59 protein-coding genes and 1 other RNA gene (2 of these 60 running past the window's edge) are annotated in these 57,149 nt (G+C 55.1%); 31 read left to right on the plus strand and 29 right to left on the minus strand.

The window, feature by feature from the left end; genetic code table 11:
• The 6 genes in view from K5L82_RS11885 to pqqA are tightly spaced (at most 55 nt apart) and all read right to left on the minus strand, a layout consistent with a single transcriptional unit that may run on beyond the window.
• On the minus strand, nt 1-795 hold the beginning of the coding sequence (locus tag K5L82_RS11885) for an alpha/beta hydrolase family protein (protein WP_316933391.1). 1,041 nt of this gene lie to the left of the window's left edge; only the first 795 of its 1,836 coding nucleotides appear in the window; its start codon is at nt 793-795; its stop codon lies beyond the left edge, outside the window.
• Entirely contained in the window at nt 776-1,909 is a 1,134-nt protein-coding gene (gene pqqE, locus K5L82_RS11890; protein WP_223134295.1) for a pyrroloquinoline quinone biosynthesis protein PqqE, read from the minus strand. The genes K5L82_RS11885 and pqqE overlap by 20 nt, the downstream gene beginning before the upstream one ends.
• Nucleotides 1,906-2,190, minus strand: coding sequence for a pyrroloquinoline quinone biosynthesis peptide chaperone PqqD (pqqD, locus tag K5L82_RS11895; protein WP_223134296.1), 285 nt, complete (start codon nt 2,188-2,190; stop codon nt 1,906-1,908). The genes pqqE and pqqD overlap by 4 nt, the downstream gene beginning before the upstream one ends.
• Entirely contained in the window at nt 2,180-2,935 is a 756-nt protein-coding gene (gene pqqC, locus K5L82_RS11900) for a pyrroloquinoline-quinone synthase PqqC (RefSeq protein ID WP_133007383.1), read from the minus strand. The genes pqqD and pqqC overlap by 11 nt, the downstream gene beginning before the upstream one ends.
• 8 nt (nt 2,936-2,943) lie before the next feature.
• Complete coding sequence (pqqB, locus tag K5L82_RS11905; protein WP_223134297.1) at nt 2,944-3,861, minus strand: pyrroloquinoline quinone biosynthesis protein PqqB; 918 nt, start codon at nt 3,859-3,861, stop codon at nt 2,944-2,946.
• A gap of 55 nt (nt 3,862-3,916) precedes the next feature.
• Nucleotides 3,917-3,988 carry a pyrroloquinoline quinone precursor peptide PqqA gene (gene pqqA, locus K5L82_RS11910; RefSeq protein ID WP_007153157.1) on the minus strand — a complete coding sequence of 24 codons (72 nt, stop codon included), beginning with the start codon at nt 3,986-3,988 and terminating at the stop codon, nt 3,917-3,919.
• Between the two features lie 232 nt (nt 3,989-4,220).
• Here pqqA and K5L82_RS11915 point away from each other — a divergent pair, with 232 nt between their 5' ends.
• Nucleotides 4,221-6,347, plus strand: coding sequence for a NosR/NirI family protein (locus K5L82_RS11915; protein ID WP_223134298.1), 2,127 nt, complete (start codon nt 4,221-4,223; stop codon nt 6,345-6,347).
• Between the two features lie 16 nt (nt 6,348-6,363).
• On the opposite strand, the gene K5L82_RS11920 is transcribed toward K5L82_RS11915, so the two are convergent.
• From K5L82_RS11920 to pedF, 6 genes are all read right to left on the minus strand, one after another.
• A complete protein-coding gene (locus K5L82_RS11920; protein WP_133007380.1) occupies nt 6,364-7,347 on the minus strand; it encodes an MDR family oxidoreductase in 984 nt (327 codons plus the stop codon).
• Nucleotides 7,348-7,393: 46 nt separating this feature from the next.
• Nucleotides 7,394-8,032, minus strand: coding sequence for a TetR/AcrR family transcriptional regulator (locus tag K5L82_RS11925; RefSeq protein WP_223134299.1), 639 nt, complete (start codon nt 8,030-8,032; stop codon nt 7,394-7,396).
• Between the two features lie 232 nt (nt 8,033-8,264).
• Nucleotides 8,265-9,785 (minus strand): aldehyde dehydrogenase family protein, encoded by a 1,521-nt coding sequence (locus K5L82_RS11930; RefSeq protein ID WP_223134300.1) that lies wholly within the window; start codon nt 9,783-9,785, stop codon nt 8,265-8,267.
• A 206-nt stretch (nt 9,786-9,991) separates the two neighbouring features.
• Complete coding sequence (locus K5L82_RS11935) at nt 9,992-11,767, minus strand: PQQ-dependent methanol/ethanol family dehydrogenase (RefSeq protein ID WP_133007377.1); 1,776 nt, start codon at nt 11,765-11,767, stop codon at nt 9,992-9,994.
• A 145-nt stretch (nt 11,768-11,912) separates the two neighbouring features.
• On the minus strand, nt 11,913-12,869 hold the full coding sequence (locus tag K5L82_RS11940; protein ID WP_133007376.1) for a substrate-binding periplasmic protein: 957 nt from the start codon (nt 12,867-12,869) through the stop codon (nt 11,913-11,915).
• Between the two features lie 71 nt (nt 12,870-12,940).
• The gene (pedF, locus tag K5L82_RS11945; RefSeq protein WP_133007375.1) at nt 12,941-13,369 is read right to left on the minus strand and encodes a cytochrome c-550 PedF; all 429 of its coding nucleotides are present in this window, start codon (nt 13,367-13,369) and stop codon (nt 12,941-12,943) included.
• A gap of 361 nt (nt 13,370-13,730) precedes the next feature.
• Here pedF and K5L82_RS11950 point away from each other — a divergent pair, with 361 nt between their 5' ends.
• A complete protein-coding gene (locus K5L82_RS11950) occupies nt 13,731-15,578 on the plus strand; it encodes a methanol/ethanol family PQQ-dependent dehydrogenase (RefSeq protein WP_133007374.1) in 1,848 nt (615 codons plus the stop codon).
• Nucleotides 15,579-15,652: 74 nt separating this feature from the next.
• Complete coding sequence (locus K5L82_RS11955) at nt 15,653-16,315, plus strand: pentapeptide repeat-containing protein (protein ID WP_223134301.1); 663 nt, start codon at nt 15,653-15,655, stop codon at nt 16,313-16,315.
• Between the two features lie 25 nt (nt 16,316-16,340).
• On the opposite strand, the gene K5L82_RS11960 is transcribed toward K5L82_RS11955, so the two are convergent.
• A complete protein-coding gene (locus tag K5L82_RS11960) occupies nt 16,341-16,997 on the minus strand; it encodes a response regulator transcription factor (RefSeq protein WP_133007372.1) in 657 nt (218 codons plus the stop codon).
• A complete protein-coding gene (locus K5L82_RS11965) occupies nt 16,994-18,208 on the minus strand; it encodes an ATP-binding protein (RefSeq protein ID WP_223134302.1) in 1,215 nt (404 codons plus the stop codon). The genes K5L82_RS11960 and K5L82_RS11965 overlap by 4 nt, the downstream gene beginning before the upstream one ends.
• A 163-nt stretch (nt 18,209-18,371) precedes the next feature.
• On the opposite strand from K5L82_RS11965, the gene K5L82_RS11970 reads away from it, so the two are divergent.
• The 5 genes from K5L82_RS11970 (at nt 18,372) to K5L82_RS11990 (ending at nt 23,095) form a co-directional block, all read left to right on the plus strand.
• Nucleotides 18,372-19,559, plus strand: coding sequence for an ABC transporter substrate-binding protein (locus K5L82_RS11970; RefSeq protein WP_223134303.1), 1,188 nt, complete (start codon nt 18,372-18,374; stop codon nt 19,557-19,559).
• A 40-nt stretch (nt 19,560-19,599) separates the two neighbouring features.
• A complete protein-coding gene (locus K5L82_RS11975) occupies nt 19,600-20,574 on the plus strand; it encodes a YVTN family beta-propeller repeat protein (RefSeq protein ID WP_223134304.1) in 975 nt (324 codons plus the stop codon).
• The gene (locus K5L82_RS11980; protein ID WP_133007368.1) at nt 20,571-21,293 is read left to right on the plus strand and encodes an ABC transporter ATP-binding protein; all 723 of its coding nucleotides are present in this window, start codon (nt 20,571-20,573) and stop codon (nt 21,291-21,293) included. The genes K5L82_RS11975 and K5L82_RS11980 overlap by 4 nt, the downstream gene beginning before the upstream one ends.
• A gap of 2 nt (nt 21,294-21,295) precedes the next feature.
• Nucleotides 21,296-22,099, plus strand: a complete 804-nt coding sequence (locus K5L82_RS11985) for an ABC transporter permease (protein WP_133007367.1) — start codon at nt 21,296-21,298, stop codon at nt 22,097-22,099.
• A 318-nt stretch (nt 22,100-22,417) separates the two neighbouring features.
• Entirely contained in the window at nt 22,418-23,095 is a 678-nt protein-coding gene (locus K5L82_RS11990; RefSeq protein ID WP_133007681.1) for a response regulator, read from the plus strand.
• Nucleotides 23,096-23,127: 32 nt separating this feature from the next.
• On the opposite strand, the gene K5L82_RS11995 is transcribed toward K5L82_RS11990, so the two are convergent.
• The 4 genes from K5L82_RS11995 to K5L82_RS12010 form a co-directional block, all read right to left on the minus strand.
• Nucleotides 23,128-25,374 carry a NahK/ErcS family hybrid sensor histidine kinase/response regulator gene (locus tag K5L82_RS11995; protein ID WP_223134305.1) on the minus strand — a complete coding sequence of 749 codons (2,247 nt, stop codon included), beginning with the start codon at nt 25,372-25,374 and terminating at the stop codon, nt 23,128-23,130.
• A gap of 1 nt (nt 25,375) precedes the next feature.
• Nucleotides 25,376-26,536 carry a nitric oxide-sensing protein NosP gene (gene nosP, locus K5L82_RS12000; protein ID WP_410505861.1) on the minus strand — a complete coding sequence of 387 codons (1,161 nt, stop codon included), beginning with the start codon at nt 26,534-26,536 and terminating at the stop codon, nt 25,376-25,378.
• A 232-nt stretch (nt 26,537-26,768) separates the two neighbouring features.
• A complete protein-coding gene (locus tag K5L82_RS12005) occupies nt 26,769-27,866 on the minus strand; it encodes a porin (protein WP_223134307.1) in 1,098 nt (365 codons plus the stop codon).
• A 174-nt stretch (nt 27,867-28,040) separates the two neighbouring features.
• A complete protein-coding gene (locus K5L82_RS12010; RefSeq protein WP_262492649.1) occupies nt 28,041-29,426 on the minus strand; it encodes a WS/DGAT domain-containing protein in 1,386 nt (461 codons plus the stop codon).
• Nucleotides 29,427-29,730: 304 nt separating this feature from the next.
• On the opposite strand from K5L82_RS12010, the gene K5L82_RS12015 reads away from it, so the two are divergent.
• Complete coding sequence (locus K5L82_RS12015) at nt 29,731-30,654, plus strand: alpha/beta hydrolase (RefSeq protein WP_223134308.1); 924 nt, start codon at nt 29,731-29,733, stop codon at nt 30,652-30,654.
• Between the two features lie 84 nt (nt 30,655-30,738).
• Complete coding sequence (locus K5L82_RS12020; protein WP_133007362.1) at nt 30,739-31,488, plus strand: FFLEELY motif protein; 750 nt, start codon at nt 30,739-30,741, stop codon at nt 31,486-31,488.
• A gap of 6 nt (nt 31,489-31,494) precedes the next feature.
• Here K5L82_RS12020 and K5L82_RS12025 read toward each other — a convergent pair whose 3' ends face one another.
• On the minus strand, nt 31,495-31,773 hold the full coding sequence (locus K5L82_RS12025) for a polyhydroxyalkanoic acid system family protein (RefSeq protein ID WP_133007361.1): 279 nt from the start codon (nt 31,771-31,773) through the stop codon (nt 31,495-31,497).
• A gap of 116 nt (nt 31,774-31,889) precedes the next feature.
• On the opposite strand from K5L82_RS12025, the gene ubiE reads away from it, so the two are divergent.
• The 10 genes from ubiE to K5L82_RS12075 all read left to right on the plus strand — a co-directional run bounded on the left by ubiE (nt 31,890) and on the right by K5L82_RS12075 (nt 38,469).
• On the plus strand, nt 31,890-32,672 hold the full coding sequence (ubiE, locus tag K5L82_RS12030; RefSeq protein WP_133007360.1) for a bifunctional demethylmenaquinone methyltransferase/2-methoxy-6-polyprenyl-1,4-benzoquinol methylase UbiE: 783 nt from the start codon (nt 31,890-31,892) through the stop codon (nt 32,670-32,672).
• Nucleotides 32,672-33,313 carry an SCP2 domain-containing protein gene (locus K5L82_RS12035; RefSeq protein WP_133007359.1) on the plus strand — a complete coding sequence of 214 codons (642 nt, stop codon included), beginning with the start codon at nt 32,672-32,674 and terminating at the stop codon, nt 33,311-33,313. Before ubiE ends, K5L82_RS12035 begins: the two co-directional genes overlap by 1 nt.
• Entirely contained in the window at nt 33,310-34,953 is a 1,644-nt protein-coding gene (gene ubiB / locus K5L82_RS12040) for a ubiquinone biosynthesis regulatory protein kinase UbiB (protein ID WP_223134309.1), read from the plus strand. The genes K5L82_RS12035 and ubiB overlap by 4 nt, the downstream gene beginning before the upstream one ends.
• Nucleotides 34,954-34,985: 32 nt before the next feature.
• Nucleotides 34,986-35,450 (plus strand): DUF1643 domain-containing protein, encoded by a 465-nt coding sequence (locus K5L82_RS12045; RefSeq protein WP_223134310.1) that lies wholly within the window; start codon nt 34,986-34,988, stop codon nt 35,448-35,450.
• A gap of 54 nt (nt 35,451-35,504) precedes the next feature.
• A complete protein-coding gene (hisI, locus tag K5L82_RS12050) occupies nt 35,505-35,921 on the plus strand; it encodes a phosphoribosyl-AMP cyclohydrolase (RefSeq protein WP_223134311.1) in 417 nt (138 codons plus the stop codon).
• Nucleotides 35,922-35,933: 12 nt separating this feature from the next.
• Nucleotides 35,934-36,263: a phosphoribosyl-ATP diphosphatase gene (locus tag K5L82_RS12055; RefSeq protein WP_223134312.1), complete on the plus strand. Its 330-nt coding sequence runs from the start codon at nt 35,934-35,936 to the stop codon at nt 36,261-36,263.
• Between the two features lie 85 nt (nt 36,264-36,348).
• The gene (gene tatA, locus K5L82_RS12060; RefSeq protein WP_133007354.1) at nt 36,349-36,576 is read left to right on the plus strand and encodes a Sec-independent protein translocase subunit TatA; all 228 of its coding nucleotides are present in this window, start codon (nt 36,349-36,351) and stop codon (nt 36,574-36,576) included.
• Nucleotides 36,577-36,587: 11 nt separating this feature from the next.
• The gene (tatB, locus tag K5L82_RS12065) at nt 36,588-36,983 is read left to right on the plus strand and encodes a Sec-independent protein translocase protein TatB (RefSeq protein ID WP_223134313.1); all 396 of its coding nucleotides are present in this window, start codon (nt 36,588-36,590) and stop codon (nt 36,981-36,983) included.
• Nucleotides 36,980-37,753, plus strand: coding sequence for a twin-arginine translocase subunit TatC (tatC, locus tag K5L82_RS12070; protein WP_133007352.1), 774 nt, complete (start codon nt 36,980-36,982; stop codon nt 37,751-37,753). Before tatB ends, tatC begins: the two co-directional genes overlap by 4 nt.
• Nucleotides 37,750-38,469 carry a 16S rRNA (uracil(1498)-N(3))-methyltransferase gene (locus K5L82_RS12075; RefSeq protein WP_223134314.1) on the plus strand — a complete coding sequence of 240 codons (720 nt, stop codon included), beginning with the start codon at nt 37,750-37,752 and terminating at the stop codon, nt 38,467-38,469. The genes tatC and K5L82_RS12075 overlap by 4 nt, the downstream gene beginning before the upstream one ends.
• Here the strand turns inward: K5L82_RS12075 and K5L82_RS12080 are convergent.
• The 5 genes from K5L82_RS12080 to K5L82_RS12100 all read right to left on the minus strand — a co-directional run bounded on the left by K5L82_RS12080 (nt 38,466) and on the right by K5L82_RS12100 (nt 43,883).
• A complete protein-coding gene (locus K5L82_RS12080; RefSeq protein WP_223134315.1) occupies nt 38,466-39,380 on the minus strand; it encodes a DUF808 domain-containing protein in 915 nt (304 codons plus the stop codon). The two genes, K5L82_RS12075 and K5L82_RS12080, sit on opposite strands and share 4 nt — an antisense overlap.
• A gap of 67 nt (nt 39,381-39,447) precedes the next feature.
• Entirely contained in the window at nt 39,448-40,671 is a 1,224-nt protein-coding gene (locus K5L82_RS12085; RefSeq protein ID WP_223134316.1) for an FAD-dependent monooxygenase, read from the minus strand.
• Complete coding sequence (gene ubiH, locus K5L82_RS12090) at nt 40,661-41,932, minus strand: 2-octaprenyl-6-methoxyphenyl hydroxylase (RefSeq protein ID WP_223134921.1); 1,272 nt, start codon at nt 41,930-41,932, stop codon at nt 40,661-40,663. Before ubiH ends, K5L82_RS12085 begins: the two co-directional genes overlap by 11 nt.
• 19 nt (nt 41,933-41,951) lie before the next feature.
• Entirely contained in the window at nt 41,952-43,271 is a 1,320-nt protein-coding gene (pepP, locus tag K5L82_RS12095) for a Xaa-Pro aminopeptidase (RefSeq protein ID WP_223134317.1), read from the minus strand.
• A gap of 12 nt (nt 43,272-43,283) precedes the next feature.
• Entirely contained in the window at nt 43,284-43,883 is a 600-nt protein-coding gene (locus K5L82_RS12100; protein WP_223134318.1) for a UPF0149 family protein, read from the minus strand.
• A 182-nt stretch (nt 43,884-44,065) separates the two neighbouring features.
• Here K5L82_RS12100 and K5L82_RS12105 point away from each other — a divergent pair, with 182 nt between their 5' ends.
• Nucleotides 44,066-44,626, plus strand: coding sequence for a ZrgA family zinc uptake protein (locus tag K5L82_RS12105; RefSeq protein ID WP_223134319.1), 561 nt, complete (start codon nt 44,066-44,068; stop codon nt 44,624-44,626).
• A gap of 2 nt (nt 44,627-44,628) precedes the next feature.
• Here K5L82_RS12105 and K5L82_RS12110 read toward each other — a convergent pair whose 3' ends face one another.
• Complete coding sequence (locus K5L82_RS12110) at nt 44,629-45,144, minus strand: DUF3299 domain-containing protein (protein ID WP_223134320.1); 516 nt, start codon at nt 45,142-45,144, stop codon at nt 44,629-44,631.
• A gap of 69 nt (nt 45,145-45,213) precedes the next feature.
• Here K5L82_RS12110 and K5L82_RS12115 point away from each other — a divergent pair, with 69 nt between their 5' ends.
• From K5L82_RS12115 to K5L82_RS12140, 6 genes are all read left to right on the plus strand, one after another.
• Nucleotides 45,214-45,915: an ABC transporter ATP-binding protein gene (locus K5L82_RS12115; protein WP_223134321.1), complete on the plus strand. Its 702-nt coding sequence runs from the start codon at nt 45,214-45,216 to the stop codon at nt 45,913-45,915.
• Nucleotides 45,912-47,189, plus strand: coding sequence for an ABC transporter permease (locus tag K5L82_RS12120; RefSeq protein WP_223134322.1), 1,278 nt, complete (start codon nt 45,912-45,914; stop codon nt 47,187-47,189). The genes K5L82_RS12115 and K5L82_RS12120 overlap by 4 nt, the downstream gene beginning before the upstream one ends.
• 118 nt (nt 47,190-47,307) lie before the next feature.
• The gene (locus tag K5L82_RS12125; RefSeq protein ID WP_133007342.1) at nt 47,308-47,514 is read left to right on the plus strand and encodes a TIGR02449 family protein; all 207 of its coding nucleotides are present in this window, start codon (nt 47,308-47,310) and stop codon (nt 47,512-47,514) included.
• Nucleotides 47,514-47,810, plus strand: coding sequence for a cell division protein ZapA (locus tag K5L82_RS12130; RefSeq protein WP_133007341.1), 297 nt, complete (start codon nt 47,514-47,516; stop codon nt 47,808-47,810). The genes K5L82_RS12125 and K5L82_RS12130 overlap by 1 nt, the downstream gene beginning before the upstream one ends.
• A gap of 61 nt (nt 47,811-47,871) precedes the next feature.
• A non-coding RNA gene (gene ssrS / locus K5L82_RS12135) (6S RNA) lies at nt 47,872-48,051 on the plus strand.
• 4 nt (nt 48,052-48,055) lie between these two features.
• Complete coding sequence (locus K5L82_RS12140) at nt 48,056-48,652, plus strand: 5-formyltetrahydrofolate cyclo-ligase (RefSeq protein WP_262492650.1); 597 nt, start codon at nt 48,056-48,058, stop codon at nt 48,650-48,652.
• Here K5L82_RS12140 and K5L82_RS12145 read toward each other — a convergent pair.
• Nucleotides 48,637-48,801: a hypothetical protein gene (locus K5L82_RS12145; protein WP_165950626.1), complete on the minus strand. Its 165-nt coding sequence runs from the start codon at nt 48,799-48,801 to the stop codon at nt 48,637-48,639. The genes K5L82_RS12140 and K5L82_RS12145 overlap by 16 nt on opposite strands.
• 308 nt (nt 48,802-49,109) lie before the next feature.
• Complete coding sequence (gene ilvA / locus K5L82_RS12150; RefSeq protein ID WP_223134323.1) at nt 49,110-50,645, minus strand: threonine ammonia-lyase, biosynthetic; 1,536 nt, start codon at nt 50,643-50,645, stop codon at nt 49,110-49,112.
• A 134-nt stretch (nt 50,646-50,779) separates the two neighbouring features.
• On the opposite strand from ilvA, the gene rpiA reads away from it, so the two are divergent.
• The 3 genes from rpiA (at nt 50,780) to ppa (ending at nt 53,434) form a co-directional block, all read left to right on the plus strand.
• Nucleotides 50,780-51,460, plus strand: coding sequence for a ribose-5-phosphate isomerase RpiA (gene rpiA / locus K5L82_RS12155; RefSeq protein WP_133007339.1), 681 nt, complete (start codon nt 50,780-50,782; stop codon nt 51,458-51,460).
• Nucleotides 51,461-51,593: 133 nt separating this feature from the next.
• Complete coding sequence (locus K5L82_RS12160; protein WP_223134324.1) at nt 51,594-52,733, plus strand: acyl-CoA dehydrogenase family protein; 1,140 nt, start codon at nt 51,594-51,596, stop codon at nt 52,731-52,733.
• A gap of 173 nt (nt 52,734-52,906) precedes the next feature.
• Nucleotides 52,907-53,434: an inorganic diphosphatase gene (ppa, locus tag K5L82_RS12165; protein WP_133007337.1), complete on the plus strand. Its 528-nt coding sequence runs from the start codon at nt 52,907-52,909 to the stop codon at nt 53,432-53,434.
• An 80-nt stretch (nt 53,435-53,514) separates the two neighbouring features.
• On the opposite strand, the gene K5L82_RS12170 is transcribed toward ppa, so the two are convergent.
• Nucleotides 53,515-54,567 (minus strand): DUF2333 family protein, encoded by a 1,053-nt coding sequence (locus K5L82_RS12170; RefSeq protein WP_133007336.1) that lies wholly within the window; start codon nt 54,565-54,567, stop codon nt 53,515-53,517.
• Nucleotides 54,568-54,574: 7 nt separating this feature from the next.
• Nucleotides 54,575-56,575, minus strand: a complete 2,001-nt coding sequence (locus tag K5L82_RS12175) for an EAL domain-containing protein (protein ID WP_223134325.1) — start codon at nt 56,573-56,575, stop codon at nt 54,575-54,577.
• A gap of 210 nt (nt 56,576-56,785) precedes the next feature.
• On the opposite strand from K5L82_RS12175, the gene K5L82_RS12180 reads away from it, so the two are divergent.
• Nucleotides 56,786-57,149: the 5' portion of a diguanylate cyclase gene (locus tag K5L82_RS12180; RefSeq protein WP_133007334.1), read on the plus strand. It continues 1,247 nt past the right edge of the window; the window shows 364 of its 1,611 coding nt (coding positions 1-364); the start codon lies at nt 56,786-56,788; its stop codon lies beyond the right edge, outside the window.

The following is a 57,149-nucleotide window of genomic DNA, read 5'->3' on the forward strand; positions in this document are numbered from 1 at the left end:
GCAAGCATGTTTTTCTGCCAACTGCCATGGCGCATTCGCGTGGTCCGTGCTGGAAGAAAGTGCGGGTAACCAATGCAGCTTTCCGTCTTGCCGGACCACCCGATAAGGCTGCCACCAATTACCGTGGTCTGAGACAACCCACAAACTTTGTGCCACGAATTGCGGTTGCTGAACGCTGCCGCCCCCAGGCGGTTCGGCTTTGGCGACATTTACCGGCTGACCGGAGCTCTCAAACTCAGCGAGACAAACCCACGATTGATCCCACGGCATATGGGGAGAAAACCACCCGGTCCATGCAATCTGCTGCCCATCCTGACAGACGGCTGGAGCCCCGTAGAAGTCAAATTGATCATCCAGGACCGTCAGACGGCCAAAAAAATCAACGGCGACCAGGTCTTGCTCTCCCCGCTTCTCTCGAACAGCTATCCAACGCATCCGGAGCGGATCGGGCGTAAGCCCGCCCCATGTAGAATCTGGGTCCCTAACCAAAAGCTGCCGTTGGCCGCTCTTCAGATTCATGCTCCAAAGGCATTGTTCCTCCGACACCCAGCACACAAATTCCGAAGTGACTGCATAAGCGCCGCCACCGTAGCCGTTCAGCCGGCTGCGGATACTGTCCCCCGTATTCAGTCGCTCTGATCGTTGACCATCAAACCGCCAAAGACTGACAAAGCCGTCCTCGGGCTCTGTCGCCAACCAAAAAAGCATCCCCCCACTGACCCGCAACTCGGCATACTGTCGCGCCCCAGCACAGGCTTCCCGAGCTGAAATCAGGTTACTTTCGGAAAAAGACACGGGAGTTCTTGGTATTGCGATAAACGAGGTCGTCCAGCCCGGCCGTGGCATGCTCAGCCGCCGTCCGGGCAGCCAGAATTCGATCATGATGAGGTGACTTTCCACACACCGGGTCCGCATTATCGGCATCCCCAGTCAGCAGGTAGGCCTGACAGCGGCAGCCGCCAAAATCTTTGTCTTTTTCATCACAAGAGCGGCATGGCTCTGGCATCCAGCTGTCACCCCGATAATGGTTAAAACCGGGGCTTTGGTACCAGATTTCTTCGAGCGACATCGACTTTACGTTCGGAAATTCGATGGGAAGTAACCGAGCACTGTGGCACGGTAAGGCCGTCCCGTCAGGCGCTACGGTCAGGAACAGACTGCCCCAACCGTTCATGCAGGCCTTGGGGCGCTCCTCGTAATAATCCGGAGTCACAAAGATCACTTTCATGGGATGGTCTCGCTCCCGGAGTTCATCCCGGAAGTGATTCACCGTTGCCTCGGCGGCCTCTAACTGAGCTCGCGAGGGCATCAAGCCTTCACGATTGGCGAACGCCCAGCCATAGTATTGGCAGGTCGCCAACTCGACATAATCCGCCCCGAGACTTTCACAGAGCGTGAGAATATCCGACATCTGATGGATGTTATGGCGATGGATGACGAAATTGAGCACCATCGGATAGCCCGCTTCTTTCACCGCTCGGGCCATGGCCAACTTTTGTTCAAATGCCTTTTTGGAGCCCGCCACTGCATTGTTCAATTCCGGGTCTGAGGCCTGAAAACTTACCTGAATATGATCAAGCCCGGCCTCAGCAAAGGCCTGAACCTTGGCTTCTGTGAGCCCTAAACCTGAGGTGATCAAGTTGGTGTAATAACCCAATTCACGGGCACCCGCGATCAGCTCAGGCAAGTCTTGGCGCACCAACGGCTCACCGCCGGAAAAGCCCAGCTGGGCTGCGCCCATGGCGCGCCCCTGTCGAAGCACATCCAGCCACTGTTCAGTCGAGAGTTCTTGCTCACGGTCGGCGTAATCCAGCGGGTTCGAGCAATACGGACACTGGAGTGGGCAGCGATAAGTAAGTTCCGCCAGTAACCATAATGGCGGCCCGGCACTCGCATCAGAGCAGCTCATAACCATTCAATCCAATGTTGGTTCGCAGCATCGGCCAGAAACTGCTCGACATCACCCGACAGAGAACCGGCCTCCGGAAACTTGCTTTCAAGTGACGCGATAATTTCCTGTTTAGAGTGCACGCCATCCACCTCCGCCAGAATGGCGCCGGCACTGGCATTCAATTTAACCATGCCTTCGGGATACAACAGCACGTGACTTTGCTGAGCTGGCTCCCACTGAAAGCGAAAGCCTCTTCTCAAGTTCGGGATATCGGCCACAAAAACCTCCTTACACGCCACGATGCCAGACCTGTTTATCAGTCACGGTGTGATAGGGCGGCGTCTTGTGGACATAGGCCATAGACATGGCATCCAGCATGGCCCAGAGAATATCGAGCTTGAACTGCAATATCTCGAACGCCCGCTGCTGCTGAGCCTCCGTCACGAAGTGATCCAGGGTAATACTCAAGCCATGTTCCACATCTCGCCGCGCCTCGGACAAACGCTTACGGAAATAGCGGTAGCCGCCCTCTTCAATCCACGGATAGTGAGCCGGCCAACTGTCCAACCGGGACTGGTGAATCTCCGGCGCAAACAATTCGGTTAATGACGAACAGGCCGCTTCCTGCCAGGTCGCGCGGCGAGCAAAGTTAAGGTACGCATCCACGGCGAACCGCACCCCCGGCAACACGTGTCGCTGGTCAATCACCTCTTCCCGCGTCAGTCCTGTGGCTTCAGCCAGCTGTAACCAGGCCTCAATACCACCGGCCGAATCCTCGTCACCGTCATGGTCCAGAATCCGCTGCAACCACAACCGTCGTACCGCTGCATCCGGGCAGTTGGCCATGATGGCTGCATCTTTTTGGGGAATGTTGATCTGATAGTAATAACGGTTAGCCACCCAGCCTCGAATTTGCTCCGGTGTGCAGGCACCGCTGTACATGGCTCGATGGAAAGGGTGATGAATATGGTAAAAAGCGCCTTTCGCCCGCAACGCTTTTTCAAAACTTTCTCGATTCAGGACGGTGCTGACTTTAGCGTTCATAGCAGGTCTCACAACTCAATCTGCATACCGTCCCAGGACACTTCGATTCCGTGCGCCGCCAATTCAGCACGCTCCGGTGAATCTTCGTTCAGGATCGGATTGGTATTGTTGATGTGGATAAGAATCTTGCGGCTGGCGGGCAGGCTGTCGAGCAATTCGATCATGCCGCCTTCACCCGCCTGGGCCAGATGCCCCATTTGCTGACCGGTTCGGGTACCCACTTCCTGACGAATCATTTCATCGTCGTGCCAGACTGTACCGTCTACCAATAAAACATCGGCTTGCTCCATCCATGCCCGGATGCGTTCGTCCGGCTGACCAAGGCCCGGTGCGTAGAGCAGAGATTTATTCGCAACACGATCCCGAATGAAAAGGCCAATGTTGTCGCCCGGGTGCGGGTTATCACGGCGGGGCGAGTATGGCGGCGCATTACTGAGCAACGGAATTGCCGTCAGCTCCAGTGAGGGTGCGCAAGGAATAGTGAAAGGATCTTGTTCCGAAGCATGGACTTCACACCAGTTGAGCCCGCCGTTCCAATGCTTAAGCATCTCGAACAACGGAAAACCGCTGCTCAGATCATCACGAACCTGCGGCGTGCACCATACATCGAGGGGCAGTCCCTCACGCAGAGATAACAAGCCGGTGGTGTGGTCGACCTGGCTGTCCATCAACACGATGGCAGAAATACCGGTATCGCGTAGAGCTCGGGCCGGCTGCATGGCTGGAAAATCGGCTAACTGCGCTCGAATATCAGGCGAAGCGTTAAACAGAATCCAGTGTTCACCATCATCACTGATGGCTATGGATGATTGGGTGCGGGCACTGGCATTGAGGCTGCCGTCACGGAACCCGGAACAGTTAGAACAATTACAGTTCCACTGAGGAAACCCGCCGCCCGCTCCAGAACCCAGAATACGAATGTGCATACAAAACCTCCTGAGCCGGGATCAAACAGCCAGCCAAAGGCTGGCCATCTGTTACTCAGCGGTTAGCAAAGTACATGGTGACTTCGAAACCGATGCGCAGGTCTTCATAAGCTGGTTTGGTCCACATGATGATCACCTCTTGTCATGATTATTAGTGCGTTGCATGTATGTATCCGCACCCTTGGAAAGCCGAAGGGTACGATTTCATGCTAATGACAGAGGACCACTATCCATATGGTACTTTGGAACTGTTTTAGACCGCCTTAAAGTAGCAGCGCTTTGGCCCGCAGGTTCAATTGAGACTCCCCCGCAGGTACCTAACATGAGACAGATACAATAATAATGTCAGGAGAAGTCTTATGGCCGGGCGCTTGCTGCTCATCATCTTGATGGCATTCCCTTTATCAGGGCATACCGCGGAGGTACCTCAGGAAACCAAAGAGGTTATACAGGCGCTGTTTCCTTCAGCAACCGTCATTGAAGACAAGCTGCCTGACTTTCCCGTTTACCCGGTGTACCAATTACAGGAGCTGTTGGGCTACGCCTACGTCTCCACAGACTTCACCAAACTTCAGGGCTTTGCCGGAAAGCCGATCACCATGATGATCGGACTGGACACCAAAGGCCGCTTCACCGGGGTGAAAGTTCTGCACCATCACGAACCGGTCTTCCTACACGGCCTGGGCGAAGCGCCACTGACCGAGTTTGTGAACCAATACGAAGGCAGCGCTCTGACCGAACAGATCATCGTGCAGGCTTCCAGTCGCTCGGCGCGCAGCAACACCGGCGATCAGGTGTACTTCGACGGGGTCAGCAAAGCGACTGTTTCCGTGCTGATTATCAACGACACCATTCTTTCCTCGGCGCTTCAGGTCGCTCGAAACAAGCTCGAAGGCTTTACCCAAGCAGCCCCCACACAAGCCCGGCAAGATTTCTATGAACCACTGAATTGGCAGCAGATGCTGGAACGGGGTTACATCAACAAAGTCGCCATTTCTTCGGACGAGGTCGAAGCAAATCTCGGGCGCCCACTGTCGGACTACCCCATGGATCTCGAACCGGAGCCCGGCGAACCTTTTACCGAACTCTATTATGCCTACATGAACTCACCAATGGTGGGTCGCAACCTGCTGGGCGATCAGGCCTACGCGTCATTCCTTGAGCGCCTTAATGACCAAGGCAAGGTAATGTTGCTTATGTCTCGAGGGGTTTTCCAGCATGTGAGCCCGGACTTTGTCCCCGGCAGCACTCCCAGCCGGACGGGGTTGAATCAGGGCCAGCTGGCCATCGAGCTACGGGATCTGAACTGGCTGGAAACCGGGCAAACTCTTGCCGCACCCGGAGCCCCCGTCATGGACGCGATGAATCTGTTTCGAGTGGGCGGAAACGCCGGTTTCAACCCCGGCGCCGAGGCCAGCTTTCACCTGGACGTATCTCTGCCACGCAATCACCTGATCACTGATAACGCCCGTTTCACCATGCCCGTTGCGTTTGCCGATGAGCTATTTGAAACGGTGGAGGTGCAAGCGGATCCGCGCCAAAATCGCGAGCCGGTTTGGGTGGGTCTTTGGAAAGAACGCGGGTGGCAAATCGCTTTGTTGGTAGCCGCTTTGTCGATACTCACGGTATTTTTTGCCCGCCAGAAAACCCTGACCCGCCACCCGAAACTGGTGCACCGGTTCCGCTGGGGATTCCTGTTCTTCACGGTGTTCTTTATTGGCTTTTACGCCCAAGGCCAGCTGTCTGTGGTGAACATTTACACTCTGTTCCTGGCGCTGTGGGACGGTTTTTCCCTGAACGTGTTCCTGCTGGACCCGGTCATTTTCATTCTCTGGATTTACACCTTCGCCACTCTGTTTATCTGGGGACGCGGTTTATTTTGCGGCTGGCTATGCCCCTTCGGGGCCCTGCAAGAAATGGCATCCTGGCTCGGACAAAAACTCGGTTTGCGTCAGGTTAAAATTCCGGAACACTGGCATCGACGGCTTATCCTGCTGAAATACCCAATTCTGCTGACGCTGGTCGGTACTGCGTTCTATTCATTAACACTTGCAGAACAGTTGGCCGAGGTCGAGCCGTTCAAAACCAGCATTACCCTGCACTTTGTACGGTATTGGCCCTTCGTAGCGTATGCCGTCATTCTGCTGGTCATCGGCATGTTTGTGCACAAATTCTACTGCCGATATCTGTGCCCGCTAGGCGCCGGGCTTGCTGTACTGGGGCGCTTCCGTCTGTTCAGTTGGCTGGATCGGGTCAAACGATGCGGGCAACCCTGCCAGCACTGCAAGAACGAGTGTGGCATCAATGCCATCCGAAAAGATGGTCGTGTGGATTACGATGAGTGTATTCAGTGCTTGGAATGCGTGGTGATATTACGTGACCAGAACCAGTGCGTGGATGCCATTGTTCGCAACAAACAACAGCAAAAACAGGCAAGGATTCTGGCCACGGATGCTACACCACATCAGACCTCAGCAGCGCATTGAAACGCGCTGCCGGGGGCTATTCGGCTACGGGGATCACGATGCGCCCACGAATGGTTCCGTCCATAAACTGGCTCGCGGCCTCGATGGCCTCATCAAATGGCACTTCGGTGATCATGCTGTCCAGCAGTTCCGGGGAAAGGTCTTGCGCCAGCCGCTCCCAAGCCTCCAGGCGGTCCTTTTTGGGTGCCATGACACTGTCGACACCGCACAAGGTAACGCTCCGGAGAATAAAAGGCGCGACCGTCGCAGGGAAGTCCATGCCCGCAGCCAGCCCGCAAGCCGCGACAACGCCTCGATACTTCATACCAGCACACACATTGGCCAGAACATGACCGCCAGCAACATCAATTGCACCCGCCCAGGTTTCCCGGGCCAAAGGCTTACCCGGCTCGCTCAATTCCGCTCGATCCAGAATCTGTTTGGCGCCAAGAGATCTGAGATAACTTTCCTCTTCTGGCTTACCTGTTACCGCCGTCACCGAATAGCCTAACTTGGCCAGAATCGCGACGGCAACACTGCCGACGCCGCCGGTTGCGCCAGTGACTAAGATGTCGCCGGAATCCGGTGTGACGCCGTGTTTTTCCAGCGCCAACACGCACAACATCGCGGTATACCCTGCGGTGCCGATGGCCATGGCCTGGCGCGCTGTAAACGATGCTGGTAGCGGAATCAGCCAATCACCTGACAAGCGCGCTTTCTGAGCAAGGCCACCCCAATGTTTTTCACCGACACCCCAGCCGTTGAGCACGACTTCATCACCGGCTTTAAACTCCGGGTTGGATGATTCAGTGACCACACCGGCCAAATCAATGCCCGGAACCATCGGGTAGGATTTCGCAATCGGAGCAGTGCCAGTAATCGCCAATGCATCCTTGTAGTTCAGCGTGCTGTAGGCGACATCGACGGAGACATCACCTTCCGGCAACCAAGCCTCGTCAATGGATTTCAGGGACACTTGCTGGTCGCCCCGGCTGCCTTCCATCAAAATACCTTTGAACATATTGCCTCCAACGATTCTGTTTTGTGATTTGAATCAGGCTGCTTGATCAGCAACCACGCACCAACGCCATAAAGCCGTTGGTAAATTGCTCCAGAGGTTGCGAGGACTGCTCGAGCTTGGCGCGCAATACCGCGCCCTCCCAACCAATCCAGAAAAACTGTGCCATCTGCTCCGGCACCAAGTGCTCGGGAGCCTCCCCCGCCTGTCGGGCTTCTTCAAGTACCCGGGCTATCCGGGCTTCCCAATCTCGGAATACATCACTTAGCAGGCCGCGAAAACTCTCCGGCAGCGCAGCCATTTCCTGCCCCATATTTCCGATCAGGCAACCGCGCCTGTAATCGAACTTTTCCATGCCAAGCTTGGCGTCTTCCACAAAACCCTGAATTCTGGCAAGCGGTGTCAGGGAACTGTCCGCTAACGAACGCTCCAGCTTGTTGGCGAAAAACAGGCCGTAGGCCTCAATCAGCGCTTTACCGAAAGCTTCTTTGTTGTCGAAGTAATGGTAGAAAGAGCCTTTAGGCACCTTGGCCTGGCGCAAAATTTCATCAAGCCCTGTGTAGGAATAACCCTTCTCTGTTAACGCTGCCAGCCCAACCCCAATCAAAGCCTGCCGGGTGTCCTGATAACCGGCGCTCTGACTTTTAGGGGGCCGCCCTCTTTTGCGCTTGACTGGAAACGTATCCACATCCACTCCTATATTTTAGACCGACCATCTAATTAATTAACCAAAGAATACGACCGATCGTCTATTAAATCAAATAAAAAAGGCCCTGGGATCGGGCCAAAAAGAGAGGCAAATCTATTCCCGCGCTCGGAAGAGCACCCCGGCAGGTGCCGGGTTTAACAAAAGCACAATCCCTGTGCGGTCACACAAAAACGGGACCGGTATGAACCGACCCCTCACTGCCGTTTACAGATCAGAAAAATCCAAGAGGATTAGCGTCGTAGCTGGTCAACATGCATTTGGTCTGCTGATAGTGCTCCAGCGCCATCTTATGGGTTTCACGGCCGATACCGGATTTCTTGTAACCACCGAAGGCTGCATGAGCCGGATACGCGTGGTAACAGTTCATCCATACCCGACCGGCCTGAATATTACGCCCCATCCGATAAGCCAGGTTGGTATCGCGAGTCCAGACGCCGGCACCCAGGCCGAACTCGGTATCGTTGGCGATTGCCAGCGCTTCTTCCTCGGTTTTAAAGGTGGTGACACCCACCACCGGCCCGAAGATTTCCTCTTGGAAAACGCGCATCTTGTTATCGCCCTTGAACAGCGTCGGCTGAATGTAGAAGCCGTTATTGAACTCGCCTTCAAGATGCTCCCGGTCACCACCGGTAAGTACCACTGCACCTTCCTGACGACCAATTTCCATGTACGACATGATTTTGTCGAACTGTTCTTTGGAAGCCTGAGCGCCCACTTGGACCTCGGTATCCAATGGGTTTCCGCGTTTGATGGACTTGGTGCGCTCAACCACTTTTTGCATAAACTCTTCGAACATGTCTTCCTGAACCAGGGCACGGGACGGACAGGTGCAAATTTCACCCTGGTTGAAGAATGCCAACACCAGACCTTCGACACATTTGTCGACAAATTCCGGCTCCGCTTCCATTACGTCGGAGAAGTAAATGTTCGGGGACTTGCCGCCCAATTCAACGGTCGAAGGAATGATGTTTTCCGCCGCGCACTTAAGAATATGGGAGCCCACTGGGGTCGACCCGGTAAAGGCGATCTTGGCAATACGCTTACTGGTGGCCAGCGCCTGGCCGGCTTCGATGCCGTAGCCATTTACAATGTTGATCACGCCTGGTGGCAACAAATCACCAATAATTTCCATCAGTACCAGAATGCTGGCTGGCGTTTGCTCAGCTGGCTTCAGCACCGTGCAGTTACCTGCAGCCAGGCACGGACCCAGTTTCCAGGCGGCCATCAGCAGCGGGAAGTTCCAGGGAATGATCTGTCCAACCACACCCAGCGGCTCGTGGAAATGATAAGCCACGGTGTTGTGGTCGATCTCCCCCATGTGGCCTTCCTGAGCCCGCAGACAGCCGGCGAAGTAACGGAAGTGGTCCGCGGCCAGAGGAATATCGGCATTCAGAGTTTCACGAATCGCTTTACCGTTATCCCAGGTTTCTGCAACCGCGAGGGCTTCAAGGTTGGCTTCAATACGGTCAGCGATTTTCAGCAGAATATTGGAACGTTCAGTGGGTGAGGTCCTGCCCCAAGCTGGCGCCGCCTTGTGCGCAGCATCCAAAGCCAGCTCAATATCTTCGGCGCCAGAACGCGCCACTTCGCAGAAAACTTCGCCGGTGACAGGGGTGATGTTCTCAAAGTACTGACCTTTCACCGGAGCTACAAATTCACCGCCGATGTAATTTCCATAGCGGGATTTAAATGAAACAACGGAGCCTTCTTTACCGGGTTGTGCGTAGATCATGACGTTGACCTCTTTTGTTGTGTTTGTCGCTTAGTAACAAAGCCGTTCACGCTTACCTGTTCAATGTAGTCGTGACACTCTGATCCGTGAATGATTCGTTAGAGGGGGACGGCTGGTACCTTGGTAGTAGATGCTCTGAAGCAGATGGTTTCGGCGGCTAAAAAAAGGGCCGCACGAAGGCGGCCCAAAGAGACACAAAACTCAGATCAATTGGCCGCCACTCGATCTTTAGGCAGCTTGAAAGTCCAGACCAGACCACCTTGATTGAAGTTCTTGACCACCTTGGCGACTTCGCCACCCCACAGCGGTACAGCACCACCCCAGCCGGAGAGAACAGAGACATACTGTTCGCCATCCATAGTCCAGGTCACTGGCGTTCCAACAACCCCAGAACCGGTATTGAACTTGTACAGCTCCTCGCCAGTTTTAGCGTCAAAGGCTTTCAGGTAGCCTTCCGGGGTGCCGGTGAAGACCAGATTACCGGCGGTGGTCATTACGCCACCCCAAAGAGGGGCCGGGTTCTCGTAACGCCAGACTTCCTCACCGGTTTTCGGGTCCATCGCCCGGAGCACGCCAATATACTCGTCGTTAGTAGGCTTGATGGTAAAACCAGCCCCCAAGAAGGCCGCGCCTTTTTTATAGGAAACCGGCTCGTTCCAGATGTCCATAGACCACTCGTTCGACGGAACGTAGAACAGTTCGGTTTCAGGGCTGTAAGCCATGGGCATCCAGTTCTTTCCGCCTAGGAAAGCAGGCTGAGCAACGACGGTTTCGCCTTTACCAGCTTCGGCCTCGGCTGGGTCACCGGGGCGCCCATTCTCCGCATAGATGGGTCGACCAGTGTCTGGGTCCAAACCTTCCGCCCAGGTAATTTTGTCCACAAACGGAAATCCACGGATAAAACCACCATTCTCGCGATTGAGCACGTAGAAGAAACCATTACGGTCTGCGGTTGCAGCGGCCTTGATAGTCTTACCATTTTCCTTCAGATCAAACGAGATCAGCTCGTTTACACCATCGTAATCCCAGCCATCGTGGGGCGTGGTCTGGAAGTGCCATTTGATGCTTCCATCGTCGGGATTGATGGCCAAACGGGAGGCGGAGAACAGGTTATCGCCCGGACGCAGGTGGGAGTTCCAGGGCGCGGGGTTGCCGGTACCGAAAAACAACGAATCGGTTTCTTCATCGTAGGTGCCGCCCAACCAGGTTGCTGCGCCACCATTTTTCCACATATCGCCCGGCCAGGTTTGCCCTGCCTTGCCACCGGAAATCCCATTCTCTATTTTTTTACCATCCCGGTAGACATACCCCATATGGCCCTCGACCGTGGGGCGAGTCCACACCAAATCACCGGTATTGGCGTCATAGGCTTCGACCTTGCCGACAATCCCGAATTCACCACCCGACACACCTGTGATCAACTTGCCCTTAACAATCAAAGGCGCCGCGGTGATGGCGTAACCGGCCTGGTAATCTGCCACTTTTTTTATCCACATGGGTTTGCCGGTGTCTTTGTTCAAAGCCACGAGCTTTGCATCCAGAGTGCCGAAGATCACCTTGTCGCCATACAGTGCGACACCCCGGTTCACCACATCGCAGCACGGCATGATGCCATCTGGCAAACGGGCATCGTACTGCCAGAGTTCCTCGCCGGTTTTCACATCAATCGCATAAACCCGAGAGTAAGAGGCGGTTACATACATCACGCCGTCTTTGATCATGGGCTGGGCTTCTTGGCCCCTCATTTTCTCCCCGCCAAATGCAAAACCCCATACTGGCTGCAGGTGCTTTACGTTGTCTGTGTTCAGATCAGTCAGGGGGCTGAACCGTTGTCCCTGCAAGCCCATACCGTAGCTGACGATATCGTCAGTCGTCTCTGCATCTCTCAAAATGTCTGCGTCTGTGACCGCGTGGGCACCGCATGACACAGCCAACGCCAATGCGCTGGCCGCAATGCGAATCCCGAATTTGTTCGATCTCATGGTTGCGCTCTCCTACTCTGTTTTTGTCAGTTGCGAGCCGAACCGGGAAGTTTTCCCGACCCTGAGCTGATTTTTCGCAAAGACCGCAAGATCAACAATTCCCCCCACGGACAGGTTTTCTCATCACTTGGTAGTACGACCGCCTTTATTCCTGCCCTTCGGCACGAGCGACCGCTTCCTCGCTCAGAAAACTCCGGTAGTAGCCCGGCACGCTGTACGCCAGGTCCATGCCATCGAACAGATCGTTCAGGGCGCCCTCGGTTACCAATCGGTTCACTATGGCCTCGATCGCATAGCCAAGCTGCCGATGGGTATGCTTGATTGCCATTCCCACATCCCAAACCTGTTTCACCAGACCAGGGAAGCCATTCTGGGCGGCCACAAATTCTTCGTTCTCGGGCTGTGCCAGCTCATGGTGAATCTCTGCCCGCATCCCCATGACCGCACGGACTTCGCCTTGACGCATAGCTTCAAACGCAGCCTTGACGTTCGGGTAGTGGCGCACCTGATTACGCATGCGACCGCCCAACGCCGAACTGAAATAAAAGTCCGGCAGGGTATCAATCTCGACACCGATAGCGTGGTACTGGAACACCGCGACCGTATCCACGGCATCAAGCATTGCCGGGTCATATGCTATCTGCCAGCTCTCTTGCTGATAGGGCCCGAACAGCACCACCTGCTCGTTAATATATTCTCCGGTGGAATCCTGCATGTAGGCATATTGTTTGTCGTAGGGAACGCGCATCATCACATCGGCCAGTCGCTGCTTATCCAGATAATGCCCCTTCCACACGTTGTTCCGAAGATCATCTCCCAACTCTTCGTCAGGGATAATCCAGTGCACACGAAACTCCACCCCCATCTCCCTGGCGATCAGCTTGCCGAGCTCAACATCAATACCGCGGGGCTCGCCATTTTGCTCATAGGAGTAGGGCGGAAAATCCCGATACACCCCGACTTTCAGGTAACCCGACTCCAGAATAATGTCGTAAGTGCGATCGGATGGCCGGTTCAGCAGTTCATCGCCGTCGTTGACCTCCTGCCCCCAAGCGGCCAGCGACACCAGAAAAGTGATTACAAACGTAAGGATTATTTTCATTATTGGTTTCCCCAACGACCAAGAGCCGGCACAGGGCCGGCTCTGTTCAGAGCGATTCGAAAGTCATGGTGTTACTCAGGTTTGGGCAGAGACTCAACATAGGTCCGGATGGCCCACATTGCGCTCTGATCCATACTTTTCTTCCAGGATGGCATGCCCCGATCTGTGCCGTTACGCACCCGAGTAATGTAGTACTCATCGTCCCACTCGGTCAGCTCCCGCAAATCCGGGGTCAACCCGCCGGACATAGCACGAATACCGTGGCAACTGGCACAGTTACCTGCGTAGGCACTCTCACCGATCTTCGCGGCTTCGCCCTGAAACTCACCCAGCTCGTTACCTTCACGGAACGGATTTTCCATGTAAATTTCGTCACCGAGCTCCGGCAAGTTGCCGGTATTTACCGGCTGCGGTGTCACGTTGCCATGCGCCATGGCCAAACCAGCAGCACCTGCCAGCACGGTGGCAATAAACGATGTGATTAAACGCGGCATTGTCATTGTTACTACCTCTGTTTGGTTGCCCCTACGTTGGCTATTGGATTTTTCGTTTACCAACACGCTGCCAAACAGTGTAAGAATCTGCGTCTCGGCCCCCTATTCCACTTTGGGGGTTTAGGTCTAGTTCCTTGGTAGTACGCGGTCAGAGCAAGAGCGAAAGCACAAGCACCCTTAAAAGCGAACAAAAAAACGCCACTTCTCAACAACAAACCAGCCTACCGGGAACTTTTCCCGACTTTTTCGTCGATTTTCCCGACTTCCATCTGACTTTTTCCGTCGCTCAATCGCCCCTCACTTGCCAATACTCGGAACGTCAGCGCACAGACCGTGCTGTTCACAACAACAATCATGGGGAACGAATATGAATCGTCGCAAACACCCGCTGGTCACGAGCATCAGCTTGGCTCTCGCCATTGGCACCGCAGGTGCGTTCAGTGTGACCGCACAGGCAAAAGAGGTTACCTGGGAAGATATCGCTAACGATGCCGAAACCACCCAGGATGTTCTCGGATACGGCATCGGGCCAAAGGCCCAGCGCTACAGCCCGATGACTACCATCAACAAGGACAATGTGGAAAGGCTGGTTCCCGCTTGGTCGTTCTCTTTCGGGGATGAGAAGCAACGAGGACAGGAATCCCAGGCACTGTTGCATGATGGCGTAATCTATGTGACCGGTTCCTATTCGCGCCTGTACGCCCTGGACGCCAAAACCGGCGAAAGACTTTGGGAATATAACCACCGCCTTCCAGAAGGCATCCGCCCTTGCTGTGACGTGGTCAACCGGGGTGCAGCCATCTTTGGCGATAAAGTGTTCTTCGGTACGCTCGACGCAGGCATCGTGGCACTCAACAAAGACACGGGGAAAATCGTCTGGCGCAAGAAGTTTGCCGACCACGAGGCAGGCTACACCATGACCGCTGCCCCGACGCTGGTCAAAGATCAGAAATCCGGCAAGGTATTGCTGATTCACGGCTCCTCAGGCGATGAGTTCGGTGTCGTAGGCAAACTGTTTGCCCGTGACCCGGACACCGGCGAGGAAGTCTGGATGCGGCCCTTTGTTGAAGGCCATTACGGTCGACTGAATGGTGAGAAAAGCACGCCAACCGGCGACCCCGAAGCCCCCAGCTGGCCGGATGATCCCAACCAGCCTACCGGCAAAGTGGAAGCATGGAGCCATGGCGGCGGCGCACCTTGGCAAAGCGCCAGTTTTGATTCGGCAACCAATACCATCATCGTGGGTGCGGGTAACCCGGCCCCCTGGAATACCTGGGCCAGAACATCCCCCGGTGGCGATCCGGCAGACTACGACAACCTGTACACCTCCGGGCAAGTCGGTGTAGACCCGTCGACCGGCGAAGTGAAGTGGTTCTATCAGCACACCCCGAACGATGCCTGGGACTTCTCCGGCAACAACGAGCTGGTACTCTTCGAATACACCGAAGACGGTGAGAGCGTTTCAGCAACGGCTCACGCGGACCGAAACGGCTTCTTCTACGTGGTGGACCGCACCAACGGCGAATTCAAGAAGGGCTTTCCGTTCGTCGACAACATCACCTGGGCGAAAGGTATCGACAAGAGCGGCCGCCCAATCGAGGCTGAAGGTCAACGTCCACCACCCGTTGCAGAAGGCGAGACCCGAGGTGAATCCATCGAAGTGTCACCGCCTTTCCTGGGCGGAAAAAACTGGAACCCGATGGCGTACAGCCAGGATACCGGCCTGTTCTACATTCCCGCCAATCACTGGAAAGAAGACTACTGGACCGAAGAAGTTAGTTACAAGAAGGGCGCCGCATACCTGGGTCAGGGTTTCCGCATCAAGCGTATGTACGATGACCACGTCGGCATTCTGAGAGCAATGAATCCGATCACCGGCGAGATCGAGTGGGAGCACAAGGAAAAAATGCCGTTGTGGGCAGGCGTACTGGCCACTAAAGGCGGCCTGGTCTTTACCGGCACAGGTAACGGATACCTGAAAGCCTTTGACGCCGAAACCGGTGAAGAACTCTGGAAGTTCCAGACCGGCTCGGGGATCATTTCCCCACCCATCACCTGGGAAATGGACGGCGAGCAGTACATCGGCGTGACCTCTGGCTACGGCGGAGCCGTTCCTTTGTGGGGTGGCGACATGGCAGAACTGACCAAGCCGATCTCTCAAGGCGGATCGTTCTGGGTGTTCAAGCTTCCCTCTTGGGCCCAAGCTTCAAACTGATGTTCGCTACCCTAAAGGCCCGGCTATGCCGGGCCTTTAGGGTGCCTCGTTATGCATGGCAAAGAGCGCTCAATATGAAAACACTGATCTCAGCAACCCTGTTGGCTATCGCCGCTTTTCCAGCCACAGCCACAGCCACAGATGACATGGCTCATTTAGACACCGTTACTGTTATTAATGACTGCAAACTGCAGACAGAAACCGTCTGCCCGAAAGCGGATCTTCAGGGCGCAGACTTGTCGAACATGGACCTCCGCTCTGCGGATTTCCGGGGAGCCAATCTGCAAGGCGCCAATCTCAGCCACACAAATCTCCGGGGAGCCAACCTGGACGGCGCCAACCTGGACGGCGCAACTGGCTACCGACTCCAGCTTTACCGCGCGTCGATACGAGGTGCAAAAGCACGCAATGCAACATTACCCGGTTTACAGGGAGAGTACCTGTTTGCTCAAGGCGCCGACTTTAGTGGTTCGGATCTGTCAGGCGCCAACTTTGCATTTTCCCGTTTCTCCGGAGCAACGCTCATCGAGACCAGAGCGCCATTCAGCAGCTTCGAAATAGCGTGGCTCCCGAAAGCCAATTTACAGGGGGCGGACTTGACCGGGTCGAATCTTCAGGAGGCTAAGTTCGGGCACGCTAATCTGGCCGAAGCACGATTATCCGGGGCGAGAATTCATTTTGCCACGTTCGAAGGCACCTTCATGGAGGGCTGTACAGATTGCCCACATGACTGGTAAGCGAAGAAAAGCGGGCGAGGCCGTTTCAGGCTCGCCCGGCCCGCGCCTCCTGCCCTAAACGTAACAGCCCCGCATCCACTGCCAGATGCACCAGCTCAATCGACGATTCCACCTGCAATTTGCTTTTCAATAATGCCAAATGATTGGAAACGGTTTTATTGCTGATGCATAGGCGCTCGGCAATTCTCGACACGGCGTCTCCTCGGGCAAACATGAGCAGAACTTCCATCTCACGCTGAGTCATGTCCCGAAGACGATGATCCACGGGACGCTCTTGATTTAACGCCAGCCGGGTTGCTATGGGGTGCTCAATATAGGGTTTACCCGCGGCCACCCAACGTACCGCCTCGGCCAGCTCCTCCGGCGCGCAGTTCTTGGACACAAAGCCCATGCCGCCCACCTCTAGCGCCTGCCTGACCATGGGCAGTTCATCATGCATGGTAAAGAATAAAATTGCCGCACCCCGCCAGCGCTGACGAATCCGGCGAGCCACCTCCAGACCGGAAACATCCGGCAAACCCATATCCAGCAGCAGCACATCAGGCTGTACGCTGCCATACCGAGCAATGGCGTCTAGCCCGGCATCCAACTCGGTGATGGCCACCGCCGGTAAAAGATTCCGTAACAGGTTGGCGATGCCCTGCCGAACCACCTGGTGATCATCCACAATCATCAATTTCATACATTAACCTCCGGCATCACCAGTAAGACTCGCGTGCCTTCGCCCGGTTGACTGAGTAGCTTCATCTGGCCCCGCAAACAGCGAGCCCGCTCTCGCATAGAACGCACGCCTAACCCCTTTGATCCAGCGTGGTCACCCACCCCCTGGCCGTTATCACAGACCTCCACTTCAAGTGCACCGTTTGATCGGGATACTGTCAGGGACACCCTGGTCGCTTTGGCATGGCGGGATATGTTGTTCAACGCTTCCTGTAAGAAACGGTATAGATGCGTCTGCTGTTCACCGGTGAGAGCCGGCAAACCGTCATCCACCTTCAGGTCACAGTTCAACCGGCTTAATTGTTGCCATCGCTCAGTCAGGTGCCGGATGGCCGCCCCTAACCCCAGTTGCTCCATCACCAGTGGGTGCAGGTCCTGCAACAAGTGGCGAAAATGCTTCTGTACTGTTTCGCAATGCTGCGCCAGCTCGCTCGCCTGTTTTTTCTGTTCACTATTGAGATCCGGGTCATAGAGCCAGGCACGCGCTTGAGCACGGATGCCGGTTACGTACTGCCCCAAGTCGTCATGCAATACCCGCGCAATATGCTCCCGCTCACGGTCCTGAACCTGCAGCAGCTCGGCCATCAACTCCCGAACGGTATTCTGCTCTTGCTCCAGAGCTTCTGCCATGGAATTGAAGCGCGACACCAGATCATTCACTTCCTGCAGTTCGTGCCGCTTCAGCCGCGAGGTCAATTGACCCTTCTCAATCGCCACCATCGCCTGACCCAGTTCTGCCAAAGGCCGAAGCCCTTGCCTGACGGCCCAACCTAGCGCTGCAAAGCACAGCAACATACCCAAGAGAAAGGCACCGGAGATCAGAACGAAACTTTCCCAGATCTCGTCGACCTCGTCCGAGGGAGCAAGTTGCCAGCCATTGGTCGTCGGGAGATGGAGATCGCCGGCCAACAAACGGGCAAACCATGCTGGCACATCATCAGAGAGCTTGACCTCCTGACCACCAACAGCAACCGGTCGAAGGTGCCGTATCTCACGAACCAATTCAGGCGCTAACTGGGCTGGAGCTGGCAAACTATTCGCCAGCTCCATGACAGAAACCAATTCCCGCTCAATATCCGCCCTCGCCTGCACCGTATAGAACCAACCTCCCACCGAATAAACCAACAGGAAAACGACCAGCATCAGCAAGGAAATTTTCCGGTATGCAGTCATATTTTTATCCATTTGGCGGTATTGAAGAGCGTCACACTCATCCTAATCCGGCCAGATTTCACAGGAATAGTTCTTTAGTACCGGCACATTCCTACTTTATGAATATTTCCGGGACGATTTCCCTCTCATAAGCTGGAAACAAAACAAGATCCGGGAGAAACCCATGAACGGCTTAAACCGACACAGGCTGATCAAAGCCTTCTCAATCGGCACTCTGGCGGGCTCACTGGCAGTCGCTACGCCTGCCGCTGCTCTAGACATTCGTATCGGTTACATCCAGTTCGTTCCGGATCAGGGGCCAGTACTTTCCAATGTCATACCAGAACCGGAAAATGCCGGCGCGATCGGCGCGGAACTGGCCGTAAAAGACAACAATACAACCGGGAAATTTCTGGGCCACAACTACACCCTGGAGACCCGTGTGGTTGACTCGGAAGAGTCTGCCTTGATCGCCTTTACCGAACTTCAGAACACCGACATCGATCTGTTCGTTACCCGCGTTCCCGGAACGGTCCTGGGCAACATCAGCGAACACGCTGGCGACGACACGCTGTTATTCAACGCGGGAGCAAAGGACGACAGCCTCCGAACCCTCACCTGTCATGCCAATTTGCTACACACCATGCCCAGCCACGCCATGCTGGCGGATGCCCTCGGTCAGTGGTTAAGGCAACGACGCTGGCAAGAGGTTTTCCTCATTACCGGCCCGACAGAGGAAGATCAGGCCTGGGCCGCCGCCTTTCGCCGCGCCAGCCTGCGCTATGGCCTGGACATTGTGAAAGACAAACCCTGGACCTTCGATGCCGACCTGCGCCGGACCGCATCAAAGGAGCTGCCTTTATTTACCCAAGCTAGCGACTACGATGCCGTCGTCGTGGCCGATGTCCGGGGCGACTTTGGCGAATACATTCCCTTCAATACTTGGCTACCACGCCCGGTTGTCGGCACTCAGGGCATGATGCCGGTTGCGTGGCACAGGGTGGTTGAGAGCTGGGGCGCGGCCCAATTGCAGAGCCGCTTTACCGATCTCTCCGGACGTGACATGACCAGCGAAGACTACGCGGCCTGGGCCGCTGTTCGGGCCATTGGTACCGCAGTGACCACCATCAGCAGTGCAGAAGCCCAAGCCATCAGGACCTTACTGTTCAGCGATGATTTCGATCTTGCCGGCTTCAAAGGCCGAAAGCTCAGCTTCCGGGACTGGAACGGACAGCTGCGCCAACCCATTCCTCTGGTACATCCACGGGGTTTAGTGGCTCAGGCACCATTCGAAGGTTACCTGCACCCGACCAGCGAGCTGGATACCCTTGGTTACGACAAGCCAGAAAGCAAATGCCAGATCAACAACTGACCGCACCGGCGGTAGCTATCACAACAAAAAGGAGTTACCCATGAGAACCGCGTTTACTCAAACCATACTGGCAGCCATGATCGGACTATCAACACCCGCTCTGGCCAGTCTGGCTTACGTTTCCAACGAAAAAGACAACACCCTTTCCATCATTGATACCGAAACCCTTGAGGTCGTAGACACTATCGATGTCGGCCAGCGGCCCCGCGGCATACTGCTGTCCAAGGACGCCAGCAAACTCTATATCTGCGCCAGTGATGATGACACCGTGCAAGTCTTAGATCTGGCTACCCGTAAGATCATCGATACCTTGCCCTCCGGAGAAGACCCTGAGCAATTTTCATTGCACCCCAACGACAAGCATCTCTACATCGCCAATGAAGATGATGCCATCGTGACGGTCGTAGATGTTGAGACCAAAGATGTTCTAGCCCAGATCGATGTTGGCATCGAACCCGAAGGCATGGCGGTTAGCCCAAATGGCAAATGGGCTGTGAACACCTCCGAGACCTCCAGCATGCTGCACTGGATCAACACCGAAACCTTTGAAATAGAGAAAAACATCGTCATTGGCCAGCGCCCACGCCATGTGGAGTTCAGCAAAGACAGCAAAATCGCCTGGGCCTCGGCTGAGATCGGCGGGACGGTTCACATCATCGATGTGGATAAGCTGGAACAAACCCATGAGCTGTCTTTCAAGGTGCCCGGGGTCAGCCCGGATCGCGTTCAGCCGGTTGGCATTGAGCTCACCTCCAACGGCGAGTATGCCTTCGTCGCCCTGGGGCCTTCGAATCACGTTGCGGTAGTGGATGCCAACACCTACGAGATTCTGGACTATCTGCTGGTCGGCAGCCGGGTATGGCAACTGGATCTGGACAAAGACGAGAAACGCCTCTACACCACCAACGGTGTCTCAGGTGATGTGTCAGTCATAGACGTCGATGCGCTGAAAGTCATCAAATCCATTAAAGTAGGCCGCTACCCCTGGGGCGTGGTGGTCGACCCGAATTCATGACTGTCGAGGCCATTAATCTCAGCTTTCGCTACGGCGACAAAACGGTGCTCGATGAGGTCAGTTTCACACTGACCTCTGGCCGTTTTCATGCTCTGTTAGGCCCAAATGGTGCCGGTAAATCGACACTTTTTGGACTGCTCACCCGGCTTTTGGCACTGCACCAGGGGGATGTACGCTTAGCCGGGCAATCCCTGCAGAAACAGCCGGCCGATGCCATGCGCCAGATTGGCGTCGTGTTCCAGCAGAATGCTCTGGACTTAGATCTGACGGTGAGCCAGAACCTGCACTATCATGCTGCGTTGCACGGTCTGTCCCGCAAGGAAGCACGTGTGCAAGCAGAGCTTGAACTGGAACGCGTCGGCCTGCAAGACCGGGCCAACGACACCGTGCGCACCCTCAATGGCGGCCATCGCCGGCGAGTGGAAATTGCCCGCGCGCTGCTGCACCAGCCGTCCTTGCTGTTACTCGACGAGCCCACCGTCGGTCTGGATGTCGCCAGCCGCAAAGCCATTAATAACCATGTCCGAACCCTCTGCGAACAGGATGGCCTAACGGTGCTCTGGGCAACTCATCTGATAGAAGAGGTCCGCGAAGACGATCAGGTGCTGATCTTGCATCAGGGTCGGCTGCTGGCCAATGGCCCTGGCCACACCATCTGCAAAGCCGAGGGCGCCTCGAATTTGTCTGACACTTTCCACGCCCTGACAGGAGCCGGATAACCATGAAAGCCGCTCATTATTGGCACTGTTTTATCGGCATTCAGGCCCGAGAATGGCTGCGATTCTGGCAACAACGCACTCGCTTCACCAGTGCACTGGTGCGGCCACTGCTCTGGCTGGTGGTGTTCGCCGCCGGCTTCCGCGCGGTATTGGGCATTTCCATCATTCCGCCCTACCAAACCTACATTACCTACGAAACCTATATCGCCCCTGGCCTCTGCGGAATGATCATTCTGTTCAATAGCATGCAAGGGGCCTTGTCTATGGTCTACGACCGGGAATTGGGCAGCATGCGGGTATTGTTGATGAGCCCTATGCCACGGCCTTTCCTGCTGATCACCAAATTACTGGCAATGGGAGTGGTGTCGATCGGACAGGTCTATGTGTTCCTGTTGCTGGCACTACTGGTGGATGTCGAGCCTCCGCTGTGGGGCTATCTGGCCGTGTTACCCGCACTGATTCTCAGCAGCCTGATGCTCGGTGCCTTTGGGTTGCTGATCGCCACGTGGGTCAAGCAGTTGGAGAACTTCGCCGGAGTAATGAACTTTGTCATTTTTCCGATGTTCTTTATGTCCTCGGCGCTATACCCACTGTGGCGTATGAACGAAGCAAGCCCCTGGCTTTACTGGGTCTGCCAGTTCAATCCGTTTACCCACGCCGTAGAAGCCATCCGGTTCTCGCTTTATCTGGAATGGAACCCCATGGCCTTCGGCATCACAACCGGTGTCACCGTCGTTCTGACGCTATTGGCGACCGCAGGATTCCGGCCTCATCGCACCAAAATACTGGGCACCAAATCAACTTGATCGGACAAAAGCCCAAACTTGGTCAAATCCGGGTTATAGAAGACGAACTTCTACCTGCTCGACGCCAAAACCGAAGGCCTCAAAAGCATAGTACTTTAGTGCCTGTTTTTTGGTGCGATGGTCGCATTCACCCCAAGGCGCAGATGGCGTGTAATGACATCATCACAATAATAAACAGTGAATCGACACCCTCTCCGGCGATTCTCTGTAACGGAGGCCGCCATGCTGAACAAGCTCGATGCCGCACTCTCTTCCGAAAACCGTTATCATAATTCGGAAGCCATCCCTCACAATGAAAACAAACAGGTAGAACCGCCCATGGAGCCGGCTTACAAGATTCTGATTGCCGACGACCACCCGCTGTTCCGGGAAGCCATCAGCAGCGTCATCGCGTCTGGCTTTGAAGGCAGTGAAATCCTTGAAACCGCGGATCTGGACAGCGCCCTCGAAATCACCCGAGAGAATGACGATCTGGACTTGATTTTGCTCGATCTGAACATGCCGGGCATGCACGGTTTGAATGGGCTAATCACACTGCGCAACGAGGCACCCACCATTCCGGTGGTAATTGTCTCTGCGGAAGAAGACAAGCAAGTGGTGCTTCAGGCGATCACTTATGGCGCGGTCGGCTTTATTACCAAGTCATCGCCCCGCCCCCAGATGACGGAAGCCATCCAGCAGATATTGAATGGAAATGTCTATCTGCCTTCAGACATCATTCGTACCGGCAAGGAAAGCACGCAGCGGCGCACCCGCAGCGAGGAGAACCTGATCTCGCCGGAGCTGCTGAATTCCCTCACTCGCCGCCAGCTGCTGGTTCTTGAGCGCATGGCCAAGGGCGAATCCAACAAGCAGATTGCCTACAACCTCAACATCGCAGAAACCACCGTTAAAGCGCATGTATCTGCAATTCTGAGAAAGCTCGGCGTTCATAACCGGGTACAGGCCATCCTGTCGGCAGGCGATGTGGACTTCAGCCAATACCTCAAACGCTAAAGGCGGACAACTGCACCTGCCGGCGGTTGTGCTCAGCGGCGAATAACATGGCTGAGTACACTCCGCAGCTTCAAGGGTTTTACCGGTTTGTTCATCAATAGATAACCCAGCTCACGAATGTGCTGTTTCAGTTCATTACTGTAGTTCGCTGTGATCATCAACACCGGTGCAGGCTGTGAGCGCTGGCCATTAATCACGGCAACGGCATCCACGCCGTTATCATCGTTATCCAAATGATAATCCGCCAACACCAGGTCTACCGGAGCATCGGCGACATCCACCTGCGCTTCCAGATCGTCGGCGGATACCGCGGTAATTACCTGACAGCCCCAGCCTTCGAGCAGGGTTTTCATGCCTTGGCAGATAGCCAGATCGTTATCGATCACCCAAACTCTGGCGCCAGCCAGGCCGCTGTCGTGCACCACTGGCTGAGGCCTTGGCGACGCTGGCAGCCTGTGTCGGCGCTCACCGACAGGCACCCGAACCGTGAACACCGAGCCCTTGCCTTCCACTGACGACACTGAGACCTCGTGGCCGAGCATGCGGGCAATCTTGTCCACGATAGCCAAGCCAAGCCCCAAGCCTTTGTCCGCGGGGGCGCCATTCGGTCGAATTCGTTTGAACTCCTGAAAGATCTCGGTGAGCTTGTCGGCGGGAATGCCCGGTCCAGAGTCCCACACCTGCAACAGCACATGGTCACCCTGACGACGACATCCCAACAGAATTCTTCCTTGGCCTGTGTAGCGAATGGCATTGGTCAGGAAATTCCGGAGGATGCGGGCCAGCAATTGGGAATCGGATTGCACCACCGCAGAGCTGGGCACAAAATCCAACTGCAGCTTCTCAGCTGAAGCCATTTGCCGGAATTCACGGGCAATGTTGTTGAGCAGATCGCGGAGATCAAAGGCGGTGACATCCGGCGTAATTACCCCGGCATCCAGCTTCGAGATATCCACCAGCGTGCCCAGCAGATTCTCTACATCATCCAGAGAGGTGCTGACCGAGCGCACCAACCCTTCGGCTTTCGGCCCAAAACTGTGCTCCAATAAAGCACTGGTGAACAGCCGGGCGGCATTCAGCGGTTGCAGCAGATCATGGCTAACTGCGGCCAGGAATTTGGTTTTGGACAAGTTCGCCTGTTCGGCTTCTTGCTTGGCTTCCCTCAGCCTCGCTTCCACCGCAGAACGCTCGGCGATTTCATCGCGAAGTTGCTGGTTCAAGCCGGTCAGCGCTGCAGTGCGTTCGCGAACCCGGTGATCCAGGTCATCGTATGCCTGCTCCAAAGCAATCGAGGTCTTGCGCCGATCGGTAATATCCCGAATCAAAACAAAGAAACCGGTCACCGCTCCGGTGCAATCACGATTAGGCACATAAGATCGCAACATAAAACGTTGCTCTCCATGCTCGCCCGCTTCCTCAAATTCGAAGTTCACGCTGTGCCCGTCCAGCACTTCCAAAATCTGAGGTAACAGGCGCTGATAGAACTCGTCAGAATGCACTTCCTCGAGGTGTTTCCCCATAGGCGACACCCCATTGCGTCCGTACCAGGCTTGATAGACCTTGTTGCAAAACTGAACCCTGAGATCGGCCCCGACATAGGCTATCAACGCCGGCACATGATCGGTAACCACCCGTATCCAGCGCTCGCTTGCTTCAAGTGCCTTGATGCGTCGGGTCATTTCACTGTTTTTGACGTCGGTAATGTCAGAGTACAACACCACCAAGCCCCCCTCACGGGTAGCTCGTTCAGTCATCTGCACCCAGCGACCATTGGAGAGTAGGAAAAGTACCCCCTCAACATCCTCCTGACGATGCTCTTCCACAATCAAACCGGAACTCTCGGCAAGAGCTTTTACCGCATCGATATGGGTACCCGCTTTCGGCACCGATACACGGGCATGGCGCCAGTAGCTCCGGAAACGGCTGTTGGTTTGAATCAGACGATGATCACAGTCAAACAGTACGAAGCCATCAGCGATGTTCTCAATGGCATCGCTCAGCCGCTGCCTCGAGGTTTCATCCTCTTCCCGAGCCCGACTCAGCGCTTTATGACTCGCTTTAAGCTCGTCCATGGCCAGGTTCAGGGCTTCGGTGCGTTCCCGTACCTGCTCGGCAAGAATGACCGAATGTTCAAACGCCGCATAGGGCGCAGGCTTGTGTCCGGCACCGGATTCCACGCGAACAATCAGGGCATCGCGGATGCTTCGAAGCCGCTGATTCTCCGCTTCCAGCTCGGCAATCCGGCGGTCTTTATCATCCGGCAGGGGCTGCCCGTTCATACTAGCCGGGGAAGTCAGGCTGACCAATGACCACCCCCGTAAAAGTCTGGTTTATGTGCATTCCGTTGAACTGCTCCCCGTAGGAGTTAAAACCGACCACCTTATGTTCCCTCAGAAACGCCGAGACGGCATCCGATTGCTCTGTCAGCTCGGCTTCCAAACGCCGTAAAAAACAATCACAGGCAAGAGTCACCAAAGGCTTACCGACCACCCGCTCGGAGGCATCAAGCTGCGCCCGCACACTCTCAAGCAAAGACCCCGGATTCATAGCAGTCATCACAATGCCGGTCTCAACCGCACAATAAAACGTGAGACTGCCATCAGGGTTCACCCGCTGTATCGAACGGACAAAATAATTACCCCCGACTTTTACCCCCAAGGGCTGCAAAGCAAAAACCTCCCGGTCCAGTTGGGCAACGGGAACACCGACAGTGCGGGCGTATACCTCTGCAGCAGGCTCCGCGTTCAACTCAAAGACGGTACGCGTCTCTGGACAAGCTCGGGTTACCACAAGCTTATCCGCCTGCTCCTGCATGTGGTGTGTCGAAAACACTCGAAAATCCAGCGGTGTATTCACCAGCATCACCGTCGCCGCACTGCTGTGAAAGCGTCCGTCGAAAAAGACATGGGTACCGGCCAGGCGCTCATCGTCTCCGGCAGAACCACCGAACTGGGGTATCGAACCCAAAGCCGCATTCAGGGTTGCCAGAACAAGCTCTTCCCGACTCGAAAGGCCATCAAGCATGGTTATCGCGAAGGTATTGCCTTTTACGGGCGCCAAGCGGGCGTCACGACAAGTATTAAGCAACCGGTCAATCACACTCTGTGCGTTCTGCAGCGTGAAGCCGTCAAATTCATCGATCAGCGCGCAGTCAATGGCAAAGTAGCGGGTATCAAACCCCAGCGCGCTGATGCAACCCCGGTCATACCCCTGCTCAGTGATCTCTCCCGCAGACGTACAGCCGTATACTCGCGCATTCGGAAACGCCGCTTGAATCGCAGGCCCAAGGCGTTCCAGGTCAAATTCAACAGAGCAAAAGAACAGCACGCATCCGAGGTTTTCATGCTGAAGCTGCTCGGCAAGGTGCGCAGCGGCAAGTTCTGGTTCCCGTATGCTAACGCTGGCGGTTCGGACCGCTGGTTCCTGATTGTCTGCGTGCATTGAAAGGGCCCTTGGGCAACGGGGAGATTGCTCCGATTCTACGCCGTTGTCAGAACAGAGGAATTCGACTTCAGTGCTTTTTATTGGCTCGCCAAAACGGTGATAACCCATTGATTATTAACCTCATAAATCAATGGCCGGTGACACAGCCTAATTTCGGCACAAGAAAACCGGCACTTTAGTCGGAATAACAGGCGGGTGCCGGTGCCAGAACGGGCACCGGCTGGGCAGATTAGAAGGTTACAATCGCGCCCACAGCCAGGGTGTCAGTATCGACGACAGTGACATCCGATGTCTTGGTTTTCTGCTCAAACAGGTTGTACTCGGCCACCAGTTTGAAGTTGCTGTTGACGTCGTGGAACACGGCAAACGAGGTGTTCTCGGTGTCAAAATCGCCCTGATCCGAATCTGTTTCGCCATAAGACACCACAAACCGGTTCGCACCCAGAGAGTAAGAACCCTGTAGCAAGTAACCATCCGCATCGTCTTCTGACGCCAGAACAGAGTCGCTGATCAACACCGGCACATCCCCTTCCGATTTAAAACCGGACGCAGTCAACGAGAAACCCGCTACCGCTGCTTTTAGACCATAACCGACGCCCTTACTGTCAATTTCCGTTGTTGCATTCTCTGAGCTCTGGTGGCGACCATTTAACCAGCCGGTCAGAGCCAGCCCTTCAACATCAATACTGTAGGTAACCTCTGCTTCAAAACGAGGAAGCGATTGTTCAGAGCCCGCGCCGGTTGTATTGGCCGGTTCAAAGATACCCGCAGCCACCTTCAGGCCACCCAAGTCCGGTGACCGATAGGTAATCTGCGCCGAAGGGTTTGGATAGGGATAACCCGTGCGGATATTACCGAAGGAGACCCCCGTCGCCGCGCCGGGAGAACCAAACCCCATCAGTAATTCATCAAGGAAAATGTTGGAACGGGCATACAACCCGAAATCCTTACCGATCAGCACCTGACCAAAGTCACCGTCGACCGTAGCGTAGAGCTGGCGCACGTCAATACTGGTGTCGGTAGGCGACTGCAGACTGTCATTAATGGTGCTCCAGAATGAAGAGCGGCCACCAAGAGTCAAATCCCCTACTTCTTTACTGAAGTTGAAGCCGATGGTGTTGGGCAGAAAACCCATTTTGACGTCGGAATTGCGAACATCGCCGACCTTGTCATCACGATTCACATAAAAAGCATTGAAATAACCATCCGCGGAAAAAGCGGTTCCATCCTGATTGTAGATCTCAACGGCGGCCTGAGCCCCTGCGCTCCCTCCCATCACTGCGGCTACCGCAAGTAACAACCCTGACTTTCTCATCTTATTGTTCATACATCCCCCGGTTATTGTTTGAAATCTGGGATCAGGAGCCATTGAACAGAACAACAGCCCCAGGCACATTTGCGCGCCTGAGGACCATAGTCAGGGAATGGAAAGTGGGAAAACATTGTTCGTGAGAGCAGGTTGCCTGCTTATTTGGGAGGCATTAAATATGGAACTTTCGACTTACGACTCACTGGAAAACTGCTCCAGTTCAGATAAACAATCCTCTAAAAAAGCATCAGGCGCTGCCAAAACGGCTTCATCAGCCACCACACCAAACTGCACCTGACCCGCATAACTGACCACGCTCACACCCAAACCGATATCGCCGGCCTGAGGCACCCAAAACATCTGCTCTTTAATTGCGCAGCCGGCGAGGTACCGAGTTTCAGGCGTGCCGTGGACGTTGGATACCACCGCAGATGCTTTGCGGAAAAACAAATCCGCCAGAGGTTTTCTACCAACTTCCGGCAACAAAGGAGCGCAAGCCGTTAGCCCCCAGGCAAGTCCCGGTTGAATGCTTTTTTTCAGCTTTCGGGTTTCATGTTTTACACGGAACAAGCGCTCCAGCGCGCTTTCCCCGTCAACGGGCAAAGGTACGAAGACTGTACCAAAGCAATTACCGAGTTCGCCGTCCTCCGGTTTGATGCCTTTTGGCATCTGAACGCGAATATCCACAGGTACCGCCGCATGCAACACCGAATCGTTCAGTTGTTCCGGCGTCAGGCCAAGCTTCGGGCGAACAGCAGCGACCACGCAGGCCAATAACACATCGTTAATGGTTGTATGGGTACTTTTCGCGATCTTTCGGAAGCGTTCCAAGGCAACCGGTGCCGACCAACTGCAGCTACGACGTCCAAGCAGCGGTTGCTTGAGGTCAGACGGGGTTTCTTCTTCCTCGATCAGAAATTCACTGATCTTATGCACCAAACGTGCACCACTCTGGACAGCCTTGCCCACCTGTTTTTGAGCCGAACCAGAACTTGCACCCGCATGGGGTGCAGGTGTAGCACCGAGCTGAGCCAGCATCAAACCCAGCCACTGCTGTGCGGTTTCCGTCCACTGACCAAGCTTTGGCACTTCCGGGGCGCCGTATAGAGCCGGGTATTGTCTGGGTGAGGATGGACACAACTGGTCGAAGACACCTAAAAGGGACAGGCCATCGGCGTAACAATGATGAATTCGCAACAGCAGTGCTGCCCCACCCTCGGCATGGGGCGCGAGCCAGAACTTCCAGAGCGGGCGATACAATGGCACAGGATCATTCAAACGGGCGGACACCCAGTGTTTTAACTGAGCCGGATCAAATTGATCCTGCACAATATCCAGATGACGAGCAGGGTTGAAGGTGGGATCTTCCTGCCAATACCAAGCGGGGGCTCGCCACACAGGGCGGTATCGAAAACGCTCCCAGGCTACCCAATAAACGCTCAAAAACTCTCGAAAGCGGGCTGCGGTAAGACCTTCAACCCGGAGCATGACGGTGATGGTCATGGGGTTATCTGGCTGCTCCAAAGCCAGCCAGGCCGAATCCGAAGGCAGCATTAAATGCGATTGCTCTTGGCTCAAACCTGAAGTTCCCCGATGGCTGTCTTATTATTGCGAGTTCTGCATTGTGCCAGAGTCAGGGTATCGTCTCCATATATCAACCACCTCCCCTAATTACAAAAAGTTACGTTACTCTTCGTTTTCACTCTATACTGAACCTATCGCTTAGTGCGATTGTTATACAAACGACATCTGAGCACACGCTTGGCCTAAAATCGTCATTTGTATGGGCAACCGTGCCACTCCAGAAATAGAACAATCGCGATACAACTGGATCACAAGCTACGAACCAAACAACAAGTAGCTGTGCCGGGAGAAACAAACTATGAAAGCCAGTCACATCCGCAAGCTACTGAAACCAATCGACATCGCCTATTCCGAGATGTTTTCCGGGCGAGTATATCGGGTTGGTAAAGGGGCGGTATCGGTTCGCAATCACAGCAGTGCTGCAACGCACACTGTCATTGGGGTACACGGCTTTCTGGAGAACCACTGTTACTTCACCCAAACTTACGATGCCCCAACAACAGAACTCATTCTGCTGACGTGTAGCAACTATCACATACCAGTGAACGGCGTGACGCCCGAAAAAGCCGAATGGGAAGTGCCCATCAAATATCTGGAAGGCACCATTGAGTACGATGCCTGCATTCTGAATCAGGCGTTGCAAAATCTTCCCACGACCCGGAACATTCGTATTCATGGCCATTCCCGAGGCGGCGGTGTTATTTTGGAAGCTATCCGCCAATGGCCTGAGCTGTACGAAGACATCGAAATTGTATTGGAAGCACCAGTACTTCCCCAAGGCAAACTGCATCCCTTAGTGACAATGCTGCTCGAACCCGTCAGCCATGGCATGTGGCCTTGGATCGTCCGGCTAATAGGCAGCGCACCTCAATCGGCCTACGGCCAGACCTTTTTTGGCAAGATGAACCCGCGAAAGCGCCAGCTGCTAAGCAAGCTGTTCTGCGCAACAAAAGACCACCTGACAATTGTGCGCAACATTGAAGACATCATCGAGTGGGCGGAGCGGACGGACTTTTCTGTGTATCAGCACATCCGTTACGGCACTTTCCTGATTCCTGCCACCGACCGAATCCTCGACCGTACCACTATGCTGGCCAGCGCTAAAAACAGCCCGACCACCATGCGCATTGTCGAAACCGAGGCTCCCAGCCACTTTGTCACGCTCGACAGCGTTGAGTGGCTGCCAAACTTCGAACCACTCCCAAACACGGCCCAGGGCTGACATTTGCCCACACGCTGCGGGTGCGCCCGCGGCAAGGCTTCGCTAAACTGTGCGCCTTCAAGTTCAGCCTAGTGGAGCTCTGGCATGTATCGTGACCGCCTGATCACAACCGAAGTGCAGACGAAAAATGCACACAGGCTTAAACGCTTACTGCTTGAATTCCACGATTTCCGCCAGCTCAAAGCCAACCACCCGCTACAACAAGACACCGTCCAACTCGCGGATTGGCAAGCGGAACGTCTGAAAGCTACTCACCAAGACCTTTATCAACATCCGGGCTACCACACCGGGCTGGAATTTCTGCTGTCTGACCTTTACGCACCGGCCGGCATGACCCGCCGCGACGACAACGTAGACCGGATTTTCCCGAAGATGGTGAAGTGGCTGCCCGACCACCTGCTGGCCACCTTTGCCGGGTTGGTGGAACTGAATCTGGTCACCCAAAGCCTTGATCTCGAGTTGGCCGAGTGGTTTCACCAAAATGGCCGAGACACCTCGAGTATTACCACGAAAGACTGGTGTGAAGGTTACCGCGCCAGCGGCCAACTAGAGATTCGAAAACGTCAGCTGGAACTGGTCTCAATCACAGGCCAGCAGATGGACCGCTACGTGCGTAACCGCAGCTTAGGCTGGTTGCTGTCAATGACCCGAGGCGCAGCGGAAAGAGCCGAACTGGCTGACCTCCACGGGTTTATACACCGCGGCTATACCGCGTTTCGGAAAATGGACAAGGTGGACCTGCTGATTGCAAGATTGATCAGCCGGGAACAACAAGTAATGGAAAATGTACTGGCAGGCCACCCAGAGCCTTTCTCGCTGTCAGGCGACCTGTAATCTGCTTTACGCTTTGGTGATCTGGTCCAGCTGAGCGTGAATTTCCTGCTCGATGCGGGACTTAAACGGCCGCAGCATCAGCCCTAATTCCAAGTGAATGTGCAAATCAGATTCCGCAATGTTGAGCTGACCTTTCACGCCACTGCGCTTGAACTTGAGCTGGTCGCCTTCCCACAGATAATTCACATCAAATTTCTGCGACAGGTCTTTGGCCAGAGTTTCGGCTGCGTCGCGAGCGTGTTCTTTGTCCAGTTCATGGGCACGGTGGATATCGATAACAGACATGAATCAGTTTTCTCAGCTATTTGGAAACGGTTTTACAGTGTAAGCCGGTAATAAACTTGTAGCCAACACCTCAACGGTTAGAATACAGCATTCAGTTTCTGACAGGACAATCTCCCATGAGCGAGCAGCAAACGCCAGGCACCCCCGGCAACAGCCAGGACGAAGTGACCCATTTCGGTTTCCGAAACGTGCCGAAGAGCCAGAAAGCAAGCCAAGTGGCCGAGGTTTTCCACAGCGTCGCGGGCAAATACGACCTCATGAACGACTTGATGTCTATGGGCATCCACCGTCTGTGGAAACGCTTCACCATTGAGCTGAGCGGCGTTCGCCCCGGCCATCAGGTGCTCGACATTGCCGGCGGTACCGGCGACCTGACCATGAAGTTCTCCGATTTGGTAGGCCCATCAGGCAAAGTGGTTCTGGCCGACATTAACGCGTCCATGTTGCAAGTGGGCCGCAGCCGCCTAACCGATCGTGGCTACGCCGGCAACATCGAGTACGTTCAGGCCGATGCCGAACACCTGCCGTTCCCGGACAACAGCTTCAATGCCGTATCCATCGCCTTCGGCCTGCGTAATGTGACCGATAAAGATCAGGCCTTGCGCGATATGACCCGCACCCTTAAGCCCGGTGGTAAATTGATGGTTCTGGAGTTCTCCAAGCCCGCCAACCCGCTGCTGAGCAAAGCTTACGACACCTACTCGTTCAGCGCGTTGCCGCTGATGGGCCAGTTGTTTGCCGGTGACAGTGAAAGCTACAAGTATCTGGCGGAATCCATCCGTATGCACCCGGATCAGGACACGCTGAAGGGCATGATGGAAAATGCCGGACTGGTGAACTGCAAGTACTACAACATGACCGGCGGCATTGTCGCTCTTCACGTGGGAATCAAGCCCTGATGTTTCCCGGCCCTACGCTCTTGTCTGCGGCCAGCGCTATTGTCGAGACGGCCTTGAGCCAGGCTTTAACACTGGACCCAAGCGGTCGTGATGCTTTATTGAGGGCTTTGGCCGGGCCCGTGCAATTCAACATCACTGCCCCGTTCGCAACCAGCTGGACCTTGGCCCGGGTCGGTGACCAAGTGCAGGTGCGCAGCCAACCGGATGACCAAGCCGTACTCAGCATTTCCGGCAAACCGGTAGCATTTGCAGCCCTGGCACTGGGCGACGATCGTGTCTTCGCTGACGAGCGGCTTCAGGTGGCCGGTGACACCGCGCTGGCGCATCAACTGCAACGCGCTTTGGACCAGTTGGAACCCGATTGGGAAGCGGCAATGGCGCGGCATATTGGCGATGTGCCCGCCCACTTACTGGGAAAAAGCATCCGCAACGCCGTAAAGTGGAGCCGGAACGCGTTCAACACCATGAACGCCAACATCGAAGAATACTTGCACGAAGAAAGCCGCGCCCTGCCTGGGCGCCGCGAATTGGAAGCCACTTTTGAGGACATCGACGACCTCAACCTGCGCGCCGAACGCCTCGAGGCCCGCCTGAACCAACTGGAACTGTCTGGTAGCGATACCGATACGGAGAACCTGTGACACGCCTGCAACGCCTGTTCCGAATTGCCTGGGTATTTTGCCGCTACCGGCTGGACACCTTTTTGCCTCTGGCCGAACTGCCCACGCCCTTGAAAATATTCTTCCTCTTGGCCCCCTGGCACCTGTTTCCTCAACCCAAACTGAGCCGCGGTGACCGCTTGCGCCTCGCTCTGGAAGAATTGGGGCCAGTATTCGTTAAATTCGGTCAGATTCTGTCTACCCGGCGGGATTTGCTGCCGGACGACATGGCAGCATCTCTGAAACAGCTTCAGGATCGAGTACCACCCTTCCCCAGCGATCAGGCCCGAGGCATTATCGAACGCTCTCTGGGCGCTCCTGTATCGGAGCTCTTCGCCGAATTTGGTGTAGACCCTATGGCCTCCGCCTCTGTGGCGCAGGTACACCCCGCAACCTTGCGCAATGGCCAACAAGTCGTGGTCAAAGTTCTTCGCCCGGGCATCGAAAAGGTCATTCGCCAGGACTTGGCGCTGATGTACCTGATGGCCGGTTTGCTCGAAAAGTACTGGTCCGAAGGCAAGCGCCTGCACCCGGTCGAGGTGGTTGCCGATTACGACGCCACCATCCACGACGAACTGGACCTGCAACGGGAAGCCGCCAACGCCAGCCAGTTGCGCCGCAACTTTGACAATTCGCCGCTGATCTACATTCCGTTTATCGATTGGGATTACACCAGCAAGTCCGTGCTGGTGATGGAGCGCATCCACGGCATCCCCATTGCCGACGTAGAGTCGCTGCAAGCCGCCGGCGTGAACATGAAAGTGTTGGCAGAAAAGGGCGTCGAGATCTTCTTTACCCAAGTGTTCCGTGACAGTTTTTTTCACGCCGACATGCACCCGGGCAACATTTTTGTCGACGTGTCTAACCCAGCGGACCCGCAATACATCGCCATCGATTTCGGCATTGTCGGCACTCTGGCTCCGGATGATCAAAGCTACCTGGCTCGCAACCTGCTCGCGTTCTTTCGGCGCGATTACCGCCAGGTCGCTCAGCTGCATGTTCAATCCGGTTGGGTGCCGCCGGAAACCCGCATCAACGAGTTCGAGGCCGCCATCCGCACCGTGTGCGAGCCTATTTTCGAGAAACCCCTGAAAGATATCTCGTTCGGGCACTTCCTCTTACGCCTGTTCCAGACCGCCCGGCGCTTCGATATGGAAGTGCAACCACAGTTGGTCCTGCTGCAAAAGACGCTGCTTAACGTCGAAGGGCTAGGTCGCCAATTGTATCCCGATCTCGATTTGTGGAGCACTGCGCAACCGTTCCTTGAAAACTGGATGCGTAAGCGGATTGGCCCCTCCGGTCTGATCAAATCGCTACAAACGCACTTGCCGTCATGGCTGGAACAATCACCGGAAATGCCGCAACTGGTTCACGATGCCCTATTGCAATTGAGAAGCGCCGGCCCGACGGAACAACAGAATCAGGACACACTGGCCTTACTGCGTGAACAGCAGCGCAAAACCGACCGCCGCTGGCGTCGTGGCATCACCGCGCTGGCACTGGTTGGAGTCGCTATCGCCGGAACCCAGCCCGGCGCCGCAGAATGGGCTCAAAATATACCACTGTGGTCATGGGCGCTGTTTGCTGGCGCGGGAGCTTTGGTGCTTCGAGGTAGCCGTTAATCATGTTCGTGACCACCAAGCGCTGAACCAAGATGGATACCCAAACTCATTTTTCGCCCTGTGGACGTTACCGTTATGCTCTTAGCAGAGCTTGGGACGACGGTAAGACCTTTGTGATGATTATAGGGCTGAACCCATCGGAAACCGACGCTAACCCCACCATCACCCGCTGCATCAACTTTGCCAACGCCTGGGGCTTTGGTGGCGTTTACGTCACCAACCTGTTTGCATATCGCGCCGCCACGCCCAATGAGCTGATCACAGCATCTGAACCGGTTGGCGAAGAAAACGATGGCTGGCTGGCCCGGTGCGCACAGAAATCGGCACTGACGGTGGCGGCTTGGGGGAATTACGGTTCACACCTGAAACGCTCAGATCAGGTAAAGCGACTGCTGCCGGACTTACATTGCATTCGGATGAACAAGTCGGGCGAACCCGCTCATCCCTTGTACTTGAAGGCCAGTCTCATGCCTGTAAAACTACCCGTGCAAGATTGATGATACGAACCGCATCTGTCGCGCTAGCACCTACCCTGCTCAGGATTCATAGAAATGAAAGATTTAGCCGATAATCTAGGCTCTCCCAGTTGGTTAGACGACATCCTCTGGACCGAGGGCGGCCTGGTACCTGCCATTGCGCAAGACGCCGAAAACGGCGACATATTGATGATGGCCTGGATGAACCGTGAATCTCTTCAGCTCACGGTCGAAGAAGGTCAGGCAGTTTATTGGTCACGATCTCGTGGCAAGCTCTGGCGTAAGGGCGAAAGTTCGGGGCATCAGCAGATCCTCAAAGACATTCGCCTGGACTGCGATGCCGACGTTGTCTTGCTTAAAGTGGAGCAAAAAGGCGGCATTGCCTGTCATACTGGTCGCAGAAGCTGTTTTTACCGGACCCTGAAAGACGGCGAATGGGTCAGTGCCGAGCCGGTACTGAAAGATCCTGACGCGATTTATGGCAGTAACTGAGGAGCAAACACCGTGAGTGATGTACTGGAACGCCTTGCTGAGGTGCTCGAAACACGCAAAGACGCCGCCCCTGACACGTCCTACGTCGCCAGTCTGCACGCCAAAGGCCTGAACAAGATTTTGGAGAAGGTCGGGGAAGAGTGCACCGAAACCTTGTTGGCGGCGAAAGATGCCGAACACTCCGGAGATACTCAGGACGTGATCTACGAAACCGCGGATTTGTGGTTTCACACCATGGTTATGCTGTCTCGCCTCGGCCTGAGCCCGAAAGACATTACGGACGAGCTGGCTCGTCGCTTCGATTTGTCCGGCTTGGAAGAAAAAGCGTCACGACAATCGTAAAGGAGTACCCCTAAGGAGTATTTCCGCCCAAGGTTGTCATTGGCGTACAATGTGAACAACAGAAACAATTGAACGAGGACCCCTCATGGGTATCAGTATCTGGCAACTTCTTATCGTACTTGGCATCGTTATTTTGCTGTTCGGAACCAAGAAACTCCGCAACATCGGCACCGATCTCGGTGGTGCAATTCGTGGCTTCAAAAAGTCCATGAATGACGAAGACGAGAAATCCGATGAAGCTGACACTTTGGAAGGCCAAAAGGCCGAACAAACTCAGGCTGACGCGAAAACTCAGGAAAAGCAAAAGAGCTGAGCGCCAACTGAATGTTCGATATTGGCTTTGTTGAGCTTCTTATTTGCGGCATCATCGCACTGCTCGTCCTTGGTCCGGAGCGGCTACCGTCTGCTGCCCGAACGGCTGGCCGATGGGTCGGTGGTGCTCGCCGCATGGTCCGACAATTTACCTCGGAGCTAGATCGCGAACTGAAAGCGGAAGAACTGCGGGAACAGCTGCGCAAGGCTGGCGATGTGGGGCTGGAAGATGTCGAGAAAACCGTAAAAGGTGCGCTGGACGAAGCCAAAAAGTACGAGCACATGATTTTGCCGGAAAACAATCCGGGAAAGGCCAAATCCGCGCAGTCTGAAAGCGCCATCTCTAACGACCAGTCAAGCAGCAACACAGATCAAACCTCAGGGAATTCGTCGGAAAGCCGTTCATGAGTTCATCACCCGAAGGCCATCAAGCGCCAGAAATGCCGCTCATCGAGCATTTGCTTGAGTTGCGCAACCGTTTACTGAAAATGGTCTTGGCCGTCATCATCTGCTTTGCGGTAATTTACCCCTTTGCCAACGACCTTTACCTGCTGCTGTCGCAGCCGCTGCGAGACCTTCTTCCTGAAGGCCAGATGATGATCGCCACAGACATCACCTCGCCCTTTTTCGCACCGCTGAAGCTGGCCTTGGTATTGGCAGTATTTGCCGCCATCCCCATCATTCTTTATCAGCTTTGGAGCTTTGTAGCGCCGGGCCTTTATGCCCATGAAAAACGTTTGGCGTTCCCGCTGCTGTTTACGTCAGTTGTGCTGTTTTATGGTGGCGCCACCTTCGCCTACTTTGTGGTATTCCCGCTGGTTTTCGGCTTTTTTACCGCCATCGGGCCAGAAGGCATCATCGAATTACCCGATATTGCCAGCTATCTGAACTTCATCCTGAAGATGTTCTTCGCCTTCGGTGTGGCCTTCGAGATACCCATTGCCACGGTGCTGTTGATTCTAACAGGCGCGACCACACCCAAAGATCTCGCAGCCAAGCGGCCCTATGTGGTGGTCGCCTGCTTCATCATTGGCATGCTGCTGACCCCACCAGACATCATTTCCCAGACCCTGCTAGCCGTGCCCATGTGGATCTTGTTCGAGTTCGGCATTTTATTCGGACGGCTGGCCTACAAAGAGCGGCGGGATACCGACGAGGAAGAGTTGGGCAGTCAATGAATCTGGCGTTACTGTTTGACGAAGACTTCATCGATTCAGATCGCGTACGATTACGCGGTCGCCGCTTAGATCATCTGAAAACCGTACTCAAAGCCGGAGCAGGCCACAAGCTGCCTGTGGGCCGCGTGAACGGCGCTATGGGTTATGGTGAGGTACTTCATCTCACGGACTCAGAAGCTGAGTTGCAGGTGCGCTTGGAACAATCTGCACCCGCGCCTTTGCCGCTAACCCTGATCCTTGCCATGCCCCGCCCCAAAATGTTCCGGCGTACGCTGCAAACTTGCGCTTCGTTGGGCGTTAAAGACATCTGGCTGATCAATAGCTATAAGGTGGAGAAAAGCTTCTGGCAAACGCCATGGCTGTCAGAGGACAATCTGCGCGACAACCTGACTCTTGGGCTGGAACAAGCCAAAGACACTCTGATGCCGCAGGTGCACATTCGAAAGCTGTTCAAACCGTTTGTAGAAGACGAACTGCCGACGCTCCTGGCCGGTAAACGGGCTCTGGTTGCCCACCCGGGCACCGCCATTCCCTGCCCGACGCACCTGAACGAGCCCGCGGCAATTTGCATCGGCCCCGAAGGCGGCTTTACCGATTACGAAGTCAGAAAGCTGGAGGAAGCGGGCTGTCAAAGCGTGCACCTTGGCTCCCGAATTCTTCGGGTGGAAACGGCTGTTCCGGTGTTGGTCAGCCGCCTGTTCGATGCCTGTCTTTAAGCATTTCGTTTTTGCCAAAGCTTTATTACGGGCGTAAGTGCGGCCACTAACACCCCTCCGGCGATGAGCCCGAACAACCCGTCACCCAGGGTGGGAATTAAAACAGCGCCGATCCCGCCTACCTCTGCCGCAAATCCTCGAATGGCCTCGTAAACCGGCGTTATGCCGTGTGTGAGAATACCGCCGCCCACCAAAAACATGGCAATGGTGCCAACAATGGTCAGAGTCCTCATCATGTAGGGGGCCAACCACAGTATGCCGTCCCCGATGCGCTGGAGTACCGCCGAGTCTCGTTGACTCAGGTACAGTCCTCCATCGTCGATTTTCACGATACCCGCCACTAAACCGTACACCGCCACGGTAACCATCACCGCGACGACCGAAAGCACGGCGAACTGCATTCCAAGACTTTTCTCGGCCACGATCCCCAAGGTGATCGCGATGATCTCGGCGGATAGAATGAAATCGGTACGAATAGCGCCTTTGATTTTTTCCCGTTCGACTTCTTTTAGGTTAGCCTTGGGATTCTTTAGGGCTTCCCGAAGATTTTCTTTGTGTGCCTCCTCCTCATTGCCGTGCAAGAATTTGTGGGCCACTTTTTCGAAGCCTTCAAAACACAAGAAAGCACCGCCAAGCATCAAAAGCGGAATAACCAACCAGGGAAGAAAAAAACTGATCGCTACGGCTGCAGGCACCAGAATGCATTTGTTCAGCATCGAGCCTTTAGCGACCGCCCAAACCACGGGTAATTCCCGAGCGGGCTTCACACCGGCGACCTGCTGCGCATTGAGCGCCAGATCATCCCCCAGCACGCCTGCGGTTTTCTTGCCGGCGACCTTGGTCATCAAGGCAACATCATCCAACATCGTCGCGATGTCATCGAGAAGGGTAAGAAGGCTGGCGCCTGCCATAAACAATTCCTTTGTCTGCTGGAGTCTGATTCAATCAGAAAAGTTTACGTAATAGTCTGGGGCAGCGCTACCCGTCAATGCCCATGGCTTCGGCGGCAATTCGATTCTTTAGCGGCGCCAGCTTATCGAACCAGCGCATACCGGCATTGCGTAGCCAACGAACCGGCAATTCATCCCGGGCAAAGAGCTGCTTGAAGCCCTCCATTGCCGCCATCATAGTAAGGTTCTCGCCCTTACGACGACGCTGGTAACGCGCCAGAACCAGATCATCGCCCGGATTCAGGCCCAGCTCCTTCGCTCGGCTCAGCTCGTCCAGCAAAACCCGGACATCACCGTAACCGAGATTCGCGCCCTGTCCCGCCAACGGATGAATGGTATGAGCCGCATCGCCCACGAGTGCCAGTCCGTCGGTGACGTAATCTTTGGCATGGCGCTGGCGCAGCGGGAAGGAAAATCGTTTGGAGACCTCCAATACCTCACCGAGCTCACCTTCAATTGCCGCTTCCAGCTCTTGCCGGAACCTATCGGCATCCAGCGCCATCAACCGACGCGCTTCGGCGGTGTCCTGTGACCAGACGAACGAACAAAAATGCTCGTCGCCGGTTTCGTTATCTAGCGGCAAGAACGCCAACGGCCCAGTGGGAGTGAAGCTTTGCCACGCAGTGAAGCGATGTGACTGGCTGGTACGCACAGTGCCCACAATGGCGTGCTGGCCGTAATCCCACTCCCGGGTAGCCAACCCACTCCACTGACGCAGTCGGGACATAGCACCATCGGCCCCGACCACCAAATCGGCGGCTAACAGACGACCATCTTCCAGTTGCACCGACTCGCCACGAGCCCAACTTTGCACCCGCACACCATCGATCAGCGTAACGTCGCTCTCGGCGAGGGATTCAAACAACGCGCGAACGATGTTCCGGTTTTCCACAATCGTACCCAGCAAGCGGGCATGAAGCTCGGCCGCATCGAAGTGAATGCGCCCTGTGCCATCGCCGTCCCACACGATCATTTCCCGGTAGCCACAATGTCGGCCAGCCTGCACACGAGGCCAAGCGCCCAAATCTTGCAGTAATCGTTCACTCGCCAGCGAAATCGCGCTGACTCTTGGCTCAAAACTGTCAACGTCGGCTGCCGGTTTCGGACGCTCCCACAACCGTTCAACCGGCGCACCTTCTATGAGCCCTACCTGCCAACCTTGTCGGGACAGCCCCAGCGCCAAAGCCGAACCAATCATTCCGCCCCCGACCACCAGAACGTCGAAGCTCTGCACCCCGGACTCATGACTCATGACGAACGTCCTCCTGATCGGCTTTAACGGAAGGAATTGCAGCCTTGCGCCCACCTGTACCCATAGCTTTACGGGCAAACCAGCGTTTGGCTGCGGGCACCAGATCCAAGCCCATCAACCCCGCATCCCGAGCAAGCGCCAAAGGCGGAAGGGATTGTCCGAACACTCGAATCAGCGAATCCGAGAACTGCACGGTTTGCTGCCAATCCTGACGGTGCCTTTGCTGGTATTCGTTTAGCACCATCAAAGAACCAATCGAAACGCCGTTATCCGTAGCCACGCGAAACTGTTCCACCAATGCCATCAAACCCCGCAATGCAAGATTGAACCCCTGCCCGGCCACCGGATGCAGAGCGTGAGCCGCATTCCCGACAAGCACCACGCCCGGGCGAACCGCTTCGTCCACGGTGGTCAGCTTTAAGGGGTAGTGGTTGCATTGACCAATGCGCGTGATACGCCCCAGCCGCCAGCCGAAGCGCTCTTGCAGAGAGCGGCATTTTTCTTCATCGGCCTGCTCAAGTAAGGTTTCGAGTTCCTCGTCGCCCAGTGTCCAGACCAATGCCGAATCATGCCCGGGGCGGGCCGGTGAACCTTGGGGCAGTATGGCCATCGGGCCAGACTGAGTAAAACGTTCAAAGGCCGTGAACTGATGAGCCTCGCTGGTGGTGACGTTCGCAATCAAGGCATTCTGGCCGTAATCCACCGTTCGTGGCTGAAAGCCCAGTTTTTCCCGCAAGCCGGAACGGCCGCCATCGGCCACCACCAAGCATTGGCCGGTCAACTGTTGCTCGTCTCCATTTTTGCGGATGCTGACTCGCACCCCCTGTTTGAGTGGTGTCATATCGACCACCTCAGCCGGCGCTTCCCAGCGGATATTGGCCGCCAGCAGGGCCCGCATCAGGCACAAGCCCATCCAGCGATTGTCCGCCACATAACCCAACGCTTCTTGCTGATGGTCTTTGGCGTGCAGGCGAGTTGCCCCGAACCGGCCACGATCCGAGACATGAATGTGCTGAATAGGCGTGGCGTGTTCAGCCAGCGCGGACCAAAGCCCAAGCTCTTCAAAAATAACCCGGGAACCCCAGGCCAGTGCCGTCGAACGGGCATCGTAACTGGGTTGGTAATCCTCCGGCAGCGCGTCTGGCGACAGCGGAAAACTCTCGACCACGGTCACCCGAAGTTCCGGCACCACGCGCGCCACGGCCAGCGCCAAAGTCGCGCCAGCCAGGCCACCGCCGGCGATGATCAGATCGGTATCCATTCGGGTGTCGCTCACAGGGTCATTCCGCCATCAATGCTTCAATATCGGCCACGGTTTTCGGCACACCGTCGGTCAATACCCGGCAACCGTCTTTGGTAACCACGACATCGTCTTCAATGCGAATGCCGATGCCACGCCATTTCTCATCAACGCTGGTATTGTCCGGCGCAATGTACAGACCCGGCTCAACCGTGAGCGCCATACCGGGCTCCAGCTGTCGCCAGGCCTCGCCCACTTTGTAATCACCTACATCATGAACATCTAAGCCTAGCCAATGGCCGGTCCGGTGCATGAAAAACGGCTTGTAGGATTCTTCGGAAATCGCATCGTCTACGTTACCCGACAACAGCCCCAGATCGATCAGCCCTTGGGTCAGCACTTTCAACGCAGCTTCGTGGGAATGATTCCAGTGATTGCCGGGGCGAACCGCATCGATGGCAGCGTACTGGGCGTCCAACACCACCTCGTACAGGGCTTTCTGCTCCGGGCTAAACTTACCGCTGACAGGAAAGGTGCGGGTAATGTCCGAGGCGTAGCAATCGAGCTCACAGCCGGCATCAATCAAGACCAGATCGCCCGCTTTCAAGGGCGCGCTGTTCTCGATATAGTGCAATATACAGCCGTTCGCGCCGCCACCGACGATAGACGGATACGCCGTTGAACGGGCACCGTGATCCATAAAGGTACGAATCAGCTCCGCTTCTAAGTTGTACTCGTAGCCGCCCTTGCGAGCTCGCTTCATGGCATTGCAGTGGGCTTCGGCACTGATTTCGGCAGCCTTGGCCATCATCTTCACTTCGCCGGCGCTTTTGTACAGACGCAAGTCGTGCAGCAGGTGTTCGAGAGCGACAAACTCACCGGGGGGGTGCGCGCCCGCCCGCACTTTGCTACGGATCACCTTGACCCAATCCATTACCCGGGTATCGAAGGCGTCGTCTTTACCCAACGGGTAGTAAACCCGGCTCCGGCCTTCAATCATGCCCGGCAAGATGTCGTCGATATCTGCGATGGGGAAGGCGTCATCCAAACCATAACGCTCGATGGCGCCGTCAGGGCCCACCAAAAAACCGTCCCATAGTTCTTTCTCGGGATTCCGCTCTTTACAGAACAGCACCGCTTCGCCGTGCTCCCGCCCCGGAATCAGGGCTAAAACCGCTTCCGGTTCACCAAAGCCGGTCAAATATTGAAAATCACTGTCCTGACGGAACGGATGCAGCACGTCCCGATTTCGAACCCGCTCCGGCGCCGCCGGCAGGATCGCAATGCTGTCCGGTGCCATCAAACCCATTAACTTGCGACGGCGCTCAGCGAACTCTTTGGTCGAAATCGATACAGCCATGATGTCTCCTGATCAATGCAAAGTCGGCGCGTTGCCTGCGGGTTTCTCAGGCTCGTTGAACTCGGTAAATACGGTCAGCGCGCCGAGGCGAACATACTCGGTAATCTCTAGTAATTGCTGTTCACTTTCTTCGTCAGACTCTTCTTCATCAGACAACTGACTGATGGCCACCAAGTCTTCTATCAGCTCTCGGATTTCATCCGGCGCCTGGCCAAGCGATGCACCGGCCGCCAGCGCCATACCTTCCAAGAAGCCACGAACCCAAGACACCAAGGCTTCAAGACGCTGTTCAATCGCGTAATCGTCATCCGGCAATAACGGCTGAAAGCTCATATCTGAAGACTCCAGCTGAACCAGCGTCTTTGCGTAAGCGCCGTTCATAAATGGTGCCAGCTCGTCAGATTCTTCCAGAGCTTGTTCTGCCAATCCCATGTGATCACAGACCATGGCAAGCCATTCTTGCTCAGTGATACGAGTGCCTGCCGACAATTGACCACACAGCTCGCCGTGCAGCTCGGACGGATGACTGAAGGCCTTATGGGCAGTAAACACATTGGCCCATTGCTCGAACTCTGCGGCTCGGGCGGCAGCGGTGGTATCGGTTTCAGACATGAAACAGCAGCTTCCTGTATCGGGGGAGCTCACCTGTCGGACAAGGAACTCCAGTAATATTTAGGCCTATATCCTAGCATTCCACAGCACGTGTGGCACTGTCGTCAGCCCACGGGGCTTGCTTTTCCGGACGCTCAATAAGACTATGTTATAACATATCCAAAGTTTGCAAAGGCAGCCCAATGAAATTCAAATACCCCCTAACGCTTACAGGCGCTCTGACGCTTGGACTGTATGCCTTCCCAACGGTCGCCCAACAAAATCTTCAAGCGCATCAGCATGGAATGGCAGAACTGCAAGTGGCGGTTTCAGGCGAACAAATCGACGTATTGCTGCTATCGCCTGCGTACAATCTGGTGGGATTCGAGCATCCCCCCCGTTCTGCCGAACAACATCAAACGGTCAAATCCGCCGTTGACTGGCTTAAGCACACAGCATTGGTCGATACACCTCACCAGCAATGCTCGCCCGAGCAATCGCATGTAATGACCAATTGGGACGACCAGCACGCAGATCACCATGACCATAGCCACCGTCATGACCATGACAGTTCAGGGCACAGCGATATCGAAATTACCCAGCGCCTGCATTGCCCGGGGCTGTCCGATATCAATGAACTGCAAACCGAGCTATTCGACCGTTTCCCCGGCGTAGAACAAATCAATGCGCAATGGGTCAGCCCGAAAGGTCAGAACGGCACCCGCCTGACGCCCGGCAAGCATCAATTCCGGCTTGGCCGATAGCGTCATTCGGTATAAGGCTCAACAGCGCTGGCCTTGATCGAATAGGACGACGCACCAATCGCGTTTTCCGTTTTTTCGATGGTCAGCTGCCCCTCAATCCAGACGGGGTCGTACAGCGCCTGCAAGGTGAACCCTTCAGGATACTTCACATGGATAATCTGGTTGGGCGGTGGCGGCGGAACATGAATGCACGCGCCGTAGTATGGCACCAAAAAGAATTCAAGGATGCGCATGTCTTTGGTGGTTTTCAGGGGTACCACGAAACCGGGAATCCGGCCTTCCACGTTGGCCATTTCGGGCACCACCCGACCGGTCATGATTTCATCCGGAAGCAAAGCCGGCCCCTCACCCTCGTGCTCCACTTCCGGCAGACTTTCAAGCAAAGCGAGGTCTTCGGCCGGCATCAATTCGAGCCAGTCGATTTCTCTGGGTTGTGCCTCTACTATGCCGGAAACCAAAACGAGAACTAACAGTCCAAAGCCCGCAATTATTGCACGAGCATTCAAAGCCAGTGACATGAAACGCTGCTCCACTTGGGGTATACCAAACGATTGCGGCCATCATACAACGGAACTCATACAGCCGACATGAATATCGAGACAGCACAACATCCTTCGGGTTCACTTGCCATCGAAACCCACCAACTCCGGTTTCGGTGGCCCAAACAGCAAACACCTCTAACGTTTCCCGATATCCAACTCCATCGCGGCGAGCATCTTTTCTTGCGTGGCCCCAGTGGCACCGGGAAAAGCACACTGCTCAGCCTGCTCGCAGGCATGATGTTGCCGGAAGCGGGTGCCGTGAACCTTCTCGGAACCAACTTAAGTGAGCTGAAGGGCGGCGCCCGGGACCAGCTCCGAGCCGACCACATGGGCGTTATTTTCCAGCAATTCAATCTGGTGCCCTATCTGAGCGCATTGGCCAATGTCACCCTGTCGTGCCGCTTATCCAAACGGCGCCGGCAACAGGCTCAAGACAACCCGGACGCAGCCGCCACAGCCTTGCTGCAACATCTCTCGATTCCCGAACCTCTCTGGCACCGACAGGTCACCGAGATGTCCATTGGCCAACAACAACGGGTAGCTGCAGCACGTGCCCTGATAGGATCACCGGAGATCATCCTGGCGGATGAACCCACTTCAGCACTGGATACCGATAACCGCGACCGCTTTATCGAACTACTCCTGACTCTGGCCCACGAACACCAGTGCTCTGTCGTGTTCGTCAGTCACGACCGAAGCCTCGCGAATCACTTTCACCACCAACTGTCACTGGGAGGTGAATCATGAGCAAACTTCGCCTAACCCTGTCGTTAGCAACCGCCAGCCTCTGGCACCGCCGCCGGGTGTTGGCCATGGTGTGCCTGACGCTTACTCTCAGTGTCACGCTGTTGCTGGGCATTCAATACCTGCGCACCGAAGTGCGGCAATCGTTCACCAGCACCATTTCCGGCACCGATCTGATTGTCGGTGCCCGCAGCGGGCAACTGAACTTGCTGTTGTACACCGTCTTTCACATCGGTGATGCCACCAACAACATCCGATGGAGCAGCTTCAATCACATTGAAAACGACCCACGGGTTAACTGGGCAGTTCCTATTTCTCTGGGAGACAGCTATCAAGGCTACCGGGTAGTCAGTACCAACGACCAGTTTCTGAAAAGGTTTCAGTATGGCAACGACCAGCCACTAAAGCTTGCTCAGGGACAGTGGTTCTCACAACTATTCGATGTCACGCTTGGCGCTGAAGTCGCCCGGCAGCTGCAACACCAATTGGACGATCAAATTGTGCTGTCTCATGGAGGCGGGCGCACCAGTTTCTCCAACCACACGGACTTGCCTTTCCGAGTTTCTGGCATACTGAACGCCACCGGCACACCGATCGATCACGCAGTTTATATCAGCCTAGAGGCTATGGAAGCCATGCACGTAGGCTGGGAATCCGGTGTGGCAATACCGGGCCGAACCTTGTCGGCCAGCTCCGCCGAGGCCCGATCTTTCACACCCGATGCCATCACCGCCATTTTGCTGGGTCTGAAAAACCCGATTATGACGTTCCAGCTGCAACGTGAACTGAGCCAATTTCCGGACGAGCCACTTTCGGCCATTTTGCCCGGTGTCGCGCTCAGCGAACTATGGCGCATGATGGGCCAATTTGAGCAGGTTCTTTTGGGTATCAGTGTGTTCGTCGTCGCCACCAGCTTGATCGGTTTAGTGGCTGTGCTATTAACAATTCAGTCCCAGCGTCATCGGGAAGTGGCGATTTTGCGCGCGGTGGGCACGCCTCCGGGGCTAATCGCAGGGCTCTATAGTCTGGAATGCGTTCTACTTGCACTGGCGTCCTGCGGCTTTAGCTTGCTCCTCGGCGCAGCTCTCATATCCACCCTCAGCCCTTGGCTGCTGGCGCATTACGGCATTCACATCGGCTTGCGTGCGTTGAATTCGGATGAATGGCTGCTGCTCAGCATGGTGCCAGTGGTAGCATTTTCAGTTTCTTTGGCGCCAGCGTGGCACCACTGGCGAAAAAGCAGAACCTTATCGTTTGGCAGCAGTAATCTGGACTAACCTGACACCAAAGGTGACACACATCACGGAGCCCGCGCCATGACAATGCGGTAAATTGACCGTTGTGGTGCGGGCACTTATAGTTACTGCAATCCAAATTACTCACACTGAGCACGTCATGGAACAGTCCGAAGTACAGTTGTTAGCGGACAAGCTGGACAAGTTGATCGAGCGCTGCGAAAAACTCGAGAGAGACAACGCTTTACTGCGAGAAACGCAGGACGATTGGAATCGTGAGCGAGCCCAGCTTATGCAAAAAAACGATCTTGCTAAAAACAAGATTGAAGCCATGATTGGTCGCCTTCGGGCACTGGAGCACCACTGATGTCACAGCAGTCAACCACCGTCGAAGTCCGGATTCTCGACAAAGAGTACCTGGTGGCCTGTCCGCAGGAAGAGCAAGAAGCGCTACTGCGTGCCGCTCGGCATCTGGATAACAAAATGCGGGAAATCCGCTCTACCGGCAAGGTGTTCGGCACCGAACGTATTGCGGTGATGGCCGCGTTGAATATTACGCATTCCCTCCTGGAGCGAGACACAATGTCTGAAGCTACCAGCAGCCTGCTAAAAGCCATGGATAACCGCCTGGACGAGGCTTTGGGCGAACCCTCTGACCGCTAATCGTTTAAAGACTCCGCTAAGGGGGTTGCAATCGGGGCCGGCCTTGGCCCTATAATGGTTCAACTTCCTGGGCTGTTCGCTGGTCGGGTACGTCCTCGAGCCGATGCGCTTTACCCAGGTGACCACTTCAGGGCATTGTGAGCACGTCCCCCGCGGGGGAAAGCCTAATATGTCACAGCGGTCGCCGACCTTGAACTTTGGGTTCAAGGGCCACATCCGATAACGGCAGCCCGGGAAGCTTTATTTTGAACACCCTTTCCAGAAGCGATCTCCGCAAAGAATTGCGCAGCCTGCGCAACGATCTCTCCTTCGAACAGCAGCAACAAGCCTCAGAGCACCTCGCACTGAATCTGCTTCGTCATCCCGATTTATATCGCGCCAAACACATCGGCATTTATCTAGCTAATGACGGCGAAATCGATCCGCATTTGTTTATTGATCTGGGGCGGCGTAAGAACATTCACTTTTATTTACCGGTGTTGCATCCGATTTATCCCGGCAAGTTAGTCTTCAGCCCCTATAGGGATGGCACGGAACTAACGCCAAATCGTTTCGGCATTCCCGAGCCCCCGTTCCCTGAAGCCAGACGCAGGCCAGCCTGGTCTTTGGATGCGGTTTTGTTTCCGCTGGTGGGCTTTGATGAACAAGGCGGTAGATTGGGTATGGGCGGTGGCTTCTATGACCGCACCTTTGCTTTTAGCAGAGTTCGGCCGGCTATGGCACCCAAGCTGGTCGGGCTTGCCCATGAGTTTCAAAAGGTGGAATCGTTACCGATCGAACCGTGGGATGTGCCTCTCCACGGCGTGGTTACTGATAAGCGGTGTTATCAGTTCCGGCGATAGTCGGCTGACTGGACAAAACTGGTAACGGGAACGTCTCTGGCAGATCGCTTGTCTTCAGAGGCTTGGATGGTTGTGGTCACACCGGTAATTACCAGACCAACAGCAAAAATGAACACAATGGTGCGGATGATATCTGGCTTGTTACCCATGGGGCGCATTCCCGTTATTCTTCGAACTAAATGGCTGGAAAATCAGTTGGCTATTCTTAATATCAAGAATTAGACTAAAGACTAACATTTAATGTCAGCTTTACAATTTTTGACAGATTACGATTACGTAAGGGTTTGATTACGAGTTCGCGTCAGATTTTTTTTGCGCGGCTTAAAACGCCTTACCGACCGAAGGAAGGGGTGTCGGGTCTTTGCGAAACACGCTCCTGCGGCCCATCCTTGGGGCGCCCATCCATGGCTCCGCACAGTTTCGCAAGGCGGTTCAGCCCCTGTTTCTAACTTGGAAGTCAGTCAGACTTGCCGTTACCCGCTCCCAAGAACAGCTTGTACGCTTCGTTGTCGGTCATGTTCTCGTAGCGGAATCCGACCTTCTCCAGCATCTCTTCAAATGCCTGCGTTTCGTCAGCATTCACCTGAGCGCCAAGCAGCACACGGCTGTAGGCTGCGCCGTGATTGCGGTAGTGGAACAAAGAGATGTTCCAGCGGGTGCCGAGGGACATCAGAAATTTCAACAGCGCACCCGGGCGTTCGGGGAACTCGAACTGATAGACCACCTCGTTGGTGATTGATGGCGCGTGGCCGCCGACCAGGTGACGAATATGCTGTTTCGCTATGTCGCTATCGGTGAGATCGATCACGGAATAACCGATTTCCCGCAGGTCCTGCAGCAACTCTTCCCGGCCGAGTCCACCAGCCTGAATCTGGATACCCACGAAGATCACCGCTTGCTGGTCATCCGCGTAGCGATAGTTGAACTCGGTGATACTGCGTTTGTGCAAAGCCTTGATGAACTTTTTAAACGCGCCAGGTTGTTCCGGGATGGTCACCGCCAGCACAGCTTCGCGTTTTTCACCAATTTCCGTGCGTTCAGAGATATAACGCAATCGGTCGAAATTCATGTTGGCGCCGCTGAGTACGCCGGCCAAATTTTCGCCTTCAAGCTGCTCACGCGCGATGTATTTTTTGATTCCGGCCACGGACAGAGCGCCCGCTGGCTCAGCGATGGAACGGGTGTCTTCGAAGACGTCTTTGATGGCCGCGCAGATTTCATCGGTACTGACGGTGATCACTTCATCGACGGTGTCCTTGCAGATACTCCAAGGTTCTTCACCAATCTGTTTCACCGCAACGCCGTCGGCGAAGATGCCCACTTCGTCTAGCACCACTCGCTCACCTGCGGCCAGGGCGGCCTGCAAGCAATTGGAGTCTTCCGGCTCCACGCCAATGATTTTGATATCCGGGCGCAGGTATTTGATGTACGCCGCCATACCGGCGATCAAACCGCCACCACCGACGGGAATAAACACAGCGTGCAACGGCTGTGAAAACTGCCACATCAACTCCATAGCCACGGTACCCTGCCCGGCAATTACGTCTGGGTCGTCGTAAGGCGGGATGTAGGTATAACCGTGCTTGGCAATCAACTCCTGCGCGTGCGCTGCAGCTTCATCAAAGGCATCGCCTTTGAGCACCACTTTGGCGCCTCGCTCGCGGACGGACTTCACTTTGATGTCCGGCGTGGTTTGCGGCATGACGATGGTCGCTTTGATGCCCAGTTTTTTCGCTGACATGGCCACGCCTTGGGCGTGGTTACCGGCAGACGCACAAATCACACCTTTGGCTTTTTGCTCTTCCGAAAGCTGTGCAATTCGGTTGTACGCGCCACGAATCTTGAAGGAAAACACCGGCTGCAGGTCTTCGCGCTTGAGCATAATATTGTTGTCAAGACGTGCAGACAGACTGCGGGCTTCAGTGAGCGGTGTTTCGATGGCGATGTCATAGACCCGCGCATCGAGGATCTTCTTGATGTAACGTTGCGGCATGATGGTTCCGGTTGCTGATGATCGGCTTGGAAAAACGTACAGTTTAGGAACTTTGAACGGTTGCCGTCTATAAGCAGAACGACTGCAGGCGTATAATGCGGTTAAATTCATCCGATCTCCCCCGGAGCGCTTCCATGACTCAGGACGAACTCAAAAAAGCCGTGGCAAAAGCCGCCATGGACCATATTGCCCCACACCTGAACCGCAAGAGCGTGATCGGGGTCGGTACTGGCAGCACCGCCAACTTCTTTATCGATTTTCTGGCCGATTACAAAAACGAGTTTGACGGCGCAGTCGCCAGCTCCGAAGCTACCGCTGAACGCCTAAAGGGGCACGGCATCCCGGTTTACGACCTGAACGCGATCGACGAACTGGAATACTACGTAGACGGTGCTGATGAAACCAACGAACGACTAGAGCTGATCAAGGGTGGTGGTGCAGCTCTTACCCGTGAAAAAATCGTCGCAGCGGTCGCCAAAACCTTCATCTGTATAGCCGACGATTCAAAAAAAGTGGATATCCTGGGTGCATTTCCTCTACCGGTTGAAGTTATCCCTATGGCCCGCAGCCACGTTGGCCGCGAGATCGTAAAACTCGGCGGCGACCCGGTGTATCGTGACGGTGTCACCACCGACAATGGCAACATCATCATCGACATCCACAACATGGACATCTCGCGCCCGATTCAAGTGGAAGAACGAATCAACAACATTGTTGGGGTAGTTACCAACGGCCTGTTCGCACGCCGTCCGGCTGACTTGCTGCTACTCGGGACCAGCGAAGGCGTGCAGAGCATTCCTCGCCAAGACAATTAATACCGCTGCGCAGGGCCCTCAAAGCCGGTTTAGCAGCCGGCTTTTTTAATGCTTAGCCAAAAACCAAGCGCTTGCTTGGTAGCGATATTTGAGCGACACTCGGGCTACTCCAAGAAAAACAAGGAACGCCAACGTGTCTGATTACTTCAACGAAACCCACGAACAGGTACGCCTGACCGCTCGAAAATTCATCGAAACCCACGTTCGCCCTTATATCGACCAATGGGAAGAAGCCGGCGAGTTTCCGAGGGACATCTATCGAAAAGCCGGCGATGCTGGCCTTCTGGGCATAGGATTTCCGGAAGCACTCGGCGGGATCGGTGAAGGTGACATTTTCCTGAAAGTGGCCACCTCAGAAGAACTCATGCGCTCCAGCTCCGGCGGATTTGTGGCCAGCTTGGGCTCCCTAGACATAGGCTTGCCGCCCGTCGCCAAATGGGCCAGGCAAGAAATTCAGGAGCAAATCGTACCTCCGGTACTGCGCGGCGAGAAAATCTCTGCCCTTGCCATCACCGAACCCGGCGGTGGCTCCGACGTCGCCAACATCAAAACCCGCGCGATTCGTGACGGTGACCACTACATCGTCAACGGCAGCAAAACTTTCATCACCAGCGGCTCCCGCGCCGACCACTACACCGTTGCCGTCCGCACCGGCGGCGAAGGCCATGCGGGCATCAGCTTACTGCTAATCGACCGCGACATGCCTGGTTTCTCTAATGGCAACAAACTGCGCAAAATGGGCTGGTGGGCCAGCGACACCGCCGAACTCTTCTTCGAGGACTGCCGAGTCCCCGCCGACCGTCTGATCGGCGCCGAAAACGCCGGCTTCATCGCCATCATGAGCAATTTTCTGGCCGAACGCCTGAGTTTGTCCATCATGGCCTACATGACGGCCCAACTGGCTTACGAAGCAGCTCTGGATTACACCAAACAACGCCAAGCTTTCGGCCGTACCGTTTCCGGCTTCCAAGTCACCCGCCACAAGCTGGTCGACATGGCCACCCAGATCGACATCGCCCGGGAATACACCTACCGCTGCGCAGCTCTCATGCAAGCGGGCAAAAATCCCATCAAACAAGTGGCCATGGCGAAAAACTTCTCCGTGGAAGTCTGCGAAAAAGTCACCCGCGAAGCCGTGCAACTATTCGGCGGCATGGGCTTCATGCGTGAATCCGTGGTTGATCGCCTATACCGCGATGCCAAGATCCTCTCCATCGGCGGCGGCACCACCGAAATCATGAAAGAACTGATTGCCAAACAGATGCGGCTGTAGATTTCGGAAATTACTGAATCAAGCTTCATCACAAGCCAGAAAGGGCCTCTGGTTGCACCCAAAGCCAAGCCCCCCCACCAACGTTTAGTTTCGAATGCCTGTAGAGTCCCGTATAATTGCGCCCACTTTTCGAACACCGTTAAACGAACCTAACGTATCAGGAAGGAACTCTCATGCAATTCGACAACATCCCAGCAGGCAAAAACCCGCCAGAAGACATCTACGTAGCCATCGAAATCCCGGCTAACAGCTCCCCGGTCAAGTACGAACTCGACAAAGACATGGGTGCCCTGCTGGTAGACCGCTTCATGGCCACCCCCATGTTCTACCCGGCCAACTACGGTTTCATCCCTCACACCCTGGCTGACGACGGCGACCCACTGGACGTACTCGTTGTGACCCCTTACCCAATCCAGGCCGGTTCTGTAATCCGCTGCCGCCCGGTTGGCGTCCTGAACATGGAAGACGAAGCCGGTGGCGACGCCAAGCTTGTTGCCGTACCGCACGACAAGCTGACCACCATCTACCACGACGTGAAAGAAATTGACGACCTGTCGGAACTGCTACGCGACCAGATCCGTCACTTCTTCGAGAACTACAAAACTCTCGAGCCCGGCAAGTGGGTAAAAGTACAAGGCTGGGGCAACGCTGCCGAAGCCAAACAAGCTATCGTAGACTCGGTTAACGCCTACAAAGGCTAACCGCGTTTCGGGCATAAAAAAACCGGGCCACTCTGAGAGCGGCCCGGTTTTTTTATGTTTTATAAACGTCCAAACGGGCATTAACCCCGTGACAGCAAATCCCGCATATCGCTAATCGCTGCGTTCGCCCGCGACAGGTAAGCCGCCATCGTCAACGAGTGGTTTGCCAGTAAACCAAACCCACTGCCGTTCAGAATCACTGGGCTCCACATAGATCCCTGAGTGCCTTCCAGCTCAATGATAATCTGCTGCACACTCGCCATGGCATTCTTGTCTTGCAGCACCTTCCGGAAGTCCACTTCCATCGCCCGGAAAATATGCAACAAGGCCCACGCCGTGCCGCGAGCTTCATAGAAAACATCGTCGATCTTGGTCCAGTCAGTTTTTACATCGTCACCACTGACCGCCTCGGACAACGGATCGCTTTCGTCACCGTTCGACAAGGCTTCGGCCACCGTCGCCTTACCCACACTCTCACTCAGCGTTCGAGACAAGCTACCCAGTCGAGTTTCCAGATCCGCCAGCCAGTTGTTCAGGTTATCCGCCCGGGCGAAAAACTGGGCACTGCTTTGCTGAGGGTCCGACAAACGATTGAGATACCGTTTCAGTGCATTGATACCACGACGGTATTCGTTTTCGGTGGAGGGAATCGCCCAGCTTTCGCTGTCGAAGTGCAGCTGAGGTTCCGCAATGATCAAATCAGGGTCTTCCGCCGATTGGCTCTGGGACCGACTGATGTCTTTTCGAAGAGCGCGAGACAAATCCCGCAGTTGCACCAGCACACCGTATTCCCAATTCGGCATGTTGTCCATCCAGAGCCCGGGAGGGAATATATCATTCGAAATGTAACCGCCCGGCTTATCCAAAAGCGTCTCTGCCAAACGAATCATCGTAGCCGTTGTAGTAAACCCGGCTACCGGTTCACGATCCATCGAACTGGCCAACGTGCGGGTATGCTCCCGTACCGAGAAACTGTCCGGTTCACTGCTCCAGATGACGCCCAACACGATCGTAATCAGCAGGTACACCACCAGCAGCGCCAGGATAAACTTTGCGATTACGCCGCTGCCACCGGTGTAATCCTGAACATCTTCTTTCTTGTCCTTGAAGTACTGTCTGATTTTGCCCGGCATAAAACGTTTACTCTCCTGTTGATTTCTCGTCGGCCGCAAAGGGTCGGCCTAGATGGTAGCCCATGGCGCCATCGATACCCAATTTACAGAGTACCGAGTATTCCTCTTGTCTTTCTACACCCGTAGCGAAAACTTTCACACCCCGACTCCGGGCAATACCGATAACCGACTCGAGCCAGAACCGGTTATCCTCGTGGCCGTCCAGATCGTGAACAAAACTGTTATCAATCCGCAGAGCGCTTAACGGCAGATTCCGCAGGTAATTGAACGGCACCCCTCCCACACCAAAACGGTCCACCAAAACCGGAACGTTCAGTTTAACCAGCGCTCGAATCAATTGACTCGCCTGCGTGCGATGATGGTGAAGAGTCATTTCCGAAATACCAACCCACAAACGACGACTCAGGGCGCCAGCAGAGCTTAACATCGCCAAAAGATCTTCCCGGAACGTTTCATCTGCCACCGAGGCCGAACCTAACGAAATCGCGAGTTTCTCGTTTAGATTACCCTTAAGGCACTCCAGAACACTGGCGACCAGCACTCGATCAATATCGGCAATAAGACCGAGGCGTTCCGCCATGGGCACAAACGCGCCTGCCTTCAGCACACCCTCTGGCGTGCAAATTCGTGAGAACACCTGGTAATACTGGAGCTCCTGATCCGGGCCCTGCACCATTGGCTGCAACCAAAGTGACAAGCGCTGCTCTCGAATGGCATCTTTGATGATGTCGCGCCAGGTGTCCATCGTGTGGTAACTATTGCCGCTAGCATCCTTGATCCAGGAACAGGACTCCTCGCGTTGCTGGGCCGTTCTCAAAGCGGTGTCCGCAGCCGCCAACAAATCTCGGGCATCCGCTTCTTTCGATGCAATGGCCAGCCCGGCATGTACAAAGATCTCGAGTGGCGCGGCCATATCGGAATACAGCCCATCCAATTTCTCGACTAGCGCTTCACACCAAACTTTCACATCCACAGCCGAGGCTCCAGGCAGATAGACTGCAAATTCCGCCCCGGTTCTTCGGCCTGCAAACGCACCGGCATGTTTCATCGCGAACGTATTAACAACCTTGCCCACTTTCCTCAGCACCTCGTCGCCCTCTTCGCGACCGTGGCTTTGGTTGAAGTCACCAAAACCGCTCAGCTGAAGTAGCATCAGCACCCCTGGCGCGGATTTTTCTTCAGATTCAACTTCCACCTTCAGGCGCTGATCAAACGCGCTACGGCTTGCCAGCCCGGTCACCGCATCTTCGTTGTTCACTTTCCGCAGATGCTGGATCAACTTACCTTGTCCGGCGAACAACTGCCCCAAGTCATCCGTCATCTGATTCATGGCTTCAGTCACCCGATTCAGTTCCCGGGTGGAACGCACCTCCACCCTTTTCCTGAAGTCCCGCCGACTTAATGCCCGTGCCTGCTTTTCCAATTCCTTTAGCGGCTGCAGCAAGCGCCGTAACAAAAACCATAAGGCCAACATCCCTACGCCACCAATCACGACCACCCCAACCAACAACCCCACCGTGATTCGCCAAAGATCGTCGTAGGCCCGGCCCAGATTGCTGACCACCTGAACCGTTCCCAGCTGTGCCCAACCCCGCACCACTTGCGCCGTCCCCTCGGGCTTTGACAGTTTCGCTACCTTTACGAACCAGCCGGGTGCCACTTGAGTTCGCAAAGGCATGGAACGACCCGCCAACATAATCCCTTCGTGACCAACAAATTTCACCGACAGATAGCTGCCACTATCGAACACGGCATCGATCAATGACGAGGCGGCAACGATATCGGAAGCATCAACGGCTTTGGACAACGCCACACCGGTGGCGGTCGCCGCGTCTTGAGCATGCTCTAGATGCTGAGACGAAACATAATCCCGGAAGGTGTTAAACGTGACGGAAAAAAGGGCCAACAAAATGAGTACCAATAAACTGCTGGTAAAAAGCAACAACAATGCCCGAAGACTCAGCACACCATATTGCCGCTGTCTGTTCGCTACCTGCACCATTGCCATAAAGCTCCAAGACTTCGGACCGAATCTAAAGACACCCCAACTCTGTGACCACCTTCAAGAGTTGACAAACATTTACAAAGTGCTGTCTACGTCGACAACATTAAACACTATAGACTCTACCCAAGGACTATGAAGCCTCTGTCTAACCTGACCTAGAAATAAGTTCGTCCTGCCGGACAGAACAACCTATAACAGAAAGGCCCGAGCACAATGAGCGACGAAAGCCAGAAGGAAAAACTCAGGCAACACTTTGCCCGCCGCGTCACTACCCAAGCGCGCGTTGTTCTGGATACCTGGCAAAAAATTCACGATGACCCGGCGCAAGCCCAGCCATACCGGAACGCACTGGAAGCCGCCGCCGACAAATTGGTGCGGTACGCCCGCCGTTTCGAGATGGAAAGCCACGCTCGCGCCGGCGAACGGATTCTGGAAAGGTTGACTCACTGGCCCACGGGCTCCTCGCTCTGCACCGATCACCAGCAAGCTCTTGAAGAGTCGGTGGAAACCCTTCGTCACTGCACCCAACGTCGCAGCGACGAAAACAATGATGTGCCCCACCCATTCCGCCGGACCC

Source organism: Marinobacter sp. AL4B (assembly GCF_019916045.1).
Lineage (GTDB): Bacteria > Pseudomonadota > Gammaproteobacteria > Pseudomonadales > Oleiphilaceae > Marinobacter.

Coding starts and splice junctions, on each gene's coding strand:
- K5L82_RS11930 (WP_223134300.1), bottom strand. CDS start 9,785: ATGATCTACGCACAACCCGGTAAAGAAGGCTCCGTTGTTTCATTTAAA.
- K5L82_RS12085 (WP_223134316.1), bottom strand. CDS start 40,671: ATGAGTCATGAGTCCGGGGTGCAGAGCTTCGACGTTCTGGTGGTCGGG.
- K5L82_RS12170 (WP_133007336.1), bottom strand. CDS start 54,567: ATGCCGGGCAAAATCAGACAGTACTTCAAGGACAAGAAAGAAGATGTT.
- ilvA (WP_223134323.1), bottom strand. CDS start 50,645: ATGCCGCAACGTTACATCAAGAAGATCCTCGATGCGCGGGTCTATGAC.
- K5L82_RS12075 (WP_223134314.1), top strand. CDS start 37,750: ATGAATCTGGCGTTACTGTTTGACGAAGACTTCATCGATTCAGATCGC.
- K5L82_RS11975 (WP_223134304.1), top strand. CDS start 19,600: ATGAGAACCGCGTTTACTCAAACCATACTGGCAGCCATGATCGGACTA.
- K5L82_RS12115 (WP_223134321.1), top strand. CDS start 45,214: ATGAATATCGAGACAGCACAACATCCTTCGGGTTCACTTGCCATCGAA.
- K5L82_RS12020 (WP_133007362.1), top strand. CDS start 30,739: ATGTATCGTGACCGCCTGATCACAACCGAAGTGCAGACGAAAAATGCA.
- K5L82_RS12025 (WP_133007361.1), bottom strand. CDS start 31,773: ATGTCTGTTATCGATATCCACCGTGCCCATGAACTGGACAAAGAACAC.
- pqqB (WP_223134297.1), bottom strand. CDS start 3,861: ATGCACATTCGTATTCTGGGTTCTGGAGCGGGCGGCGGGTTTCCTCAG.
- K5L82_RS12045 (WP_223134310.1), top strand. CDS start 34,986: ATGGATACCCAAACTCATTTTTCGCCCTGTGGACGTTACCGTTATGCT.
- pqqC (WP_133007383.1), bottom strand. CDS start 2,935: ATGAACGCTAAAGTCAGCACCGTCCTGAATCGAGAAAGTTTTGAAAAA.
- pedF (WP_133007375.1), bottom strand. CDS start 13,369: ATGACAATGCCGCGTTTAATCACATCGTTTATTGCCACCGTGCTGGCA.
- K5L82_RS12145 (WP_165950626.1), bottom strand. CDS start 48,801: ATGGGTAACAAGCCAGATATCATCCGCACCATTGTGTTCATTTTTGCT.
- K5L82_RS12125 (WP_133007342.1), top strand. CDS start 47,308: ATGGAACAGTCCGAAGTACAGTTGTTAGCGGACAAGCTGGACAAGTTG.
- nosP (WP_410505861.1), bottom strand. CDS start 26,536: ATGCACGCAGACAATCAGGAACCAGCGGTCCGAACCGCCAGCGTTAGC.
- K5L82_RS12035 (WP_133007359.1), top strand. CDS start 32,672: ATGTTTCCCGGCCCTACGCTCTTGTCTGCGGCCAGCGCTATTGTCGAG.
- K5L82_RS12130 (WP_133007341.1), top strand. CDS start 47,514: ATGTCACAGCAGTCAACCACCGTCGAAGTCCGGATTCTCGACAAAGAG.
- pepP (WP_223134317.1), bottom strand. CDS start 43,271: ATGGCTGTATCGATTTCGACCAAAGAGTTCGCTGAGCGCCGTCGCAAG.
- K5L82_RS11995 (WP_223134305.1), bottom strand. CDS start 25,374: ATGAACGGGCAGCCCCTGCCGGATGATAAAGACCGCCGGATTGCCGAG.
- K5L82_RS12015 (WP_223134308.1), top strand. CDS start 29,731: ATGAAAGCCAGTCACATCCGCAAGCTACTGAAACCAATCGACATCGCC.
- K5L82_RS11980 (WP_133007368.1), top strand. CDS start 20,571: ATGACTGTCGAGGCCATTAATCTCAGCTTTCGCTACGGCGACAAAACG.
- ubiE (WP_133007360.1), top strand. CDS start 31,890: ATGAGCGAGCAGCAAACGCCAGGCACCCCCGGCAACAGCCAGGACGAA.
- K5L82_RS11965 (WP_223134302.1), bottom strand. CDS start 18,208: ATGACTGCATACCGGAAAATTTCCTTGCTGATGCTGGTCGTTTTCCTG.
- K5L82_RS12110 (WP_223134320.1), bottom strand. CDS start 45,144: ATGTCACTGGCTTTGAATGCTCGTGCAATAATTGCGGGCTTTGGACTG.
- ppa (WP_133007337.1), top strand. CDS start 52,907: ATGCAATTCGACAACATCCCAGCAGGCAAAAACCCGCCAGAAGACATC.
- K5L82_RS11990 (WP_133007681.1), top strand. CDS start 22,418: ATGGAGCCGGCTTACAAGATTCTGATTGCCGACGACCACCCGCTGTTC.
- K5L82_RS11935 (WP_133007377.1), bottom strand. CDS start 11,767: ATGAGATCGAACAAATTCGGGATTCGCATTGCGGCCAGCGCATTGGCG.
- tatC (WP_133007352.1), top strand. CDS start 36,980: ATGAGTTCATCACCCGAAGGCCATCAAGCGCCAGAAATGCCGCTCATC.
- K5L82_RS12175 (WP_223134325.1), bottom strand. CDS start 56,575: ATGGCAATGGTGCAGGTAGCGAACAGACAGCGGCAATATGGTGTGCTG.
- K5L82_RS11920 (WP_133007380.1), bottom strand. CDS start 7,347: ATGTTCAAAGGTATTTTGATGGAAGGCAGCCGGGGCGACCAGCAAGTG.
- ubiH (WP_223134921.1), bottom strand. CDS start 41,932: ATGGATACCGATCTGATCATCGCCGGCGGTGGCCTGGCTGGCGCGACT.
- K5L82_RS11950 (WP_133007374.1), top strand. CDS start 13,731: ATGAATCGTCGCAAACACCCGCTGGTCACGAGCATCAGCTTGGCTCTC.
- K5L82_RS12080 (WP_223134315.1), bottom strand. CDS start 39,380: ATGGCAGGCGCCAGCCTTCTTACCCTTCTCGATGACATCGCGACGATG.
- K5L82_RS11960 (WP_133007372.1), bottom strand. CDS start 16,997: ATGAAATTGATGATTGTGGATGATCACCAGGTGGTTCGGCAGGGCATC.
- K5L82_RS11985 (WP_133007367.1), top strand. CDS start 21,296: ATGAAAGCCGCTCATTATTGGCACTGTTTTATCGGCATTCAGGCCCGA.
- K5L82_RS12005 (WP_223134307.1), bottom strand. CDS start 27,866: ATGAACAATAAGATGAGAAAGTCAGGGTTGTTACTTGCGGTAGCCGCA.
- K5L82_RS12105 (WP_223134319.1), top strand. CDS start 44,066: ATGAAATTCAAATACCCCCTAACGCTTACAGGCGCTCTGACGCTTGGA.
- pqqE (WP_223134295.1), bottom strand. CDS start 1,909: ATGAGCTGCTCTGATGCGAGTGCCGGGCCGCCATTATGGTTACTGGCG.
- rpiA (WP_133007339.1), top strand. CDS start 50,780: ATGACTCAGGACGAACTCAAAAAAGCCGTGGCAAAAGCCGCCATGGAC.
- tatA (WP_133007354.1), top strand. CDS start 36,349: ATGGGTATCAGTATCTGGCAACTTCTTATCGTACTTGGCATCGTTATT.
- K5L82_RS11970 (WP_223134303.1), top strand. CDS start 18,372: ATGAACGGCTTAAACCGACACAGGCTGATCAAAGCCTTCTCAATCGGC.
- K5L82_RS11915 (WP_223134298.1), top strand. CDS start 4,221: ATGGCCGGGCGCTTGCTGCTCATCATCTTGATGGCATTCCCTTTATCA.
- K5L82_RS12120 (WP_223134322.1), top strand. CDS start 45,912: ATGAGCAAACTTCGCCTAACCCTGTCGTTAGCAACCGCCAGCCTCTGG.
- tatB (WP_223134313.1), top strand. CDS start 36,588: ATGTTCGATATTGGCTTTGTTGAGCTTCTTATTTGCGGCATCATCGCA.
- K5L82_RS12100 (WP_223134318.1), bottom strand. CDS start 43,883: ATGTCTGAAACCGATACCACCGCTGCCGCCCGAGCCGCAGAGTTCGAG.
- K5L82_RS11955 (WP_223134301.1), top strand. CDS start 15,653: ATGAAAACACTGATCTCAGCAACCCTGTTGGCTATCGCCGCTTTTCCA.
- hisI (WP_223134311.1), top strand. CDS start 35,505: ATGAAAGATTTAGCCGATAATCTAGGCTCTCCCAGTTGGTTAGACGAC.
- K5L82_RS11940 (WP_133007376.1), bottom strand. CDS start 12,869: ATGAAAATAATCCTTACGTTTGTAATCACTTTTCTGGTGTCGCTGGCC.